Source organism: Streptomyces sp. NPDC001507, assembly GCF_042894765.1.
GTDB lineage: Bacteria > Actinomycetota > Actinomycetes > Streptomycetales > Streptomycetaceae > Streptomyces.
The window spans coordinates 57,323-114,205 of record NZ_JBIAVV010000010.1 but is presented as its reverse complement, the minus strand read 5'-3'; the positions used below and the strand labels follow the sequence as shown (position 1 = coordinate 114,205).

The window sequence follows — 56,883 nt, the reverse complement described above, 5'->3', positions numbered from 1 at the left end:
GGAACACCCGACGATGCATCGGTACAGGTCCCACACCTGCGGCCAGCTCCGCGCCTCTGACGTCGGCACCGACGTCCGGCTGAGTGGCTGGCTGCACAATCGGCGCGACCTGGGCGGCATCCTCTTCATCGATCTGCGCGACCACTACGGCATCACGCAGCTCGTCGCCCGCCCCGGCACCGCCGCGTACGAGGCCTTGGACAAGCTCTCCAAGGAGTCCACGGTCCGCGTCGACGGCCGCGTTGTTTCACGTGGAACCGAGAACATCAACGCCGACCTGCCCACCGGCGAGGTCGAGGTCGAGGTCGGCGAGGTCGAGCTGCTCGGCGCGGCCGCCCCACTGCCGTTCACGATCAACACCGAGGACGGGGTCAACGAGGAGCGGCGCCTGGAGTACCGCTTCCTGGACCTGCGCCGCGAGCGCATGCACCGCAACATCATGCTGCGTACGGCCGTGATCTCCGCGATCCGCCACAAGATGGTCGCCCTCGGTTTCAACGAGATGGCCACCCCGATCCTCACCGCGACCTCCCCCGAGGGCGCCCGTGACTTCGTGGTCCCCTCCCGCCTGCACCCGGGCAAGTTCTACGCCCTGCCGCAGGCCCCGCAGCAGTTCAAGCAGCTGCTGATGATCTCCGGCTTCGACCGCTACTTCCAGATCGCGCCCTGCTTCCGCGACGAGGACGCCCGCGCCGACCGCTCGCCGGGCGAGTTCTACCAGCTCGACGTCGAGATGAGCTTCGTCGAGCAGGAGGACGTCTTCCGGCCCATCGAGCAGCTCATGACCGAGCTGTTCGAGGAGTTCGGCCACGGCCGCCACGTCACCTCGCCCTTCCCGCGGATCCCGTTCCGCGAGTCGATGCTGAAGTACGGCTCCGACAAGCCGGACCTCCGGGCCCAGCTGGAGCTCGTCGACATCACCGACATCTTCGAGGGCTCGGAGTTCAAGGCCTTCGCCGGCAAGCACGTGCGCGCGCTGCCGGTCCCGGCGGTCCAGGACCAGCCCCGCAAGTTCTTCGACCAGCTCGGCGACTACGCGGTCTCGCAGGGCGCCAAGGGCCTGGCCTGGGTCCGCGTCGGCGAGGACGGCTCGCTGACCGGCCCGATCGCCAAGTTCCTCACCGAGGACAACGTCGCCGAGCTCACCAAGCGGCTCCAGCTGGCCGCCGGGCACGCCGTCTTCTTCGGCGCGGGCGAGTTCGACGAGGTCTCCAAGATCATGGGCGCGGTCCGGGTCGAGGCGGCCAAGCGCTCCGGGCACTTCGAGGAGAACGTCTTCCGGTTCTGCTGGATCGTGGACTTCCCGATGTTCGAGAAGGACGAGGAGACCGGGAAGATCGACTTCTCGCACAACCCGTTCTCCATGCCCCAGGGCGGCATGGAGGCGCTGGAGACCCAGGACCCGTTGGACATCCTCGCCTGGCAGTACGACATCGTCTGCAACGGCGTCGAGCTGTCCTCCGGCGCCATCCGGAACCACGAGCCCGACATCATGCTCAAGGCCTTCGGCATCGCGGGCTACGACGAGGAGACCGTGGAGCGCGAGTTCGCCGGCATGCTCCGCGCGTTCCGCTTCGGCGCCCCCCCGCACGGCGGCATCGCCCCGGGCGTCGACCGCATCGTGATGCTCCTCGCCGACGAGCCCAACATCCGCGAGACCATCGCCTTCCCGCTCAACGGCAACGCCCAGGACCTGATGATGGGCGCCCCGACCGAGCTGGAGGAGAGCCGCCTGCGCGAGCTGCACCTCTCCATCCGGAAGCCGCAGCCGAAGTAGGCAGGCACGCAGAACCAGCACGACTGAAGCGAACAGCTGAGGGAAAGGCTCGAAACCGGCGTCGGTTTCGAGCCTTTCGCCTGCGCGGCGCGCATTCACAGCTCTCTCCGATGTTCGCACCGGGCCGGTCTTGTCTACGGTCCCTGACCATGACAGACACCCACACCCCCACAGATGCTCAATCTCCGGAAGAGAGAAGGAAGTTGGCCCGCCGTACCGTCCTGGCGGCGGGCAGCGTGGCCGTCACCGCGGTGGGCGTCGGCAGCGCCTTCGCGGCGACCGACGGCACCACCGCCGCGGCGACCGGGGCCGGAACCGAGGCCTCGCCCTCAGCCTCGGAAGGCGCCTGCTACAGGCTGACCTCCGAGCTTGTCGAGGGCCCTTACTACATCGACGCCGACAAGCTCCGCCAGGACGTCACCGAGGACCAGGAGGGCATCCCCCTGCACCTCACCCTCAAGGTCATCGACGCGGAGACCTGCAGGCCGCTCAGGAACGCGGCCGTGGACATCTGGCACTGCAACGCGTCCGGCGTCTACTCCGGGTACCAGGCCGTGGGCAGCGGCGGCGGTGGCGGCGGAACCCCGCCGACCGGCGCACCCACCGGCGCACCGACCGGCACCCCCACCGGCCCGCCGCCCGGCGGTGGCGGCGGCCACCAGGAGCCGACCGACGACACCCGCTACCTCCGCGGCACCTGGCACACGGACCGGCACGGGCAGGTCGCCTTCAGGACCGTCTTCCCCGGCTGGTACCAGGGCCGGTGCGTCCACATCCACGTCAAGGTGCACGTGGACGGCGAGTGGACGGACGCCGGCTACGAGGGCGGCCACACCTGCCACACCGGCCAGCTCTTCTTCGACGAGAAGTCGGTCCTGCTGTCGGCCGCCGTGGAGCCGTACGCGAGCAACACCACCACCCGCACCACCCTCGACGAGGACACCATCTACCCGGACAACGGCCACGCGGGCGGCCTGCTCTACCTCGGGTACGACCGCCACCACATCGCCCGCGGCGTCCGCGCCCACCTGACCCTGGGCGTCGAACCGGACGAGACGAACAACGGCTGATCGGAGCGGGGCGGTCCCAGGGGCGGCCGGCAGCAGGACCTGCCCGCACCGTGTCAGGTGTCGTACCGGCCGTTCCAGGGCTCGCCGAAGCCCAGGTGGTCCGGGTAGAGCTCGGCCCACCCGCCGTCCTCGTCGTCCTTCGCCACCAGGCCGAAGAACACGCCGTCCACCCTGAGCTGGAACGGGCGTATCGCGATGTCCGTGTACGTCCGCCTCGGCAGGCTGCGCAGCATGCCCGCCAGGTGGGCACGGGCCCGTGCCAGCACGGAGTCGGCGCCGTCCGGATCGAGCTGCTGCTCGGCCCAGCTGCCCGCACACCAGATCTGCGAGTCGCGGTAGTTGCCCTCCGCGTCGAAGAGATGCAGCACCGAGTAGAGCCGTTTCCGCTCCTCCCAGCCCTCGTCCAGCCGGAACCCCTCGGGGAACGCGTAGGTGACCGACGCCAGGAACTGCCCGCCGGTGTAGTGACCGATGGCCTCGGTACGGCCATGGGGCTCGTAGGCGATCGGGATGAGATCTGGGATTGCCATGGCGAAACCATACGGATGTGTGGTGGACATGCGGTTGTCGGGGCGTCGGAGAACGGCTGCCCCGGTCAACTTTCGCCGCTCTCTTCCGGGATGGGCACCACACCGCGGAAAAATTCACGGCAACCTTCCTGATCTCCACAACCACAGAGGAGTGAAGCCCGCCCCGACGGGCCCCACCCAGGCACTTCGGAAGTACGTAAGGACTCCCCCGTGGCCTCTGCCTCTCACCGTCGGTCCCTCCGTAAGCGCCGCGTTCTCGTCGTCTCCGCCGCCGTGGTGACCGCGGGCGTCGGTGCGGGTGCGCTCGTGCCGAACGCGTGAGCGACACCGCCCCGCGCATCATCAAGGTCAGGGGCACCATCGACGCCAACTCCGACGACGGCGGGAAGAAGCTGACCTGCGCCGACTACGCGGCCGGCACGGGGTACTCGCTGACCGCTTATCTGAAGGCGTTCGACCCGTCGGCGTACGGCCGTGCCAAGCTGCCCTCCGGCACCCAGGAGTCGGCCCGCGCCGCCGCACAGAAGAAGCAGGCCGCGAACACCGTCTTCAAGGTCCCCGCCAACACCCCGATCGTCGGCGTCCTGGGCACCAAGGCCGGCATCACCGGCGGCATGCTCAAGCCGACGGTGAACTGGACGCCGACCTTGACGGCGGGGCTGGAGAGCAGCGCCGACAACCTTGCGACGGAGCTGGCGAGGACGGCGGGGGCGGGGGTGCTGTCCTGACGTACGGCGTGGCGGATCAGGTGAGCGTCGTACGCGCGGGCCGCTGGAGCAGATAGCCCTGCACCGCACCGAGGCTCTCGTCATCAAGGTGGCGACTGTCGGACCAGTGGCGCCGTCCGACCGGCGCGAGCACGGCCTCGGGAGTGCACGACCATGCCTCGCACAGGATGCGAAGGAAGAGTCCGTCGAGGTCGCCCGACATCCGCCACCACGTCTTCTGCCACGTGGGCGTGGTGTGGTGGCGGGCGAACTCGTAGTCGGCGTCGCGGTTCATCACCACTGGGAAGACCTCCGACAGAGGTGCGTCTGCGACTCTGTGGAAGATGATGACCCAGTTGTCGGGTAGTTGGACGTTCTGTCCGGACGCGTAGTCAAAGACCCTGGGAGGCCGGGTTTGCATGGCCACCGGGAGGCCGAAGGCCATGAAGACCTCGTTTCGCTGGGCGACCCAGTCGGCTGCGTCGGCCGGGCGGAGCAAACCCTGTGCAGTGAAGGCAAAGGCGATATCGCCGGCGATTCCGTTGAAAGCGCCATACAGGGTGTAGGCCTGTTCCAGCTGGACCGGGTCCCCGAAACGTCCGGTGCCGCGGAGGCGTTGCTCCTGGCTGTGCATCCAGTCGCGCACCTCGTCCTGAGTGGCCACCAAGGCGGCCTGGTCCCGTGAGGCACGGCTGGGCTGACCGGCCAGGTATCCGGCGAAGCAGATCGACTCGTCAGAAAGAAGCCCGTTGACCGTGACGATTCCTCTGTAGTTTCCGCGTCCGGCGTAGTACAGATCGTTCCCGAGCGTGGCCAGGCCGATGCGCCGTCCATGGTGGTCCACCAGTTCGGTGGCCTGTCCGACGAAGTCTTCGCGGAGGTGAAGGCGTTGCTTCTCCTCCGCGACGCGACGGCCGTGAATCTGCGGCGGGTACAGGCGGTCGAACACCTCCTCCGCCGTTCCTGTCGTGAGCGAGAACGGGCTGAGGGTCTCGGGCGCTGCGGCGCCGGGTTCCCAAGTGTGGATGGGCACGGCGTTCTCGAGGACCAGCCGCTGGGCGAGTTCCGAGAGCCGTTCGTCCACGGTCCGCTGGAAGAGGCCTTTGACGTCGTTGGGAGACCTGCGCAGGGTGATGCGTACCGTCGTGCCCTCGGGTATCCAGCCCTGTGCGGACAGAGGGGTGAGCAGGGGGCGATGGGAGGGGCCGTCGAGGGTGAGGCGGCGGGCGTCCCGGCTGGCGGCGTCGTAGCGGCGGGTGATGACTTCGACGTGATCGCCGAGGAGGAAGACGGAGAAAAAGCCGATGCCGAACCGGCCGCTCGGTGTGAAGCCGCCACCGGCTAGCCCGGGCAACTGGTTGCGGACGGTGGCAGAGCTCCAGCCGCTGGTGCCGAAGTCGAGCAGGCCGTGGATGAGGGTCTCCTCGTCCATGCCGACGCCGTTGTCACGGACCTCCAGGCACCAGGAGCCGTCGGACTCGCTCAGCCGGATCTCGATGTGTCCGTCCGGGAAGCCGGGTTGCAGCGCCCGGCGGGCGAGCACGGCGTCCTGGGCGTTCTGGATCAGTTCCCGAAGTGCGACCTCGGGCTCGTCGCCGTACAACTGCTCGCCGCCAAGGCTGCGGACCAGCCCGGGGACGTCGGAGACCTTGATGGTCGCGTCGATGGGACGCCAGTCCTGTACGCGGAAGTGCTCGGCGAAGCGCTCGGGCGAGTCGACTCCAGCGACCGCCCGCACCGCTAGCCGGTCCCGCCCCAGGTCGTGCAGGAGGGCGTCGACCGCCTTCAGTTCCAGGTCGATGTCGCGCAGGTAGTCCAGGGCCAGCCACCACGAGGGCGCGTCCGTGGGGAGGAACGGCCGGTGCGAGGTGTAGGTGACCCGGTCGCCGTTGCGGTCGGGGCGGCTGACGTGCTCCTGGAAGCGCCAGTGCTCGCGGGAGTCGCCCTGTGGATCGCGCAGCGCGAACAGCAGGGTCGGGGCCCGGCGGCTGTCGATCTGGGTGACGTCGGCGAGTCGCAGGATGCAGGCCAGTTTGAGCCGGTCGATGGTCCAGTCGCGCGGCTGCCACGGCCATGAGCCCCACTCACGCCGGAACTCGTCGGCGAGCCGGTCCACCGGCCACCAGTGGCTGGCGGCCAGGTTGCCGATCAGCGGGCCGTACGCCTCACGCAGCAGGACGTCCTCGATGAGGTGGATCTCGTTGCCGGTGCTGGACCGCCAGGACTGGTCTACCAGCCGGCGCGCCTGCTCGGCATGTGATTCGCGGATCGCGGCGGCCCGGCAGGCGTCGGCGATCTCGGCGGGCGGAGAATCGAGTTGGTCCTGGTCGGGCCAGTATCCCTTCCGGCGGTAGTAGGCCACGGACAGGAGATCGCGCCACCGTTCCTCTCCCAGGGCCTCGGGCACGCTCGTCCCGTATGCGGCCTCCCCCATCGCGGCGTCGTGGAGTACGAAGGAGCAGCCCAGCACGTAGGCCTCGGCGGGGTTCAGCATCACCTCCTCCCCGCACACGAGATCGGCCGTCTCCCACAGCGCGTCCACGTGCGTGATGTCGTGCACCGTGAAATCGGGCATGCTGCGCGCGTTCTCCTGCAGGAGGACGCGCCCCTTCCTGCGCAGTTCGAGATACGACGTACGCAGTCGTTCCCGCTGTTCGGAGTGGGGATCGTCACCCGGGCGGGCGGCAAGGGTGCTCCGCCACAAGGACGTGCTGGTGTAGTCGTGCTCGGGCACCGGGGACGATCACCTCATTGCCGGCAGAAGGAAGAACGCGGCGATCAGCCACATGGCGATTACCGAGACGAGGATGAAGAGCAGCAGGTAGGTCTCGTACCAGCGTAGGAAGTTGCCCGGCCGGGGACGTGTCCGGAACCCGGGGCCGACGACCTCGTCGGTGATGTCGCACTCCTCGTTGCGGTAGTCGAGCCAGTTCAGGGCTCCCACCACGATGAGCGTGCTGGTGAAGGCGGCGACGACTGTGACGAGGGCGAGTATCCCGATCACTCCGCCGCGAGCGGTCGACGGTGCCAGGTCCCACTTCCGGTAGCCGACGAAGAGCGCCAGGGCCGCACTGACGAGTGCGGTGGCGAGCGTCTGGTAGAGGGCGAGAAACCGGTACGCGTTCTCGTTTACCGTGTGGATCTGCTGGAGGATGTACCGGTAGCGCTCCAGCGCAAACTCATTCCTGACCGGAGCCGCCTCCGGCCTGGTCTCCCCCGGTACCGCCATCGCCCCCCACTTGTCCGACTCGACAGCATGGGCAACTCATGCCCTGCTCCAGTTTCCCCGACACTCGTGGTGCAGGACCAGAGCGTCGGCGTGATGACCTACGAAGGCAACCGGACGCCCGCGTCACGGCAGGCCTGGCGCTGAGCGCCGAGAACCTGCTCGCGGAACGCTGGTCTACGCGGCCCGGTGGCCGGGGCGCTGGTGCTGGGGTACGGCGAAGGACCGGCGGGAGAGGGTGCTCCGGCCGGCCCTTCGGGGGTGGGGTGGGGCGTGGGGTTATGCGGTGGGCTCGCCGCCGAAGCGGGTCTTGTACGTCTCCAGGTCCTCGTCCGTGAGCTTCGCGAACAGGACCGGGGGAACGGTGAAGGGGGTGCCGGCCGGGACGGCGGTCAGTGCCTTCGCCTCGTCGGCGGTGACCCAGGTGGCGGTGTCGTCGGCGAGGGCGAACGCCTCGCGCATCGTCTTCGCCGTCGCCGGGATGAAGGGCTCCGAGACCACCGCGTAGAGGTGGATCAGGTTCATCGCCGTGCGCAGGGTCAGGGCCGCGCCGTCCTTGTCCGTCTTGATCTCCAGCCAGGGGGCCTTCTCCTCCAGGTAGGAGTTGCCGGCCGACCACAGGGCGCGCAGGGCCGCGGCGGCCTTGCGGAACTGGAGGGACTCCATGTGGGACTCGTACTCGGCGAGGAGCGCGGCGATCTCGTCGCCGAGCTTCGCCTCCGCCTCGCCGGGGGTGCCGCCGGCCGGGACGTCGTCGCCGAAGCGCTTCCTCGAGAACGACAGGACGCGGTTGACGAAGTTGCCGAGGGTGTCGGCCAGGTCCTTGTTCACCGTCGCCGTGAAGTGCTCCCACGTGAAGGACGAGTCGTCCGACTCCGGGGCGTTGGCGATGAGGAAGTAGCGCCAGTAGTCGGCGGGGAGGATGTCCAGGGCCTGGTCGGTGAAGACGCCGCGCTTCTGCGAGGTGGAGAACTTGCCGCCGTAGTACGTCAGCCAGTTGAAGGCCTTGACGAAGTCGACCTTCTTCCACGGTTCGCGCACGCCGAGCTCGGTGGCCGGGAACATCACCGTGTGGAAGGGGACGTTGTCCTTCGCCATGAACTCCGTGTAACGGACGTCGGTGTCGACGTCGTACCACCAGGACTTCCAGTCGCGGTTCGCCGGGTCCTGGTCGGCCCACTCCTTCGTCGCGCCGATGTACTCGATCGGGGCGTCGAACCAGACGTAGAAGACCTTGCCCTCGGCCGCCAGCTCCGGCCAGGTGTCGGCCGGGACGGGCACACCCCAGTCCAGGTCGCGGGTGATCGCGCGGTCGTGCAGGCCCTCGGTCAGCCACTTGTGGGCGATCGAGGAGGCCAGCTGCGGCCAGTCCTTGTCGTGCTTCGAGACCCACTCGCGGACCTCGTTCTCCAGCTTGGACTGGAGCAGGAAGAGGTGCTTGGTCTCGCGGATCTCCAGGTCGGTGGAGCCGGAGATCGCCGAGCGCGGGTTGATCAGGTCGGTCGGGTCCAGGACGCGGGTGCAGTTCTCGCACTGGTCGCCACGGGCCTTGTCGTAGCCGCAGTGCGGGCAGGTGCCCTCGACGTAGCGGTCCGGGAGGAAACGGCCGTCGACCGGGGAGTACACCTGGCGGATCGACCGCTCCTCGATGAAGCCGTTCTCGTTCAGGCGGCGGGCGAAGTGCTGGGTGATGTCGCGGTTCTCGGGGGAGGAGCTCCGGCCGAAGTAGTCGAACGCGAGTGCGAAGCCGTCGTAGACCGCCTTCTGCGCGTCGTGCGCCTGGGCGCAGAACTCGTCCACCGGGAGGCCCTGCTCCTTCGCGGCGAGCTCGGCGGGGGTGCCGTGCTCGTCCGTGGCGCAGATGTACAGGACGTCGTGGCCGCGCTGGCGGAGGTACCGGGAGTACACGTCCGCCGGGAGCATGGACCCCACCATGTTGCCCAGGTGCTTGATCCCGTTGATGTACGGAAGGGCGCTGGTGATGAGGTGTCGAGCCATCGGGGGCTGCTCCCAGGTCGGTCTGTTGCTGTTATTGCGAACCTTGAAATCGTAGCCGACATGTGTATGCCGCCCGCTTCCCGTTTTATTGGGTGAGAAGCGGGCGGCACAGGGGGTGGGTCTTACGGGCGGTGCTTCGAGCGGTGCTACGGGCGCCAGTCGATCAGGATGCCGTCGTAGAGCTCCGCGTCCGTGAGCTCCAGGGGGGTCGGGCCCGCGTGGAAGAAGGCCGCGTTGTCGGTCTTCAGTTTGCGGAGGTAGTCGAAGGCCTTGTTCTCGTGCTCGCCGAACGCGACGAAGGAGAAGAAGACCGAGGGGTGGGACTTCGCGGCGTCCGTGAGGGCCTGGGTGGCGGGGGTCTTCGCGTCCGGGGCGCCGTCGGTCTGGAAGACGACGAGGGCGGGGGTGCTGTCCTTGCCGCTGTCCTTGCCGTGGTGCTTGTCGTAGTGCGCGAGTACGGCTTCGACGGCTGCGTGGTAGCTGGTGCGGCCCATGCGGCCGAAGCCGGCGTGTGCCTCGTCGATCGCGTTCTCGGGGGAGGCGGGGGTGAGGTCGGTGGTGCCGTCGACCTCGGTGGAGAAGAAGACGACGTGGACGGAGGGGGTCTCGCCGTCCGGGGTGAGGCGGGTGGCGAGGGCGAGGGTCTGGTCGGCGAGGGCCGCTGCGGAGCCGTCCTTGTAGTAGCCGCGCATGCTCGCGGAGCGGTCGAGGACGAGGTAGGTGGCGGCGTGGGTGCCGGTGAGGTTGGCCTTGGCGAGGGCGGACGTTGCGGCGTCGTGGGGGGCCGTGGCCTCGGCTTCGCCTTCGGCGGTCGTGTTCCCGCCCGCACCACCCGTGACGGTCTCGTCGTCGGGTGCGGGTGGCCCCTGTGGGGCGGGTTCGCCGTCGGCGGCTGCGGCGTCGTGGGGGGCCGTGGCCTCGGCTTCGCCTTCGGCGGTCGGGTTCCCGCCCGCACCACCCGTGACGGTCTCGTCGTCGGGTGCGGGTGGCCCCTGTGGGGCGGGCTCGCCGTCGGCGGCTGCGGGTTCGGGGGTGGCTTCGGGCGCCGGCTCGGTGATCGGTTCCGCGATGGTCTCGGCGACCGGCTCCGGCTTGGACTCGGCGACCGGCTCCGCGACCGGCTCGGTCTCGGCCACGGGCTCCGGCTCGGTCTCGGCCACCGGCTCCGGCGTGGGCTCGGGGGCGGCCTCGGTGATCGGTTCCGGGGCTGCTTCGGCCACCGGCTCGGCCGTGGGCTCCGGGGCCGGGGTCGCTTCGGCCACCGGATCCGCCGTGGGTTCCGGCTCCGGGGTCGTCTCCTCGGTCGCCTTCGCTGTCGGCTCCGGCTCGGCTGTGGCCTCGGGCTCTGTCGCCGGCTTCGTCGGCTCCGTCGGGTCCACCTGGTCCACCGGTGCCGCGGGTTCCACCACGACCTCGGCCTCGACCTTGATCACCGGGTCGGCTTCGGCCGGGGGCTCGGGCTTGAGGTCCACCTCCGGTTCGATCAGGCGGGTCGCCTGCTTCGGGACCGTGACGTTGTCGAAGGCGGCCGAGACCAGATCGTGTTCGTCTGTCGTCGCCGGGCGGGGCTCCGGGACCGCTGCCGGTGCCTCCGGCGCCTGCGCCGCCGCTTGCTGCTTCGACTGCGAAGGGAGCTGGTCCGCACCCTCTGCCTCGGCAGGGCGCGGCTTTCGCGACCTGCCGAATGCGTTCCGCAGGAGAGTGAGAATGCCCATGTGCGCAACCCTTCGCGTGAGTTGATACCCGTCAATCGCTGGCCAGGACGGACACGTAAGGTTAGCGGCCCCAGGTTGCGATCTTGGGGAGGGTCGATGACTCCTGTCGGGCGTACGGCGGTCGAGTCCCAGCCCGGCACCCGGTCCCCCCGGGTGCGTTCCGTTCATCTCCCGTTCGTGCGGCGGCTGTTCGTGTGCACGGCCGACTCCCTTGCGTCAATCCCGCGCCAATGATCCGCAAGGGGAATGTAAAGTTCGCAAGCGCTGCCGACGTCGCGGCATCGGCGGGTGAGAGGGAAGTGCTAGTGCGGTGAGGCGATGGCTCTGGCCGCCGCCACCTCCTGGCGCAGGGGCTCCAGGACGCTGTCCGGCGGGCCGGTGAGGTCCGTGCGGACCGCCACCAGGGTCTCCGACCGGCGGACGCCCTCCGCCAGCTCGCGCAGTTGCCGGGTCACCTGGTCGATCTCGGCCGGGTCCGGGGGCGGTGCCCCGTGCCGTACCCGGACCCGGGCCGCCGTCGTCGCGTCGACGATGCGTTCCACGGCGACGACCAGGGGCCACCAGGCCGCCGCCCGGCGGCCGGTGGGCGGCGGCTCGGTCAGGGCGCGCTGGAACTCGGTGCGGACCACGGACAGGTCGCGGTAGAGGCGGCGCCGCAGCCGGGCGCGGGCGGCGGGTTCCGCCCCCGCCCTGAAGGCCAGCTCGACATAGGCCGCCGTGTCCGCGACGGCGTCGGCCAGCCGGTCGCCGACCCGGGTGCGCCAGCTCTCCGGCCACAGCAGGTACCCGGCGACCAGCGCGATCGCGCAGCCCATGAGGGAGTCGAGGAGGCGGGGCAGGAGCAGGCCGGTGCCCTGGTGGTTCAGGTTGTCGGAGAGGAGCAGGATCACCGGGGTGACGGCGGCGGTCTGGAAGCCGTAGCCCCGTGGGGTCAGGGCCGGGACCAGGGGCGCCAGGACCATCATCACCGGTACGTCCCACCAGCCGCGCGGTACGACGGTGAGGACCGTCGCGGCCACCACCAGGCCCACCACCGTGCCGAGCGCGCGCAGCAGCGCCCGGGAGAAGACCGAGCCGAAGTCCGGCTTGAGGACGAAGGTGATGGTGAGGGCGACCCAGTAGGAGCGCGGTACGGACACGAGGGAGACCAGGGCCTGCGCGATGCCGATGCACAGGGCGAGGCGGATGCCGTAGCGCCAGGAGTTGGCGGAGAGGACGACGTTGCGGGCGGCCCGTGCGGTGCGGATGCCGAGGGCGGCAGGGCGGCCGAGGCGGTCGTCGATGCCGCGCGGGTCGACGTCGGGGGCGGTGGCGACCTCGGCGACGTGCCGCAGGGCGTGGTCGACGGCGCGGCCGGTCTCGTTGCGGGGCTCGGGCAGGGCCAGCCCTATCGGGCCGGTGTAGCCGGTCTCGACGGCGTCGGCGATGTGCAGGACCGCCGCGGGGACCTCGGGCGGCAGCGGCTTCCCGGCGCGGCGGGCGAGGCGGACGGCGGGGGCGGCCTCGACCACCGGGGTGATCGCGTTCAACTGGGCGAGCATGCGGGTGAGATCGCGGCTGCGGCCGCGGTACCGGGTGCGCCGGGCCAGGATCAGGTCGTACGCCTGGTTCAGCGACTGGGTGACGGTGTGCCGGGCGTGGTCGTACGCCTCGCCGTCCTCGCCGTCGCTGACGGACAGCAGGTCGGCGACCGTGCGGTAGGCGGCGGCGACCGCCGCGCGCTCGGGTACGCCCGAGCGCAGCGGCCAGGCCAGCAGGGCGAGGAGCAGGACGAGCAGGCCGCCGCCGGTCATCAGCACCGGGGTGAGCCACCAGGCGCCGGGCAGCGGCAGGCCCGCGCCGATCACGGAGTTGAGCAGGAGCAGCAGTCCGGATACGGAGGACACCGCGCCGATCGTCGAGATCATCCCGGAGATCAGCGCGATGCCGGTGATCACGGCGACCGTGAGCCAGCCCTGGCCGTAGACCAGCGAGCCGGCGGTGACGCCGACGGCGCCGAAGAGCTGCGGGACCGCGATGTTGAGGATGCGCATCCGGTAGGCGTCGGCGGTGTCGCCGATGACCCCGGACAGGGCGCCCATCGAGGCCAGCGCCCCGTACGCGGGCTGTCCGGCCGCGAGCCCGACGGCGAGCGGGAGGCTCATGGCGAGTGCGGCGCGGCCGAGTGCGGCCCAGTTGAGAGGGACCGCCTGCTGGGGCCGGAGGTTCCTTACCAGCCAGTCGGGAGGGGTGAGGCCGATCGGGAACTCGCGGGACATGCGGCCATTATCGGTGCTCGTGCCGGTGGAGCGTGATGTCCAAGACGCGGGCCCGGTGGCCGGTACGGGCCGGGTGCGGGAACGGGGTGAGTGGGGTGTCGTGCGTTCTTCGGACCGGGTCCGAGGCGTGTCGTGCGGTGTCGGTGATCACGATTCGGGGATCACGATTCCTCGTCCACCCGGGCCAGGAACTCCCCCAGGGCCCGGTTGAACTCCGCCGGCCGTTCCAGGTTGGGCAGGTGGGACGCCCCGTCGATGATCCGGAGGGTGGAGTCGGCCAGGAGGGCGTGCATCGCCTCGGCGTCGGAGACGGGGGTGTACTCGTCGTCCGCGCCGACCACGATCAGGGCGGGGACCGTCGCCTTCGCCAGCAGGGGGCGGTAGTCGGGGCGTTCGGCGCGGCCGCGCAGGGCTGCCGCGGCGCCCTCGGGGTGGGTGGCCGTCATCATGCGGTGGACGTGGGCCTTCACGTCGGGGCGGGCGTCCGGGGCGACCATCTTCGCCAGGACCTCGTCGGCGTAGCCGCGCATGCCCTCGCGCAGGAGCCGGTCGGCCATGGCGTTCCTCGCGCGTCTGCCCTCCGGGGTCTCCGGGTCGGCGAAGGTGTCGGCCAGGACCAGGCCCCGGACGCGTTCGGGGCCGAGACGGTCGTAGCACTCCATCGCGATCTGGCCGCCCATCGACAGGCCGGCGATCACGCAGGTCCGTACGCCCAGCGTGTCGAGGAGTTCCGCGAGGTCCGCCGCGAAACGGGAGAGCGGGGTGCGGCCGGGGGTGACCGGGGAGGTGCCGTAGCCGCGCAGGTCGGGGGCGACGACCCGGCGGGTGGCGGCGAAGGCGGTCTGCTGGGGGTGCCACATCGTGCGGTCGAAGGGGTGGCCGTGGACGAGGAGGAGAGGGGTTCGCGCGGTATGCGGGTCATTGTCGTCGTATGCGAGGAAGGGGGGCATGTGGACGACCCTAGGGACCCGCAACTCCTCGGTGCAATAAAATCTTTGCTCTCGGTGCAATGAGAGCGGGGGGACCGTGGACGACTTCCGGGGGATCGCCGACCGGATCGCGCTGGACATCGCGCGGGGGCGGCTGCGGGCCGGGCAACGGCTGCCTCCGCAGCGGGCGTTCGCTCGGCGGCACGGGATCGCCGCCTCGACCGCCGGGCGGGTGTACGCCGAACTCGTGCGGCGCGGGCTGGTGGTGGGCGAGGTCGGGCGGGGCACGTTCGTGCGGTCCGCGCAGGCCGGGCCGCAGGGGCGGGCGCTGGTCGAGGACGGCGCCGCCCGTGTCAACCTGGAGCTCAACTACCCTTCCGTGCCCGGCCAGTCGGAGCTGCTGGCCCCGTCCCTCGCGCCGCTGCTGCGGACCGACGCGCTTACCGACGCCCTCCGGCCGGCCGCCGCCGACGGCACCCCGCACGCCAGGGAGGCCGCCGCCGCACTGCTCGCCACCGGCGACTGGCGGCCCGACCCCGGCCGCGTCCTGTTCACCGGCAACGCCCGGCAGGCGATCGCCGCCACCCTGGGGTCCCTGGTGCGGCCGGGCGGCCGGGTCGGGGTGGAGCCGTTGACGTATCCGCTGGTCAAGGAGGTCGCCGGGCGGCTCGGCATCACGCTCGTCCCGGTGCGGGCGGACGGGGACGGGCCCCTCGCCGAGTCCGTGCTCGCCGCGCACCGGTCCGCGCCGCTCTCCGCGCTCTATCTCCAGCCGACCCTGCACAACCCGACGTCGGTGACCGTCCCGGCCGAGCGCCGACTCCAACTGGCGCGCCTGGTCGCGGACGTGGGGTTGCCGGTCGTGGAGGACCGGATCTGGTCGTTCCTGCGGCGCGAGCCCGGGCCGCCACCGCTCGCCGCCCTCGCGCCACGGCTCGTCCATCTCGTCGACGGGCTCTCCAAGCGGGTCGCGCCCGGTCTCACCGTGGGGTTCGCCGTCGTGCCTGAGGACCGGGTGGCCGCGGTGGCGGCGGCCGTGCGGTCCGGGGGATGGAGCGCGGGGGCGTTCGCGCTGGAGGCGGCGGTGCGCTGGATCGGGGACGGGACCGTGGCGCGGCTCGTGGCGGCCAAGCGGGAGCAGGCCGCACGTCGGCAGCGGCTCCTCCGCGAGGCGCTGGCCGGGTTCGCCGTACGGGCCGATCCGCACGGGTACTTCGCCTGGTGGGAGCTCCCCGAGCCGTGGCGGGCCGACGGTTTCACGGCGGCCGCGGCCGCCCACGGGATCGCGGTCACGCCGGGTACCGCCTTCCGCGTCGACCCGAAGCGGACGCCGGACGCGGTGCGGCTCGGGCTGGCGTCGGCCGCGGAGCCGGAGCTGGCGGGGGCGCTGCGGACGCTGGCCGCCCTCGCGGCGCGCGGCCCGCGGCAGCCCCCGGCGGACGGTTAGTCCAGCAGGCCGTCGTAGTCCGGCAGCTTGTAGGCGGTGCCGGCATAACCGCCGGTCAGGTCCGTCGTATTGTTGCCGATGTCGGCGATGACGTCGTAGCCGTCCGCCTCGATCGCCTTGCGCTGCGAGGTCTTGAAGTCCGCGACGGACTCGGTGAGCAGTTGGGCGACGGTCCGCGCGTAGAGGCCGTCGACGGGGTAGCCGACCGCCTTCAGGTTGGCCTTGGTCACCACGTTGTACAGGTCGCTGCGGGCGCTGACGAAGAACACGCCGATGCCCTTGGCGTGCGCGTCCTGGGCGAGGGCGAGCACCGGCGGGGTGGCGGGGATGGTGATGCCGCCCTCGAAGTGGGTCTCCAGCGAGGTGTTGTCGATGTCGAGGACGATCGCCTGCTTCGCGCCGGAGGCGTTCGCGGCGGCTCGGCTGTCGATGTAGTCCTGCGCGGGGCCGGTGACGGCGGCGACGTCGGACAGCCACTGGGTCTCGGTGACGGTCGGGTCGGCGGCCTGGGCGGGCAGGGCGGCGGCGAACGACAGGGCGAGGCCGGCCGTGAGGGCGACTGCGGCACGGCGTGCGGTGCGACGGTTCATCGGGCGGGGGCTCCTCGGGTGACGTCGGCGTCGGCCGCCGGTGTTCCGTACCGGTGGCCGTCGCCTCGCCACGGTGGTCGGCCGGGGCGCCCGCCGGGTGACTCCCGGAGGAGCAGCCGGTTACCTGACTGGCATGTTCTGGTCAGGGGACTGTGAACCGGCCCTGAGGGACGCGGAATCCGCTGTGCCGGCGGCCTGCTGCCGTGTCTCCCCGGGCCCGGGCCGGCGCAGGCGTCCGCCGATCCAGGCCAGCGCGGCCACGGTCAGGCCGAGGGCCAGGAGCAGCCAGGAGACCGTGCGCAGGGTGGACGTCAGGGCGTCGTAGACGGCGGCCGCGGCCGGGTGCGAGACGTCCGGCGGCAGGTCGGCCAGGGTGAGCCGGCGCCCGATGACGAGGGCGAGGCCGAGCAGGGCGCCGCCCAGGGCCGTGCCCAGCGCCGCCGCCGTGACGGCACGGCGGCGGCGGACGGCGAGCGCGATGCCGCCGACCGCGAAGACGACGGCCGCCACGGGCAGCCAGAAGCCGGCGACCTCGAGCACGTGAAACCCCTTCCGGAGCCGGTCCAGTTCCGCCGCCGGCAGTACCGCGACGGCCGTGTGCTGGACCGGGATACGGGCCGCGAGCGGCACATGGTCCTGGGTGAGCCGGTCCTTGACCTGGGCGGTGACCGGCGCGAGGTCGACGGTGACGGGCTCCTCGCGCTCGCCCTGGAGTGCGCGCAGCACGGCGTCGTGGGTGGCCCGGTTGCCTGCGTCCCAGGCCAGCCGGAACGCCTCCGTCTGGGTGAAGGACCGGACCGCCTCGCGCACGAACGGCGCCACCGTGCCCCGCATCGGCCGGCCGACGTCCACCTCGCGCATGATGCCCTCGCCGACGGTGTCCGCGACCGCGTCCCGGACATCCGGGTCCTCGGCCAGCGGTGCCATCGTGCTGACGTACTGTCCGGTGTCCGCCAGCCCGTACGCCGCCCAGGCCGCGAGCGCGCCGAACGGCAGCAGCAGGCAGCCCAGCACGATCAGCAGGGCCGACAGGGCACGCCGGAGACCTGAGGGCGGCGCGGTCCGTGGGGACCCCGGAGGCACTGAGGGCACTGAGGGCACGCTTCCAGGCAAGCCCCTGAGAACCGGTCAGGCGAGCGGGGCGACTGCATTCGGGGGGCCGGGAGGCGCAGGTCGAGCCGAACGGGGGTACGGCGGTGCCGGCCGGCCGCCCCGGAAACCCTTGGGGCGCCTCGCTCCGGTGGAGGGTTGACCCGAACGGGTGTTTCCTGGTTGGGGAGCGTCGCCGAGCGCCCGCAACGCCTCGGCGACCGGTGAGGGGAAACAGGGGAAACACGTGGGCCCCGGCCGTGGGGGCCGGGGCCCACGGCCGGGGTCGGCCGCCGGAGTCCACGCGCGCACCTCGCGGCGGCGCCGCCGGCCGCGCGGCTAACGGATGCGGTGTCCGACCGCGTCCTCGTGCGTGTAGAACCGGTAGAACATCACGATGAACGTCACCGCCGCGACCGCGAGCGACATCGCGACGCACCGGAGGATCGATTCGCCGCTCTGGCTGTACAGGAAGCCGAAGGCGGTGCCCATGAACGCCGTCCACAGCACCGCGTGCAGCTCCCGCCGCAGCCGGGGGGCGACGGTCAGCACGCCGAACAGCACCACCGCGAAGACGAGGGCGGTCAGGAAGCCGAACAGCAGGTTCCAGCCGGTGATGGGCCCGCCCATGCGCCGGTTGGCCGCGGCCCAGTAGCCGTAGATCAGCCCGGTCACCACCGGTATGGCCACCCGGGCCCTGGCGTGCATCTGCGTACTGAACACGTCGGGCGTCCGGCCGCTCCTGGGCATACCGCCGGACGTGGGTGCCGCTTGAGCCATGAGCGTGCTCCTCTCTCCTCGCCCCCACCTTCCAGAGCACACCTGCGGGTACCCCGTGGCAAGTCGGTCAGTGCATCCCGTACGACGCTTCGTACGGGATGCACGTACGACGTGCGAGGCGTGCCCGCCCGTGTTTCCCTGACTCTCGTGACCGACCACCAGGCCGTGCGGCGGTGCAAGGAGCTGCTGTGGGTCAGGGGCCGGAGCGTCGCCTGGGTGGCGCCGCTCCTGCTGCTCGCAGGGATCACGGCGGTCGACCTCAACACCACCGAGCGGTTCCGGATCGTCTCCTGGATCGTCCTGGTCCCCGGTATCGCGGCGGCGATCTGCGGGGTCTGGACGACGGCGGTCTTCGCGGTGCTGTCGGTCCTCGACTACGTCGCCGTGGACAACGCCTGGCCCCAGCAGTACCAGGCCGGGCTGCCCGACTTCATCCTGGTCGCCTTCGCGGGGCTGCTGGCCATCCTGGCCTGCGTGGTCCGCAGGAACGGCGAGCGGCGGATGCTGCACATGCGGGACATCGCCGAGACCACCGTGCGTACCGTGCTGCGGCCGCTGCCGCAGGGGTGGGCCGGGCTGGAGCACGCGGCGGTGTACCTCGCCGCGGACAGCCAGGCGCGGGTGGGCGGCGACTTCTACGACATCCAGCCGGGGCTGTACGGCACCCGGGTGCTGGTCGGGGACGTCCAGGGCAAGGGGCTGGGGGCGGTGGAGACGGCGGCGGCGCTGCTGGGGACGTTCCGTGAGGCGGGGTACCACGAACGGGACCTGGCGACGGTGGCCGACCGGCTGGAGACCCGGATGATCCGGCACCGAAGTCACACGGTGGCGCTGGGCCGGGACGACGGCGACCGCTTCGCCACGGCGGTCCTGCTCGGCTTCCCGCCGGGCGCCCCGGACGTGGTGGAAGTCGTCAACTTCGGCCACGAGCCGCCGCTGGCGGTGGGGCCGACGGGGGTACGCCCCCTGCCCCCGGGCGACGGACTTCCCCTCGGCATGGCCGACCTCGCGACGGCGACCGGCCCGCCCCCCACCCTCACCGTCACCCTCGCCCCCGACGAGACCCTCCTCATCACCACGGACGGCGTCACCGAGGCCAGAAACCGAAGCGGCGCCTTCTACTCCCTCCCCGACGCCACCGCCCGTGCCCCGGCCCCCGACCCCACCCGCCTCGTCGCCTACATCCGCGACGGCGTCCTCCACCACAGCCACGGCCACCTCTCCGACGACACCACCATCTTCGCGGTACGCCGCACCCCACCCTCTTAGACCCGCCCGCCTGCAGCGCCCCGCCCACACCGTCGCGGCGGAAGGAGGGGCGGGCCTGCAGCACCCCGTCAGGGGCGCGGGGAACTGCGCGGCCAGCCACGACGGCGTGTTGCTCCGCAACGGACCGGTGCCCCAACGGCGGCTTGCGGCTGTCCGGCACCGCCGAGTCACACCGTTGCGGCGGAAAGGGGGGCGGGCCTGCAGCGCCCCGTCAGGGGCGCGGGGAACTGCGCGGCCAGCCACGACGGCGTGTTGCTCCGCAATGGGCCGGCGCCCCAGCGGCGGCTTGCGGCTGTCCGGCACCGCCGAGTCACGCCGTTGCGGCTGAGCGCCGTCGCGGCGGAAAAAAGGGGGGCGGCGGAGAAGAACAGGGAAGGCACAGGCAGAGGGGGCGTACCGGGTGTTACCCGGGTCAAAGGGTTTGTGGGGGCCCCGCTTTGCAAGCGCAGCGGTTACCGTGCTGGCGTAAGTGAAACAGGGGAACAAAGGGGGAGGGCCCGATGCCCGGAACCGTGCTGCTGATCGCGGCCTCGCCGACAGGCAAAGCACGCATGGTGGACGCGGCCTCCGTGCTCCCCGTACTCGCGGCCGTGCCCCCGGCGATACTCTCCGGCACCGAGACCGCGAACGTCGTCGAACTCGCCGACCCCCTGGAGCCGCAGGCCGTGCTGACCCGGCTGCGCGCCGCCGCGGCCGCCCCCGGCCCGCTCACCGTGTTCGTCACGGGCCAGCTCCACCTGGACCGCAAACAGCGGCTGCCGCATCTCGCGCTGGCCCGGACCACGCCCGCCACCGTCCGCTACACCGGCCTGCCCTGGCACTGGATCCGGGAGGAGCTGCGGCTGCGGCCGGCCGGGGCGACGACGCTGGTGCTCGATCTGCACGCGGAGCACGAGGTCTGGGAGCAGCTGCACACGGTGCCGTTCGACTGCGGGCGCAACAACGCCGTGCACGGGCGCATCGCGCCGCCGCCCGCCCGGCGGGAGGTCGCCGCACCGTCGTACATGAAGGCCGTGGCGACCGTGCTGAGGAGCGGGTACCGGCCGGCGATGGCGGAGCTGCACCGGCAGGTGCTCGCACGGCTCGGGGCGGAGCTCGCCGCCGACATCCTGTTCAGCACCCACACCCCGGACAGCGGCGATCCGCACGACGCCATCAGCGCGGCCGTACGGGACGGGCGGTACGCCGAGGCGGACGAGCTCGCCGCCCGCTGGGAGCAGGCGGCCGCGCGGGCGCACGGGCCGGCCTCCGAGGACGCCCTGCACTGGTCCGAGGTACGTGCCGACCTCGCGATGTTCGCCGGGGACGCGGTGCGGAGCTGCCGTACCTGGCTGACCGTCGCCGGCGCCCGCCTGGGCGCCGGGCAGCCGGCCGACGCACCGGCCGTCGAGGCGGCCGCGGACCGGGCCCACCACCAGTGGGGCGCCATCAAGGACACGGCGCGGGCCCGTGAACTCGGGCCCGCGCTCGCGGAGTTGAGACTCAGGGTGCCGGGCCGCCGGGAGGGCGCGCTGGAGAACGTCCAGCAGCACCTGCGGCAGCTTCAGACCAGCTAGCTCGTGAACGTGAAGTACTTCCAGGCGCCGTACGTCGTGGAGTTGACCGTGTCGCCGGACGCCCCGTCGATGTAGTCGGAGCGAACCCGGAAGCGCCAGCCGACGTCTTCCTTGTGGTTGCCGGTGAACTCGACCTGCGAGACCCCGCTGGTGGCCAGCGCGAAGTACTTCGAGGTGTCCGCGTACCACTTGCCCTGGTAGTAGACCTGGAAGTCGAACCGCTGGGCACGGCCGCCGTAGTACGGCATCTTGGTCGTGAACAGCGGGTTCCTGGTCTTGTGGAAGTAGTAGTAGGTCTGGCCCCAGGCCTTCTTCGACTTGTACTGGCGGCTGACCGCCATGGAGACGCTGACCTTCGCGCCCACCGTGCTGGACACCGACCGCGGCTGCCAGCGGGCGTCGCCCGCGAACTTCGCGGTGACCTTGGTGTCCCGCTTCAGGCCGAGGACCACGGACAGGTTGCCGTGCGAGTCGACCTTCCCGGACTTCACCAGCTTGTTGGGCTTGTCCGAGCCGGCCGGGTCGGCCCAGAGCTCCACCGTGCGGTTCTTGTACGTCGTGCCGAGGTGGGCCGTGAACTTCACGTCCTTCCCGTACGCGTACACCTTGCCGTTGTTGTCCACGGTCAGCGTCGGCTTCGCGCGGGAGACGTCGACCGTGTCCTTGGCGGCGGCGGCCGTGTGCTCCGCGTCGCCCGCGTAGCCGACCTTGTACGTCACCTTGCCGCCGGCCGGCGGGGTGTCGGTGAAGGAGAACGTGCCGTCGGCCCTGACCGTCACGGCGGGCAGCGCCTTGCCGTTCGGGGAGTCGAGGTCGGTGCGGGTGACCGAGACCTGCGTGCCGGCCGGGAACGCGGTCGTCGAGGAGAGCGTGCCGGTGACGGTCAGCTGCTTCGCGCGTGTCGCCGACGTCGGGGCGTTCACAGTGAGGGTGCTGGCCGCCTTGCCCGGGGTGTCGTACTCGCGCAACGAGTACACGCCCTCGCTGTTGTACGACACCGCGAACAGCCGGGAGGAGTCCGGCGCCCAGGCGAGGCCCGCGTCGGCCATCAGGTCGGAGCCGCTGGAGGCGCCAGTGCGCGGGAACTCGTAGGAGCGGACGGCCTCGCTGCTGCCCGGCCGGAAGATGTAGACGTCCGGGTCGTCGGAGGCGTCGCTGCCGCCCGCGACCGTGCCGTCCGGCGCGATGGCGACCGCGTTCGGGTAGTTGATGCTGGTGTACTTGCCGTCCTCGTTGAGGTCGGAGGTCTTGAAGATCTGGTGGTAGTACGGCGCTCCGCTCGCCACCACGACGTCCTTGCCGTCGGGTGTGACCTGGAGGTCGCCGAGGTTGCTGCCCGCCTCGCGGGTACTGGCCAGCTTGGCGGCGGTGCCCGAGGAGACGTCGTAGGAGGCCAGTTCGACGGGGCTCTGGTCGACAGCGCCCGCGACCAGGACGTCGGAGCCGGGCGCCGCGTCCACCAGCGGTGCCTGATACCAGCTGCGGTCCTGGTCGAGGGTGACCGCGTGGTCGCCGGTCAGGTCGACCGAGCCGATGTTGCCCGCTGTGTCGCCGCCGTAGCCGAACCACAGCTTGCCGTCCGCGAGGGCGACGCTCAGCGGCTTGTCGCCGACCGCGTAGCGGGTGGTCTCGGTGTCCGTCGCGGTGTCGATGACGGCGATGGCGTCCATGTCCTGCACGGCCGCGTAGAGCGTGCCGGAGTCGGCGGACAGTTCGAGGCCGTGGACCCCGGAGAGGTTGGTGGTGAGCTGCTTGAGCACATTGCCCGAGTAGTCGGTGACGACGATCTTGCCGTTGACCGGGTCGCTGATGAAGACCTGCTGGTGGGTGCCGTCGACGACGATGTCACCGAGCGATCTGACGGGCAGGAGCGCGCTGGTGTCGGCGTAGGCCGGCGCGGCGGCCAGGGCTGCGGAGCTGAAGAGGACCGCCAGGGTGGTGGCGGCCGTGACGGTGCGGATACGCACGCTGATTCGAACCCCCCGGATCGAATGAAGTGGGCGCCACGGAACGCGGCATATGTGTGCGTTTACTGTGAGCCGCGTGTGGCGGATGTGAGGAAGAGTAGGTCATGCCACTGACAACCGGCATCCGGGATTCGGGGGCGGGGGCCGGATCTCGTCAGGCGTACGCGTCGAACGGGATCGCGCTCGGCTTGGCCTTGTCGAGGTGGTCGTCGAACTTGGCGTCCTGGAGCGGGAAGTTCGCGTCGCCCCAGTCGGAGGCGTTCAGGATGCCGCGCAGGCTGGACGCCATGTTGTCCCAGGTGAGCAGCTTCTCCTGGTGCCAGGCGGCGTCGTCGTTCTCCGGGAGGTTCTGGAGTACGCCCGCCGAGGCGGTGGAGGGGAGGGCGAGGGTGAGCGCGGCGGCGCTGCCCGCGACGGCGGTGGCTCGGCCGAGACGACGGGTTCTGGTGCGGGGCATCGGGGGCTCCAGTCGGTGGGTCCGGGGGCCGTTGACACGAGGACGTTGGTACGGTTTTTTCGTCCGGGACATGACATTCGGACGCAGGCCCGAGACTGCCGAGCGGAGCGTTCGATGGAAGGGCTTTCTGTCAAACGGGGGACGGCATTTCGTGGAACTGGTCACCGTGCGGACGCAGCGGGAAAACCCCCGGCGGGACAGGGGGAGGGTCCCGCCGGGGGCGATGGTGGGGTGGGGGCACGGGATGGTGCCCCGAACGGCGGCGCAGCCGGCGGAACCTCAGTGCCGGGCTGTCGCCGCGGTCGGGGCGGCGGGGGCGTCGTCCGTCGCCCGGGCCGGGCCGGCGTTGGCCGCGGTGATGAGCGCGGCCACGGCGATCACGGCGGCGACGAGACCGCGGGCGTAGCGTGCGCTGGGACTTGTGGTGGCGCTTGCGGTGGGGCGTGCGGATGTGCGTCCGAGCACGGCGACCTCGCAACAACAGGGGCGGGTTAAGCACGTTTAATCCGCGGTTTAACCTAGGGGTAGTCGGAGCTCAACGGCAAGAGGTCCAGGGGGAGTTGGGGGGAATGGCAGGATGCGGGAACGGGACGATCCGGAGACCATAGGGCGGCGGGTGCAGCAACTGCGCACCGAACGGGGGCTCACCCAGCGGCAATTGGCCGAACCGGCCTACACGCCCGCCTACATCTCCACGCTGGAGGCCGGACGGGTACGGGCCTCCGACGAGGCGCTGCGGCACATCGCGGGCCGGCTCGGCATCGGCTTCGAGGAGCTGGCCAGCGGGCGCCCCGCCCACCTCGCCACCGACCTGAGGCTGCGGCTCACCGAGGCCCAGCGCACCCTGGCCACCGGCGCGGCGGAGGTGGCCGCCGCCCAGTACGCCGGCCTCTTCGCGGAGGCCGAGGCGCACGGGCTGGCGGTCGAACAGGCCACCGCGCTGCTCGGGATGGGCGAATGCGCCCTGGACACCGGTGACCTGGGGCAGGCCAGGGAGTTCTTCGAACGGGCCGAGCTGTGGACGGCCGACGAACCCCTCCCGGTGCGCGTCCCGGCGATCCGCGGCCGGGCGGTCAGCCACTACCTCGCGGGTGAGCTGCGCTATGCCGTCTACCTCCTCGAGTCCACGCTCGACGAACTCAACCGCGGCGGCCTGCACGACCCGGACGCGCTCCTGCTCCTCTACGCCTCCGCCATCGGCCCCTACATGGACATGGGCGCCCACGCCCGCGCCGCCCAGGCCGCCGAACTGGCCCTCGCCCTCGCCCCGCAGGCCGGCGACCCCGCGCTGATCGCCCGGATGCACCGCTCCGTCGCCCGCACCCTGCTCGCCGAGGGCCGGGTCGCCGACGCCGATGCCTCCCTGGCCAAGGCCGCCGAGCTGTACCGCCAGCTCCAGCTCCGTACCGAACTCGCGAACTGCCACTGGATGCGCGGCTACGTCTACGCCCAGAACGGCGAACTTGAGCGCGCGGAGAGCGAGTTGCGCGAGGCCCTCGCCATGCTGTCGGAGACCCGCGCGGCCCTGTACCGCAGCCAGGCGGCGGTGGAACTGGCCGACGTCCTGCACCGCCGGGGCAAGTCGGACGAGGCCGCCGAACTCCTCCACGACGTGCTCGGCGACTTCTCCTCCGAGCGCGGCGCGGTCCACTCGGCCGCCGCGCACCGGCTGCTCGGCATCATCGCCGAGGACGCCCGGGACACGGAGACGGCGGAGGAGCACTACGTACGGGCGCTGAGCCTGCTGGAGCGGGCGGGCGCGGCCGGCGACCTGGCGGACCTGTGCCGCCTCCTCGGCGACCTGCTGCGCCGCACCGGCCGGGTGGAGGCGGCCCTCGACGCCTACCGCACCGGCCTCGGCCACCGCACGGCCCCGGGCACCACGACCCTGGGACCGGCACCGGCACAGCCTCCGCTGTAGGACCACCGCTCCGGCGCGCGCGGCGGAGCGGTCACGTCCGGCCGCCGGTCGGTGGCGCCGCGCGCCCCTTACGGGCGGCTACCGCGTCTGTCGCATGATCCGCGCGTGACGCGGTCTGAGTGGCGTACATCCTGCGTTCACGCCCTCGATATGGCGGCGAACCGCCGAACGGCTTCTACAACGGTCCCGTCAGCGAAACCTTCGCGACGCTGCGAGCTGGAGGAGAAGACGATGACCGATCACGGAGCCGACCTGCTGATCCGCGCCGGTGCGGTGCACACGCTGGTGCCCGGCCACGCCACCCAGCGGGCCCTGGCGGTGCGCGGCGACCGGATCGCCGCCGTGTCCGCCGACCCGCACGGCCTCGACCACCTGGTGACCGCGCGGACCGAGGTGCGTGACCTGCCCGGCGCCACCGTGCTGCCCGCCTTCGACGACACCCACACCCACCTGGTCTTCGCCGCGCTCGGCGCCCAGGACGTCCCCGTCCACCAGGCCCGCACCATCCCCGAGTTCCTCGACCTGATCCGGCAGCGGGCCGCGGTCACCCCCGAGGGCGAGTGGATCCGCACCACCACCAACTGGCAGGAACTGAACCTGGCCGAGCGCCGCATGCCCACCGCGGCCGAACTCGACACGGCCACCGGCCGGCACCCGGTCCTGGTCAAGCGCGGCGGTCACAACGACGTCGTCAACAGCTACGCGCTGCGCCTCGCCGGCATCACCGAGGACACCCCCGTGCCGCCCGGCGGCACCATCGGCCGCGACGCCGACGGCCGGCTGGACGGCCGGCTCATCGACAACGCCCTGCACCTGGTGGAGCGCCTGGTCCCGGCCCCCGACCGGGCCCAGCGCATCGAGGGACTCCGCATCGCCTCCCGCGACTACGCCGCCACCGGCATCGGCACCGTGCGGGACTGCGCGGTGACCCCCGAGGACTACCGGGTGCTGCGCGCCGCCCGCGAGGCCGGCGCCCTGCACACCAGGGTGCGCGCGCTGATCTCGGCGCTCGGCATGACGAGCGCGGCCCAGGTGGAGGACCTGCTCGACACCATGGAGCGGTGGCGCGACACCTCCGACCCGTACCTGTCGGTGTGGGGCGTGAAGTTCGGTCTCGACGGCGGCCTGGAGGCCGGTGCCACCGAGGAGCCGTACGCCTGCGACCACTCCTTCTCGGGGATGCTGATCTGGGAGCCGGACGCGCTGGCCGAAGCGGTCGAGGCGGTGGTCAGGCGCGGCTGGCGGGTCGGCACCCACGCCTACGGCGACCGCGCGGTCCGTACCCTCCTCGACGTCTACGAACGCGTCCTGGACCGCAACCCCGGCCTGCCCGCCGGCACCCTGGTGATGGAGCACGGCGGGCTGGCCGGCCCGGAACAGCGCGCCCGCGCCGTCGCGTTGGGCATCCCGGTCACCATCCAGCAGCCGCTGCTGCACGACACCGCCGAGGTCGAGGAGGGCTTCTGGGGCCCGGAGCGGGTCGCCCGCCTCTTCCCGGCGCGCGGCTGGATCGACCTGGGCGCCCAGGTCAGCGCGGGCTCCGACTTCCCGGTCGGCCAGTTCGGCGCGATGCGCTCGGTGTGGGGCATGACGACCCGGCAGACGGTCGTCGGTGTGAAGGGCCCCGAGCACGCGATCACCTACCCGGAGGCCCTGACCCTGCACACCACCCAGGCGGCCCGCCTCACCGGCGAGGACCGGGTCCGCGGCATCCTGACCCCGGGCCGCTGGGCCGACCTCACGGTTTGGGACCGCGACCCGGCGACCACGACGGGCGCCGAACTGCGTGACCTGAAACCCGTTCACAGTTTCGTGGGCGGGGTTGTAGTGCCTCTCCAGGGGCGCGGGGAACCGCGCGACCAGCCCTCACCGGCCCGCAGGTGACGCACCCGGAGCCGGCTAGGCCTGGGCGCGCCCCTTCTCGCGTACCTGGGCGAGGCGCTGGACGCCGACGTCGAGGGCCTGCCGGGTGGTGTCGTCGGGGAGGGTGCCCAGGGCCCCGGCGGTGAGGACGATCGCGTCGTCGCCGACGCGGACGACGGCGACGTCGAGGGTGAGGGTGGTGGGCTCGGCGGCGGGGTCGGGCTGCGAGGTGAGGGTCATCCGGAGCCCCTGGCGCGCGTCGCCGAGGTCGTGCGGCAGCCCGGCGTCGGTGATCCGGACGGCCTCGGTCCCGGCCGCGGTGGTCTGCGCGGTGAACTGCCCGCAGGTGCGGGGCAGGGTCCGCAGCCAGGCCAGGGTCCGTTCGACGTCGGCGACGCGGCTCGCGTCGACCTGGTAGCGGAGCTGGGCCGCGTCGTCGCCGTCGTCGAGGGCGGTGGCGGCCCGCGGGCCGGTCGGGACGCCGAGCAGTTCGTCGGTGTACAGGGCCTCCAGGAGGCGCTGGCAGTCGGCCTGGCCGGTGGCCGCCTTGAGCAGCCCGTCGTGCCAGGTGGCGGTGCCGTCGGTCGCGGTCCACGGCACGCCGAGGTCGCCCTCGTCGATCAGCGCGGCCTGCGCCTGCTCGACGGTGAGCGGCGGGATGGCGGAGGTGCCGGACGTACCGGGCGAGGCGGCGGGGGCGGCCGGGGCGGGCCGTTCGGCGGTGGTCGCACTGGCGGCCGGGGCGGACGCCTCCGGCGGTTCGGCGGCGGTGCAGGCGGAGGCGGCCAGCAGGCCGACCACGGCGAGACCGGAGGCGATGGCTTTCATGCGGGGGCCTCTCCAGGACCAGGACTCGGGAGCAGCGGGAACGCGTGCTCCCACGCCACCACCTCCCGCCCCCGCCCGCCACCGCTCCGGTCCGTCCGGGTGAGCCCTCCTGCGGGGATGCGCCCCGCAGGAGGAGACACCGGACGAACTCGCCGTGCCCCCGCCCGCTGCGTGAGGGCCGCTGCGTGAGGGGCGCTGCGTGAGGGCCGCTACGTGAGGGCTGCGGTCGCCTCGCGGAGTTCGGTCAGGGCGGTGCGGGCCAGGTCGGGGAGGGTGCGGTCGTTCGCCGGGGTGATCCAGCGGGCGAAGGCGGCCGAGAAGGCCTGGGCGCCCAGGTGGGCGGCGAGGGACGCGGTGGGGTCGGGCACGCCGCGTTCGTGGAGGGCCGTGGCCAGGGTCGTGGCCAGGTTGAGGCTCTTGAACGCGGCGCGTTCGCGCAGCTCGCTGTGGCTGCCGATGACCTGCATCAGCCGCGGGCCGAACGCGCGCTGTTCCGGGGTGAAGGAGCCGGCCAGGGCGTCCAGGGCGAAGGCCACCACCTCCAGCGGGGTCGCCGTGTCCGGCGCCGCCGCGGCTCCCTCGGCGAGCAGCCGGCCGTGCTCCTCCTGCCCCGCGAACAGCACCTCGCGCTTGTCCGGGAAGTGCCGGAAGAACGTCGTCTTGGTCAGCCCGGCCCGCTCGGCGATCTGGGCGACGGTGGTGCTGTCGTACCCCTGCTCGCCGAACAGGTCGATCGCGGCTTGCACGAGGCGCAGTCGTGCGTTCGGTTCCCATCGGGCCATGGGGACAGCCTAAGTGATGTGACTCGGTACCGTCACGGGAGTATGGTGACGGTACCAAGTCACATCACCTGTCCTTCCGTCCTGGGGAGAGTGCTGTCATGCGTGTCTTCGTCACCGGCGCGAGCGGTCATATCGCCTCCGCCGTCATTCCCGAACTGCTGAACGCCGGGCACGAGGTCGTCGGCCTCGCCCGGTCCGAGAACTCCGCGGCGGCCGTGAAGGCCCTGGGTGCCGAGGTGCGCCGCGGTGACCTGGCGGATCCGGACGGCCTGCGGGCGGCCGCGGCCGATTCCGACGCGGTCGTCCATCTCGCCTTCGACCACACGGCGATGGCCGCCGGCGACATGGCCGGGGCGGCGGCCACCGACCGGACCGTGGTGCAGGTGTTCGGCGAGGCGCTCGCCGGGACCGGCAAGGCGCTCCTGGGGGTCGGCATGGGGCACGGCGACGGCAACGAGCACCTCGGCGCGGCGTACAGCGCCAATCCGCGGATCGCCACGGGGCGGCTGTTCGGCGAGCTCGCCGAACAGGGGGTGCGTGCGGTGCTCGTCGGGATTCCGCCGGTCGTGCACAGTGCGCGGGACCGGAGCGGGTTCCTGCCGATGCTGATCCGGATCGCGCGGGCCACCGGTGTCTCCGGCTATGCCGGGGACGGCTCCAACCAGTGGTCCGCCGTGCACACGCTGGACCTCGCCCGGCTCTACCGGCTGGCACTGGAGAAGGCGCCGGCCGGTGCCGAACTGCACGCGGCGGCCGAGGAAGGGGTCGCGGTGCGCGCGATCGCCGAGGCGATCGGGCGGCGGCTGGGGGTGCCGGCGGAGAGCGTGCCGGAGGACCGGCGCGCCGAGCACTTCGGGTTCTTCGGGGCGTTCGTGTCGCTGGACGTGCCGGTGAGGAGCGGCCGGACCCGGGAGTTGCTGGGGTGGGAACCGGTGGAGGCGGGGGTTCTCGCCGATCTCGAGGAGGGGCACTACTTCAGGAGTGAATGACCAGGGGCGGCTGCAAGCGGGTCCGCGCCTCCGGGGCGACTGACGTGCCGCCCGCTGCGTAGAGTCGGGGCCGACGGAAGGAGCCCCCCGTGACCGGTCAGCCCATTCCCGTGATCATCGACTGTGACACCGGTGTCGACGACGCCCTCGCTCTGCTGTTCGCCGTCCGGCACCCGGGGCTGGAGCTGCGGGCGGTGTCCTGTGTCGCCGGGAACACGGACGTGGACGGGGTGGTCCGGAACACCCTGACCGTGCTGGAGCGGGCCGGGGCCGGGGACGTCCCCGTCGCCCGGGGCGCCGAGCGGCCGTTGATCGAGGCGGCGCGGTCGGCGCGGCACGTGCACGGGACGGACGGGATGGGCGATCTCGGGCTGCCCGCGCCCACCCGCCGCCCCGCCGACGTCGACGCCGTCACCCTGCTGCGCCGCGAGATCCTCGGCTCGCCCCGCCCGGTCACCCTCGTCCCCACGGCGCCGCTGACCAACATCGCCCTGCTGCTGCGCACCCACCCGGAGGTGACCCGGAACATCGAGCGGATCGTGTTCATGGGCGGCGCGGTCGCCACCGGGAACGCCACCCCGGTCGCCGAGTTCAACGTCTGGCACGACCCCGAGGCGGCCGCCGTCCTGCTCACCGCCGGTGTGCCGATCACCATGTACGGCCTGGACGTCTTCCAGCGGGTCGTGGTGCCGGGGGACGAGGTACGACGGCTGCGCGCGAGCGCGGAACCGGGGGCCCGGCTCGCCGGGGAGCTGCTCGCGCACCGGCCCGCGGCCCCCGCTCCGGACGGGGACGACGATGCCGCCGGCGGCCTCGGGGACGCGGGCGCGGTCTGCGCCGTCGCCGACCCGGCCGGCCTCACCACCCGGCTCCTCCCGGTCGAGGTCTCCCTCGCCCCCGGCCCGGCCCGGGGCCAGACCGTCGTGGACCGCCGCCCCCGCCCCGGCGAGGCCGAGATCCACGGCGGCGCCCGCGAACAGGCCCTGGTGGACGTGGCGTTGGACGTGGACGTGGACCGGTACGTGAAGCTGTACCTGGAGACCGTCGCCGGCAGCCGGGACCGGCCCAACTGAAAACACCCTCGGTAGGGACGGGTGACGCTCACGGGGCGGCCTCGTGGGCGTCGTCCTGCCGACCCCGTGGCCGGCGTCGGCACCACCCCCGATGACCGACCACGCGCAGGTGCGCCCCGGCCGTCGTGACGGCCGGGGCGCACCTGTCGTACGGAAGGGATCAGGCGCGGGTCGCCCTGCGGCGTCGGGTCGCGACGACGATCGCGCCGCCGCCGGCCAGCAGGAGGGCCGCGCCGCCGGCGATGTACCCGGTGCTGGAGCCGGCGCCGGTGTGGGCCAGGTCGCCGCCACCGGCGGAGTTGGTGCTCGGGGCCGGTGCCGGGGTGGTCGTCGACTCGGACGGGGCGGGGGACGCGGTGGCGGTGCCGGTCGCCGAGGTCTCCGAGGGGGTCGCGGTGGGGGTCTGCGCGGGCGGCGGGGCGGCCGGGGTGGACTCGGAGGCGGACGGCGACGGGGAGGACGGCGCGGACGGCGACGGCGAGGACGACTGGGTCGCCGAGCAGTCCTTCGTACCGCCGTTCCAGGACGCGATCAGCTTGTCCTTGATGACCGCGTGGTCCGGGCCGGCCGGCAGGTCGCCGTGCTCGAAGCCGTCGTTGGCGTCCTTGTTCCCGTCGAACTTGGTCGCGCCCCGGTAGAGGTCGATCTGCGCGAAGCACCCGGCGTCCGGGACCGCGATGTCGAGGGAGTCGGTCTGGCCCTGCTTGACCGTCACCGAGTCGAAGTCGACGAAGATCTGCTGCCCCGAGGTGGCGAAGGAGGGGCCGTGGGCGATGTAGGAGGCGAGCGAGGCGGTGCAGGAGGCGGCGTCGGCGGCGGCGCGGACCTTGAGGTGGACCTTGCCGTCGTCGGTGACCTTCAGGTTCTGGTCGTCGACCTTCACCGAGTCGAAGAAGTTCGAGCCGTCGATCGAGAACTGGCACTTGTCCGTGCCGGTCTCCGTGCCGGCGCCGGTGCCGGGGCTGTAGTGGCCGCCGGACTTCCAGCCGTCACCGCCGGGGGTGCCGTGCGCCCAGGCGCCGGACGCGCCGGCGACGGAGGCGGCACACAGGGCGAACGACGCAAAGCCCGTCCCCAGCAGGCGACGCGCGGTGACATGTCTGGCTATGGACATGGATATCCCATCCGTGGGGTGCTCATCTCTCGCCGGACGGGCGGCGGAGGGGCAGCGGGAAGCGAAGAAACACCGGGCCCAGGGGTCACATGCGCCACAGTGTGCGGCCCATGGTGGTTGGCCCCGCCGAACCCTGTCAACCTGCCTTGGATCAAGGGCCGTTCGGGCACCATCACAAGTCCCTCACACAGGGAACGACCCGCTCCGGCCGGTGTGAAGTTTCGCTTTCTCGGCAATCTGGACAGACTTCTCCTCGGTGTTTCTCCGCCCGATCGGTGTTTCTCCGTCCGAAAGGAACGCGCGTGGTCGACCTCTCCTCCAGGAACCCCGACTGGTGGCGTCAGGCCGTGATCTACCAGGTGTATCCGCGCAGCTTCGCCGACGCGGACGGCGACGGGCTCGGTGACCTCAGGGGCGTCACCGAGCGGCTCCCCCACCTGGGCGCGCTCGGCGTGGACGCCCTGTGGCTCAGCCCGTTCTACCCGTCCGAACTCGCCGACGGCGGCTACGACGTGGCCGACCACCGGGACGTCGATCCGCGCCTCGGCACCCTCGACGACTTCGACGCGATGACCGCGGAGGCGCACCGGCTGGGCCTGAAGGTGATCGTCGACCTCGTCCCGAACCACACCTCGCACCTGCACCCCTGGTTCCGCGAGGCCCTGCTGTCCGGCCCCGGCTCCGCGGCCCGGGAGCGCTACGTCTTCCGGCCCGGCCGCGGCGCGCACGGCGAACTCCCGCCGTCCGACTGGCAGTCGGTGTTCGGCGGCAGCGCCTGGCGCCGGGTCCCGGACGGCGAGTGGTACCTGCACCTGTTCGCCCCCGAGCAGCCCGACCTGAACTGGGCGCACGACGAGGTCCGCGCCGACTTCCGCACCACCCTGCGCTTCTGGTCCGACCGGGGCGTGGACGGCTTCCGCGTCGACGTGGCCCACGCGCTGGTGAAGGACCTCACCGAACCGCTGCGGGACGTCGCCGAGTTCGGCCCGACCGGCGAGGAGGCGCTGGCGCGCATGGCGCCGGGCACGCACCCCTACTGGGACCGCGACGAGGTGCACGAGATCTACCGCGACTGGCGCAAGATCTTCGACACCTACAGCCCGCCCCGCACCGCCGTCGCCGAGGCCTGGGTGCCGGACGCGCGACGGGCGCTGTACGCCCGTCCGGACGAACTCGGCCAGGCCTTCAACTTCGAGTACCTGCAGACCCCGTGGGACGCCGAGGCGCTCCGCGAGGTCATCACCGGCTCGCTCGCCACCGCCCGCGCGGCCGGCGCTTCGGCCACCTGGGTGCTCTCCAACCACGACGTGGTGCGGCACGCCTCCCGGCTGGCGCTGCCGCCGGGCACGGACGAGAACGCCTGGCTGCTGTCCGGCGGCCGTACGCCGCACGTCGACGTCTCCCATGGCCTCAGGCGCGCCCGCGCCGCCACCCTCCTCATGCTCGCGCTGCCCGGCTCGTCGTACGTCTACCAGGGCGAGGAACTCGGCCTGCCCGAGGCCGCCGACCTGCCCCTGACCGTCCTCCAGGATCCGATCTGGGAGCAGACCGGCCACACCCGCAAGGGCCGCGACGGCTGCCGGGTGCCGCTGCCGTGGACGGCGGACGGCCCGTCGTACGGCTTCGGGTCCGGCGGCGCCTGGCTGCCGCAGCCGGAGTGGTTCGGGTCGTACGCCGTCGAGGCGCAGGCCGGTACGGCGGGTTCCACCCTGGAGCTCTACCGCACCGCGCTGCGGCTGCGCCGCAAGCTGCTCGACGGCGAGACGCTTTCCTGGGCCGAGGCGCCCGCGGGGGTGCTGCACTTCGCCCGGACAGAGGGCTGGCGGTGCGTCACGAACGTGTCGGACGCGCCGGTGCCGCTGCCGCCGGGCGAAGTGCTGCTGGCGAGCGTGCCGTTGCCGCATGACGGCACGCTGCCGCCCGACACCACGGTGTGGCTGGGCGCCTGAGGTGACTCAGCCGGCGGTGGGCGTGGCGCCCGGGGTCACGTTCACCGCGTTGCCGTCGGCGTTGCCGGTGCCGACACCGGCACCGCTGCCCGTGAAGCCCTTCTCGCCCGGGAGGGCCGGCGGGCTGGTCGTGCTGTTGACCGGCGGGGTGAGGACGACCTGCGGCTGACCCGCGTCCGGCGGGGGCGGGGTCAGGTCGACCGCGGGCAGCTTCGGCGGGGTCGTCTCCTGGAAGAGCACCGACGGGAAGTCGACCAGGCCGGTCTGCTCCATCACCGTGATGTGGTCGAGGACCGTGGCGTTGGCCTGGTCGGCCAGGATCCGCACCAGGGTGTTCCGGGTGGTCGAGCGGATCTTCGCGATCGTGTTGAAGATCGAACCGTGCGTCACGCGCAGGATGTTGGCGAAGTCCGTGTCGAACTTCTTGCCGGTGTCCGCGGTCAGGGTGTTGACGAAGCCCTGCTGCTGCGGAGAGGGCAGGTTCGGGATGGTGATGTTGAGCATGGGCGCGATCTTGCGGCAGCTGGCGTCCAGCGCCGCGTGGCCGTCGATGAGGTGCTTGCTCGCGGTGAGGACAGCCTGGGACTGGCCCTTCTTCAGGCCGAGCTGGCCCACGGGGTACTCCCACAGACCGGCCGCGCGCACCTTCACCACGAAGTCGCGGTCGCCCTCGGTCAGCGGCCCCCACTGGGTGTTGGCGATCACCCGGGTGGTGTCGCTGGACACGGTGTTCAGGCCCAGCATGCTCGGGTAGGCGAGCGCGGCGAGGGTCAAGCTGAGGGCTCCGCCCACGAAGAGCGTTCCCGTCGCGTTCCGCGAAAAGCGCACCTGTGCCTCCTGCCGGTCAGGGTTCCCGCGCAGGGGCGGGGGTCGGTCGTCGATGAATACGGATGCCGAAGCACCGGAAACCTTTTGGTTTGGCAAAGAACTTGTGAGGACCGGCCCTGCCCGGGGTGTCGTCTCGCCATGTCCTGACCACGAGTAGGTGATGGTTTCCCCACGTGAGAGTGGTCATGACAAAGTCGCGGGCAGGCTTCGCCGCATGCCCCCACAGTCATCCCCCCGCGTCCCCCGCCTGCCCAACGGTTCGGCCGGCCGGGGCCCCGCCGCGCGTCCCGCCCTGCCCGTGCTGCCCTACCGCAAGCCCACCAAGGGCCGCGACTACTGGGTCTTCGACGACGTCCTCCCGGACGTGGACGCCGTACGGGAGCGGTGCCTGGCCAAGGACGACTGGGTCCAGGGATACCCGTACACCTCGGAGACCTGGCCCGGACTGCGCACCATGCCCGGCCTGGAACCCGCCGAACTCGACGTCGTGGAAGGGCTGGTGCGCAAGGCGACCGGCGCCGGGAAGCTGTGGGTGCAGCAGGCGCCCGGTGGTGGCACCCTCAACCACAACTGCGTCCAGGTGGTCGGCGAGGGCGAGAGCGAGCCGCGCCCGCACACCGACTCGCGGGCGCTGTGCCGGTACGCGGCGGTGCTGTACCTCAACCCCGGGGTGGCCAAGGACTGCGGCACCGCCTTCTACCGTCAGTCGCTGCCCGGCGGCCGGCTCGGCGGCAACATCGTGCAGGCCCCGCACAACAACCTCGTCGAGGCGCTCGGCACCCGGTTCGTGCCCGGCGACCACTTCGAGGAGGACGTCCGCGTCCCGCACAAGTACAACCGGCTGCTCCTCTACAACGCCAACCTCGTGCACAGCGCGACCGGTTACGCCGGGAAGACGCTGGAGGAGAAGCGGATGACGGCGGTCTTCTTCTGGATGGCGTGAGCGGCCACGTCTGTAACAGCGGGCGTGACACGACCAGGACGGGCCCGTGACGGTGATCCCCGAACTTCCCCTGCCGGGCCCGCATCGAAAGGGGTGTCCGGCAGAGAGCCGGGAAGGACACCGTCGCTGGGGGATCCCATGTCGAAGCTTCGCAACCGCCGCACGAACGCCCGCAAGACCGCCGTCGCCGCGGCCGGTGCCGCCGCGCTGCTGGCCCTGCTGACCGCGTGCAACGGCACCGCGACCGGCTCCGTCAGCGCGGACGGCGGTTCGGCGGCCCCGGCGGCCGGCGACAACTCGACGGCCACCGGCTCGACGGGCGGCTCCGGCAGCGGCAGTTCCTCGGGCAGCGGTTCCTCCGGCAGTGGTTCGTCCGGCACGGGCGCCGGCGGCAGCACCTCGGGCTCGTCGACGTCCGGCGGCGGTACGTCGTCCTCCGGCGGCTCCTCGTCCACCGGCTCGGTGCCCACCTGCCAGGCCGCCCAGCTCGGCTACTCCTGGGCCGACCCGGGCAGCGGCACCGGCCAGCAGAAGCACGCGGTCGTGGCGTTCACCAACAAGAGCGGCCACTCCTGCACGATGTACGGCTTCCCGGGCGTCGACCTGGTCAACAGCGGTCAGAAGTGGTCGCTCCCGCGCACGAACGCCACCCCGAAGCGGGTCACCCTGGCGAACGGTGCCTCCACCAACTTCGCGATCACCTTCCTGGTGCCGGGGCAGGGCGACTCCAGTGACTTCACGCCGACCACGGTCGTCGTCACCGCGCCGAACCAGCGCACGTCGTTCGACCTGCCCTGGCACGGCGGTGCCGTGGTGCTCCAGGACGGCGCCACCCACCCGGGCTCGTTCATCGGCCCGGTCGGCGAGTGACCACGGGCCCTCGGCTCATCCCGCGTCGCGGACGCAGCGGAAGCCGGGGTGCGGCGGGGCGCACCCCGGCGCAGCGCGGCGGGCGGGAACCCGGCGAAGACGCAGGACCAGCCGAGCCGTTCGACGGCGGTGACGTAGCCGGTGTCGGCGACGAACGCGGCGTACTCGTCGTTGCTCAGGGCACACGCGTCGACCAGGAACGGCGCCACCCGCACGGCCCGCACCGGCCCCTCCCCGTCCGCCGGGAACCCGTCGGCGTCCTCGGCCCCATCAGGAACTCGCCGCCGGGCAGCGCGACCATGCCGGTGTGCCCGGGCGCGGTGTCACCCGGGGGCCGGCATGGTCCGCACCGGTGGCCGCGCGGGCCCGGCGGGCGCACAGCAGGCGGACGGCGGCGGCTGGGTGGACTCCATGAGCGGAGTGTGCCGCAGCGACCTGTGACGCCGGCGACGGGGCCACCGGTCGGCCGAATCGGCGGGCACCGGGCGCGGAATCGTCGTGGCGCCCGCTCCGGCCAGCGATAATCGCCCCATGGCACCCTCTTCGGCCGTCACCGCGTGAACGTCACCCATCTGCACCGCCGTCTGCTGCCCGACCTGCTGTCGGTCGGTGCCGGGTACCCCCTGGCGCTGACCGGTGACTACGCGGCCCAGGCCCACGGCCTGTTCGACCGGCCCGGGCGGACGGTCGACGCGGCCACGCAGAGCCCGGCTCCCATGCCGGAGATCGCCGAAACGGTCGTGGCCGGCCTCCGCGAGCGCGGCTGGCGCGTCGACGCCCGCGAGACGGACCCCCTCTCCGCACAGCTCGTCGTCGCCGACGCGGTCGCGGAGGAGGAGGGCGAGATCGACCTCCTCAAAGAGGCCCTCTGGCACCCGCCGGTCCCAACGGAACTCGGCCTGACCCTCGCCCTCGAAGACGTGGTCGGCATGCGGGTCTGGGCGCTGACCGACCGCGGCCTGCCCCGCGACCTCATGGTCGTGCACGCCGCCGCGGACCGCTGGACCCTCCCCGACCTGGAGGACCTCGGCCGCCGGCACGCCCGTGACACCTTCGACCTCGCCGACCTCCAGTCCCGCCTGACCGGCGCGGACTGGATCGACGACCGGGAGTTCGCGAAACACGGCGCCGACGCCGAGGAGATCACCGCCCTCCGCCACTGGGCCCAGACCTGGGCCGACGACATCGCGGAACGCCTGATCCAGGGACGGCCGCCGGAGGACTGACGTGCGGTGAGGTCAGTCGGCCGCCTTCTGCTCCGCCGCCCGGCCCCGCCAGAAGGACAGGCCCTCCACCGCGAAGCCGGCCGCAAGGAGCAGGGCGCCCGCCCAGAGGAAGGCCGTGCTCTTCTCCTCCACGCCGCCGAACAGCAGCAGGTCCACACCGAGTACGGGAAGAACGGCCTCCGCGGCCTTCAGCCACCTGCCCCCGCGCGCGTGCACCACGGCGGAGACCAGCCCGAGCACGGAGACCAGTGCCAACAATCCGACCGCGAATCGCATGCCCCCAGTGTGCCGTCAGGCCGGCTGCCACAGTTCGATGCGGTTGCCCTCCGGGTCGGTGACCCAGCCGAAGCGGCCCACGCCGTCCATGTCCTGGGTCTCCGCGTCGACGTCCGCGCCCTTGGCACGCAGCTGGGCGAGCATCGCGTCCAGGTCGCGGACCCGGAAGTTGAGCATGGTCTGCTGGGCGGGGGAGCCGAAGTACTCGGTCCCGGACTCGAAGGCCGCGAACACCGTCGGCCCGGCCGGCTGCTCCCACAGGCCGTGGTCGTCGATGTCCAGGCCCAGGCAGTCGCGGTACCACGCCTTCTGGGCCGCCGGGTCGGCGGAGCGCAGGAAGTATCCGCCGATTCCAAGCACACGTTCCATGCCGCCATCCTGCCAAGGACGCGGACGGCACGCACGTGTGAAGTCGGGGGGCGTGCGGTACGGACGTAGATGCAAGCGTGCCGTGTCAGCCGTGTCGCCCGTCGGGAGTCGTCGTGAGCAGTGTTGCCATCGTGGGGGCCGGGCCCGGCCTGGGGGCCGCCGTCGCCCGGCGGTTCGGGCGGGAGGGGTTCGCGGTGGCGCTGCTGGCCCGGGACGGGGAGCGTCTCGGGGCGCTGGCCGGCGAGCTGGCCCGGGAGGGCGTCCGCGCCCGCGGGTTCGCCGCCGACGTCAGGGACCCGCTGGCCCTCGCGGGGGCGCTGGCGCGGGCCGCCGAGGAACTCGGGACCGTCGAGGTCCTGCAGTACAGCCCGGTACCGCAGCGGGACTTCATGCTGCCGGTCCTGGAGACCACCCACGCGGACCTGACCGGACCGGTCGAGTTCTCGGTGTACGGGCCGGTCGCCGCCGTCCAGCAGGTGCTGCCGGGCATGCGGGAGCTGGGGCGGGGGACGATCCTGCTCGTCAACGGCGGTACGGCCGTCATCCCGCACCCCGACCGGGCCGGGACCTCCATCGCCTTCGCCGCCGAGAGCGCGTACGGGCACCTGCTGCACGACCGGCTCGCGGGCGAGGGCATCCACGTGGGGCAGCTCATCATCCCGGGGGCCATCGTCGTAGGGCATCCGCGCAAGGACCCCGCCGTGCTCGCCGACGCGCTGTGGGGGATGCACCGCGACCGGCACGGGTTCCGGCACTACGCCGACGACCTCGACGGATGAACCCTGGGAGGGTCCTGGGAGGACAGGCCCCGTCGGGCGGGACCGGCCGATCTGCGCGAACATCATTTGTAGGTCAATATGGTGTTCGGCCCGATTGCTCCTCTCAGGGAGTCAGCGATGGCTAAAGGGGGCCAGCGATGGCTGTGGAAATACCTCCGCTCCTCAAGCCCTCCCGGCTCAGAAGCCGTGGAGGCCTGCTCGGTGAGTGCCTGGCAGAGTTTCTCGGGACCTTCGTCATCATCTCGTTCGGTGCCGGTGTCGTGGCGATGGCGGTGGCCGCGCTGCCCGGGTCGGGCCGGGCGCAGACCGCCACGACGGTCTTCCTCGCCGCCGGTGACTGGCTCCTGATCGCCTGGGGCTGGGGCCTGGCCGTCACCTTCGCCATCTACGTGGCGGGCGGGGTCAGCGGGGCCCATCTGAACCCGGCGGTGACGCTCGCGTTCGCCGTGCGCCGCAAGTTCCCCTGGGCGAAGGTGGTGCCCTACTGGGCGTCGCAGGTACTGGGCGCCTTCGCCGGGGCCGCGCTGGTCTTCCTCGTGTACCACGACGCGATCAACGCGTTCGACGCCGCGTCGAAGCCGCCGAAGGTGGGCGGGCACACCGAGGCCACCTTCTCCATCTTCGCCACTTTCCCGGCGCCCTACTTCCACGGCGGGATCTGGGGGCCGCTGATCGACCAGATCGTCGGTACGGCCTTCCTCGTCATGTTCGTCGTCGCTGTCGTCGACCTTCGCAACACGGCCGTCGGGTCCAACCTCGGCCCGTTCGTCATCGGCCTGGCCGTCGCCGCCATCGGCATGTCCTACGGCGCGAACGCCGGCTACGCCATCAACCCGGCCCGTGACTTCGGTCCGCGGGTGCTCACCTGGCTGGCCGGGTGGAAGAGCCTCGCGTTCCCGGGGAACGGGGCGACGTTCAGCGGGTACTGGTGGATCCCGATCGTCGGTCCGCTGGTCGGCGGCGTGGTCGGCGTGCTGGTCTACGACCTGTTCATCGGCGACGTCCTGCACGCCCGGCTGAAGCTGGGCGAGTTGCCGGAGCCGGGCCGGACCCGCCCGACCACCGACACGTAGGCGCTACTTCCCGGAGCCCTGCTCGCCCAGGCGCTCCACCAGCTGCCGCGCCTTGGCGACCCCGGTGTCGATCTGCTCGGTGTACTTGCCGTCGGTCCGCTCGTCGACCAGGTCGCCCGCCTTCTCCAGTCCGGCCCCGATCGCGTCACCGTGTTCCTCGGCGACCTCCTTCGCCTTGTCCGCCAGGTTCTTGAGTCCGTCGATCCCGCCGATTCCATCCACCATGCGGAAATCGTCCCCGGCGAGCGCGAGCCGCGACAAGCCGGCGCCCGGGGCATTCGAAGGGGCGCGGGGGTGCCTCGGCGGAAGGCCGGGGGAGGAACTACGCGACCAGCCACGACGCAGTCGCAGAGGAACGACGCGGAGCGACGGCCGTGCCGGAATCCGGCAGACCCAGGCCGTTCACGTCGTTTTCCTGCGTTTCTGCGCGAAGTCCGGTCCCGGGGTCGATCCTGATCCTGACTCGGCAGGCACGCGACGCACACACCCCGGGAGACGACGACATGAGCACCAGCCCCCTCCTGACCGGCCTGAGCGACCGGCTGCCCGAGCTGCGGGCGCTCTACGAGGACCTGCACGCGCACCCGGAGCTGTCGTTCGCCGAGGAGCGGACCGCGGCCGTCGTCGCGGGGCGGCTGCGGGAGCAGGGCTGGGAGGTCACCGAGGGGGTCGGCGCCACCGGGGTGGTCGGGGTGCTGGCCAACGGGGACGGGCCGGTGGTGCTGCTGCGGGCCGACATGGACGCGCTGCCGGTGCAGGAGGAGACCGGGCTGCCGTACGCCTCGAAGACCGCCGGGGTGATGCACGCGTGCGGGCACGACCTGCACGTCGCCTGTCTGCTGGGGGCCACCGGGCAGCTGGCCGCCGGACGGGACGGCTGGCGCGGGACGGTGGTCGCCGTCTTCCAGCCGGCCGAGGAGGTCGGCGGGGCGCCGAAGGTGCTCGCGGACGGGTTCGCCGAGCGGTTCCCGCGGCCGGACGTGTGCCTCGCCCAGCACGTGGCGGCGGCGCCCGCCGGGCTGGTCGGGACCCGGGCGGGAGCGCTGATGGCGGGCGCGGACAGCATGCGGGTCACGCTGTTCGGGCGGGGCGGCCACGGGTCCACGCCGGAGGCCACCGTCGACCCGGTGGTGCTGGCCGCCGCGGTCGTGATGCGGCTGCAGACCGTCGTCTCCCGCGAGGTGGGCGCGAACCAGCAGGCCGTCGTCACGGTCGGCTCGATCCACGGCGGGACCAAGGAGAACATCATCCCGGACAGCGTCGAGCTGAAGATCAACGTACGGACCACCACGGCGGCCGTCCGGGAGCGGGTCCTGGCCGCGGTCGAGCGGATCATACGGGCCGAGGCCGCCGCCTCCGAGGTGTCCAGGGAGCCGGAGATCGTCCCCATCGACTCCTTCCCGGTCACCCACAACGACCCCGCCGCGACCGCGTCCGTGCAGGCCGCGCTGGCCGGCGAGTTCCCGGGCCTCACCTTCGAGCTGACCTCACCGGTCCCCAACAGCGAGGACTTCGGGGCCTTCGGTACGGCCCTCGGGGTGCCCTCGGTCTTCTGGTTCGTCGGCGGCGCCGACCACAGGCTCTACGAGGGCGTCGACCTGGAGGCCCTGGTCCGCGACGGCATCCCCCCGCAGATCCCCTCCAACCACTCCCCGCACTTCGCGCCCGTCCCCGAACCGACGATCGAGACGGGCGTCCGCGCCCTGCTCGCGGCGGCGGCCCACTGGCTCGCCCCCTGACGATCCGTCCGGTCCGCTACGGACGGGGCCCGGCCTGGTCCAGGGCCGGGCGCAGGTCCGCCCGGCGGCGGATGCCCAGCTTGCGGTAGGTGTGCGTGAGGTGGGTCTCCACGGTGCGGCGGGCCAGATGGAGGGCGGCCGCGATCTCCACGTTCGTGCGCCCCGCGGCGGCGAGTTCGGCGATCCGCCGCTCGCTGCCGGTGAGGGAGGCGGCGCCGGTACGGCGCCTCGGGGAGCGGGCGCCGCCCCTGCGCAGGATCTCCTCGGTCAGCTCCGACAGCCGTACCGCGCCCTGCCGTTCGGCGTGCTCGGCGGCCTCCCGCAGGCAGTCGCGGGCGCGGGCCCCCTCACCGGCGGCGGTCAGCTGGCGGCCCAGCGCGATCAGGGCGAGCGCCGGCTCGGTACCGGCCGGGCCGCCGTCCCGCAGCAGCCGCACCGCCTCCTCGGTGAGCTCCAGACCGCGGCGCCCCCCGGTCGCCGTACCGAGGACGCGCAGCGCCCGTCCCACCGTGCGCGCGGTGCCCCAGACCCGGGCCAGCCGCAGCTCCTCCTCGGCCAGGGCGATGGCCTCCAGCGGGCGGTCCAGGGCCAGCCGGCACTCGGCGGCGGCGGTCCGCCACGGGGTGACCACCGGGCTGATCACGTCACGGGCCGTCTGGCGGCGCCCGCACTCCAGGAAGTCGTGCAGCGCGGCGGCCGGGTCCCCGGCCGCCGCCCGCACCACGCCCCGCGCGTACAGGAACCGGTTCAGCTCCCAGGAGTCCGGCGCCTCCCGCAGGTCGATCCCGGCGACCAGGTCCGCGGCCTGTGCGCCGCGGCCGGTCTCCACGAGCGCGATCAGCGCGTGCGCGTCGGCGTTGGACGGCGTGACCGCGTCGGGGACGGCGGCCGGGCGGGTGTGGTCGGCGCGGGCCGCCGCGATGTCCGCACGGTTGTTGAGCAGCGCCTGGTGCATGGGGTGCAGCAGGTCGGGGCGCTGCCCGGCCAGACCGCGGTCCACCAGCCGGTCGGCCTCGTCGAGTTCGTCCGCCCACTGGGCGACGGTGGCCGCGGTGCCGACCAGGAACGGCTCGGTGAGCGGGTCGGTGGGTTCGGCGAGCAGGGTGCGCAACTGCCGCATGGCGTCCCGGGCCGAGGTGAGGCCCGCGGAGGCCGCGTGCCGTACCAGCAGGGCCTGGCCGGCCGTGCCGACCAGCTCCGGGGAGCGGTCGGCGGCCTCGGACAGCCGCCGGTAGACCTCCTGCCGTACCTCCTGGTCCTGGTCGGACAGGAGGACGGAGGCGGTGTGCAGGGTGCGGACCAGGTCGGGGTGGCCGTCCAGTTCGCCGTGCACGGAGCACAGCAGCTCGACGGCCTTGCGGGTGCGGCCCCGGCCGGTGAGCGCGGTGCCGAGGGCCACGGCCGCGCGCACCCGGTCCTGCGGGGTCGCGGGCAGCCGGACCGCCTCGGCCAGGCGGGGTATCGCGGCGGAGGAGCGGGGCGCCGCGTACTCCAGTGAGCCCAGCTCGGTCAGCAGCCGCTGCCGGCGGTCGTCGGGGAGGGGTTCCTCCAGGGCGCGGCGCAGGTAGGCGACGGCGTCCTCGGCGCGGTCCTCGTGGAGGGCGACGGCGGCCGCGTCCCGGAGCAGGGCCGGTGCCCAGGGGGCGTCCACCGGTCCGGTGGCGAGCAGCTGGCGGGCCACGGCCTCGGCGGGCGCGTCCTGGTGCAGCATCGCCTCGGCGATCGCCCGGTGGGCGGTGCGGCGGCGGGCGGCGGGGACACCGGCGAGGATCGCGTCGCGCAGCAGCGGGTGCGGGAAGTGCGGGCGGCCGTCGGGGCCCAGGGTGAGCAGGCCGAGGTTGGTCATGGCGGTGAGCCAGCCGGCCACCCGGACGGGGTCGGCGTCGGCCAGTTCGGCGAGGAGCGGGGTGATCTCGCTCTCCGGCAGGCCGGTGCCGGAGTCCTCCTCCAGGACGGCGAGGGCGCGGGCGACCTCGGTGGTGGCCGGTCCCGCACTGTCCAGCCACCACTGGACGGCGGCCGGGTACGCGCCCGGGTAGAGGGCGGCCGTCGTCTCGGGCACGTCCCGGTGCCGGCTCTCGTCCAGGTCGTCGAGGAGGGCGCCCAGCAGCAGGGGGCTGCCGGCCGCCGCCCGGACACAGGCGTCGACCCAGAACGGGGACGCGGCGGGGAACACGGCGTGCACCCGGGCGGCGGCGGCCGCCGGGGCGAGGGGCGCGAGGGTGTGGGTGCGGACCAGCGCCGGCGGCAGGGTGTGGGTGAAGCCGGGGGCGGGCGGGTCGAGGTCGTACTGGCTGCGTTCGCTGACGACGAGGAGGATCGGTAAGCGGTCTATGTGCCGGGCCGACTCCACGAGCCAGCGGTGCGAGGGGGCGTCGGCGAGGTGGACGTCGTCCACGGCGACGAGGAGCGGCGAGTCGTCGGCGTAGGCGCGCAGCACCCGCCACAGGCCTGCGGCGGTGGACCGCTCGTCCCCGTCCACCGCGAGATCGGCGAACTCGGGTACCGGGCCGAGGAGTTGGAGGACGGTCGAGAAGGAGATGGAGGTGTCGCCGGGTGAGCAGCGGGCGCGGAGCACCTTCAGGCCGAGGGTGCTCGCCTGCTCGGCGGCGGCCTCCAGGACGGTGGTGCGTCCGGTTCCGGTGGCGCCCCGGAGAAGCACGAGGCGGCCGCTGCCGGCCAGCGTGCGCTCGGCTTCCTCGGCCAGCAGGTGCGTGGCGGCGGCGAGTTCAGGGGACGGCTGGGTCATGCCTGGCTCCTCGCGGTGCGCTGGTGGGTTCGGGGGGTTAGAGGTGGTGGGAGCGGGAGAGGTTGTGAGGTGGCGGGTGTGGACGGCGGGTTTGTTGCAGGGGCCGCACATTTGATACGGGGCTGTGGATCTGGGTGGGGGGTGCGTGCGGTTGCGCGTGAGCCGTGGGCCGGTGGGGGCTGGTCGCGCAGTTCCCCGCGCCCCTTTTCGGGTCGGACCAGTGGACCCACCTTCTTGGGGGCGCGGGAAACTGCGCGAGAAACCCCCACCGGCCCGCAGTCGCCCACAACCCCGCGAAACCCGATACATCTCGTGGTCGTTCTCGTGGTCCTCCACGATTGTCGTTGCCCCTTTGGCCACAGCAGGCTGGGTACTACCGCCCGTCACAGTTCCCTCGGAGACGACGGGCACGTGAACATGGGGGAAGCGGTTGGTCAGCAACAGCTCATTCGCGCCGGTCGGCCGCACGCCGGTGGCGGTGTACGCGCCGGACCCGATCTCCCGCGAGGGCGCGCTCAGCCAGCTGCGGCGCCACCCGGAGGTCGAGATACGCGAGGAGTCCGAGACCGGGCCCGGCACGGTGGCGCTGCTCATCAGCGACGGCCTCGACGAGCCCGAACTGACCCGGCTGCGCCGGGTGGTGCGCAGCGAGGGGGCGCGGGCCGTACTCGTGGTCGGGGCGCTGCGCGAGACCGAGCTGCTCGATGTGATCGAGTGCGGGGTCGGGGCCATCGTATGGCGCCACGAGGCCACCGAACTCCGGCTCGTGCAGGCCGTGTTGGCGGCGGCGCGAGGCGACGGGGACCTGCCGGCCGACCTGCTCGGCCGGCTCATCAACCAGGTCGGCACCCTGCACCGCAGCGCCGCCGGCCGTCCGGGTGCCCCGGCGGCCGGGCTGTCCGCCCGCGAGGTGGACGTCCTGCGGCTGGTCGCCGAGGGCCTCGACACCGGTGAGATCGCCAGCAAGCTGTCCTACTCCGAGCGCACCGTCAAGAACGTGATGCACGGGCTGACCACCCGACTGCACCTGCGCAACCGGGCCCACGCCGTCGCCCATGCCCTCCGGGAAGGCTACATCTGACCGATCGGGCAGCGGACACCGGTTCCGGGGCAGGCCGGTCTGCCCGGCCGCGCCTGCGGGCCCGGCCGGGACGAAGGGCAGGATGGGGCGTGTATGCCGAGCGGGCCGCGCGGGTCCATGGGGTGGTGAGTACGGCGTGATCCACGAGGTGGACCAGGTGCTGCGGAACCTGCTGACCGGCGGTGCGCTGGAGGGCTCCGGCATCGAGGTCTCCTTCGACGCGCCGACCCGCGACTGGTCGGCGCGCCGCAACGGCCCCGTGATCAACAGCTACCTGTACGACATCCGGGAGGACGTGCACCGCCGTCAGCGCGGGCACGTCGACGTCCGCGACGAGCGGGACGTCGTGGTCAAGCGCCGCCAGCCGCCCCGCTGGTTCCGGCTGTCGTACCTGGTGACGGCGTGGACCAAGCGGCCCGAGGACGAGCACCGGCTGATCAGCGCGGTGCTCGCGACACTGATCCCGCGGGAGCTGATCCACCCCTCCGAACTTCCGGGCTCACTGGGCGCGCTGGGCCTGACGATCCCGCTGTCGTGCGCCGGCATCCAGACCGAGGCGCGCTCCCTCGCCGAGATCTGGTCGGCGCTCGGCGGCGAGCTCAAGCCGTCCCTGGACGTCGTGATCACGGCCCCCTTCCCGGCCTACCCCGAGTACGACGCCGGTCCGCCGGTCACCGAGGGCGCCGCGGTGCGGGTCCGCGGCGGGACGGACGACACCGCACCGGTCCTCGAGGAGCGGGCCCACCGGCCCGGCCAGGTCGCCGAGGCCGCGGCCGCCCGGAGGGGCCGGGCGTGACCCTGGACGTCTCCCTGGAGCCGGCCGCCGCGCTCCTGACCCGGCTGTCCGCGCTGCGCGACCGGGTCGCCGCCCTCGTCGCCCACCGTTCGGCCGACGACCCGACGGCCGACGACCCGCTGCGCGGCCTCTACCTCTCCGAGGAAGCGGTACGGCACCTGCTGCGCCCCGAGCCGGAACCGGCCGAACTGCCCGACCTGGCCGACGGTTTCGCCGACCCGCTCGCCGCCCTCGCGGCCCGCCTGCGCCTCGCCCCGCTCGACACCACCCTCCTCCTCATCGCCCTCGCCCCCGACCTCGACCGCACCTTCGAGCAGCTGTACGGCTACCTCAACGACGACGTCGGCCGCCGCCGCGCCACCGTCGGCCTCGCCCTCGACCTGTACGGCGCCCCCGCGCACCTCGCGGCGGCCCGCGCCCGCTTCCACCCCACCGCCCCGCTCACCGCGCTCGGCCTGCTCACCGTCGAGGAGCCAGAACGTCCCTTCCTCAGCCGCTCGTTGCGCGTCCCCGACCGGGTCCTGGCGCACCTCCTCGGTGACGACACCCCGGACGCGGCGCTGACCGGGCACCTGCGGGAGCCGTCGTACGGCAGTGCGCCCGCGGACGCGGAGTTCACCGGCCGGGTGGCCGCGCGGATCGCCGCCGGGCCGCTCTTCGCCTACCTGCGGGAACGGCGGGAGGGCGAGGGCCTCGGCTGCGCGACGGCCGCGCTGCGGCTCGCGGGGCGGGCGGTGCTGCACTGCACCGGGCCCGAGGAGCGGATCCCGGAGCTGCTGCGGGAGGCCCGCCTGAGCGGGCGGGCGATCCTGGTCGACAGCGACCAACCAGGCCCCCTCCTGGCAGCGTTGGGCGCCGGTACCGCCGCGGACGTCACGGTGCTGGTCACGTCCGCCCGCCCCTACGACCCCCAGTGGTGCGACCAGCGCGACCCGCTCGTCCTGGAGGTGCCCTCCCGGCGCGCCGCGGACCTGGACGCCTGGGCCGACGTCCTGCCCGGCGACCCCGGCTTCGACCTCGCCGCCACCGTCGCCCCGTACCACCTCGGCGGCGAGCGCCTCACCCGGGCGGCCCGGGCCGCGCAGGACCTCGCCGCCTTCGACGGCACCCCGCTGACCGCCGCCCACCTGCGGCTCGGTGCCCGCCAGCAGTCCGCCTCCGGCCTGGAGCAGCACGCCCGCCGGATCCGGCCCGCCGTCGACTGGCGCGACCTGGTGCTGCCTGAGCGGCCGCTGGCCGAACTGCGGGAACTCGCCCTGCGGGCCCGCCACCGCGACCGGGTGCTCGGCGACTGGCGGCTGAGCGCGGGCGGCGGCCGGGGACGCGGTGTGCTCGGCCTCTTCGCGGGCGAGTCGGGCACCGGCAAGACCCTGTCGGCGGAGGTGGTGGCCGCCGAACTCGGCCTGGACCTCTACGTCGTCCAGCTCTCCTCCGTCGTCGACAAGTACGTCGGCGAGACCGAGAAGAACCTCGAACGCATCTTCACCGAGGCCGACCGCACCGACGCCGTGCTCCTCTTCGACGAGGCCGACGCCGTCTTCGGCAAGCGTTCCGAGGTCAAGGACGCCCACGACCGGTACGCCAACCTGGAGTCGGCCTACCTCCTGCAGCGCCTGGAGGCCTTCGACGGCATCGCGCTGCTCACCACCAACCTGCGCGCCAACATCGACGAGGCCTTCACCCGCCGCCTGGACCTGGTGATCGACTTCCCGTTCCCGGACGAGGAGCAGCGCCTGGCCCTGTGGCGGCACGGCCTGGCGCACGTGCCGAGCGAGGCGGGCGTCGAACTGCGCCCGCTGGCCCGGGACTTCGAGCTGTCCGGCGGCGCGATCCGCAGCGCGGTCGTCACCGCCGCCTACCTCGCCGCCGGCCGTGACCGGCCCCTCACCGCGGCCGACCTCCTGGAGGGCGCCCGCCGCGAGTACCGCAAGGCGGGGCGCCTGGTGCCGGGGACGTGGTGACCGGTCAGCCGACCTTGACCGTCCAGGACGAGGAGTAGGTGTCCGTCAGGTCGGTGGTACCCGGGCGGTAGACACGCAGCGTCCACGTTCCCGTGTGCGAGAAGGTGATCTTCGCGGTGGCGCTGCCGCCGGTGGCGAGGGTGGCGCTGGTGAGCGTCACCCAGGTGCCGTTCTTCTGGCGGGCCTGGAAGCGCAGTGCGGTCCCCTTGACGTACGGGGAGCTGAGCGCGGTGTAGGACACGGGCTTGCCGTGGACGGCCTTGACGGCCGGCTTGCTGATCTTGAGCACGGCCTTGACGTGCGAGGCCAGGGTCTTGCTGGTCGAGGACGTCCACGTCAGGTTCCTGGCCGCGGTGACGGCACGCCAGGCGCCGTTGTACTTGGCGGTCGCGGTGTAGGAGGCCTTGCCGGTGCTGTCCGCGGTGACGGTCGCCTGGGTCTTCCAGGTGGTGGTTCCCGCCCGCTTGTACTGGAAGGCGACCTTGGCGCCCGCCGCGGGCCCGGCGCCGGTCTGGGCCACGGTGGCGGTGAAGGTCGCCTTGCCGCCGTAGGTGCTGGTGGCCGGGCCCGTCAGCTGGGTGGTCGTGGCGGCCACGACGCGGAGCGGCAGGCTGCGCACCGTGGTGTCGCCGTACTGGGAGACGATGGTCAGCGTGACGTCGTGCACCCCGGTGGTCGTGGCCTTCCAGGTGCCGGCGGGCTGCGTGGGATAGCTGCCGGTGGCGACCGCTGTGCCGTCGACGTCGAGGGTCCAGTGCTCGGCCCGGCTGACGCCGTCGGCGGCGGACGTGGTGGCGGCGAGCTTCCAGCTGCTGCCCGCCACGGGGAAGTCCTGGAAGCCGTCCGTCCAGGTCGGCGCGACCTCGGACACCACCCTGACCGGCAGGTCCACCCGGCCGTGGGCGCCGCGGTTGTCGACCGTGTCGAACGTCAGCGTGTGGGTGCCGTAGGGGAGCGGGCCGACGTCGGCGATGAAGCCCGCGGTGTTCCCCTCGTAGGTGTAGGCGTCGACCGGCGTCGTCGCCTGCGCCTTGCCGTCGACCGACACCGTGGTGCTGACCGGGTAGGCGTAGTTGAAGTTGTGCGGGAACGGCTTGTTCAGCGCCGACGGGTAGGCGTACTGCACGCTCACCGGGGTCTTGTCCGGGCGGATGACGGTGCCGAGCTTCGGCGTGACGGTGAAGCCGTGGTCGACCAGGGTGAGGGCCCGGACCGGGGAACCCGCGCGGCCGTCCTTGTCGTAGGCCACGACGAAGAGGTCTCCCGCGTACAGGCCGGCCGGGACCGCGCTCGTGTCCAGCGTGGTGGTCCACGTCGAGCCGTCTTCCGGGGCGGTCAGGTCGACCGGGGCGGGCCAGGCCCTGCTGGAGCTGAAGTACCGTACGCGCGAGACGCCCTTGTCGCCGGTCGCGGTGGCGCGCAGCGACAACGCGTCGTCCGCGGTCAGGCCCACGGGCTTGTAGGTGGTCCAGGCGTCCTCGCCGGGCAGATCGGGCAGGGTGACGGTCGGCCGCCCGTTGTCGACGGTGACGGCGGTGTCGGCCGTGACGGTCCGCGGGCGGGGGCTGTCCACCTCGACGTGGACGGTGTTCGCGCCGTCGTTCACCAACGGCGCTTCCACCCCGTTCGCGGTCCCTCCGAACTGCTGGGTAGCGGCGGTGTCCAGGGTCGCGTGCAGGGTGCAGGAGGGCAGGCAGTCCCCCGGGTTCAGGGTGAAGGTCTGCTTGACCGTGCCGGTGCCCTGGTACTCACCGCTGCCGGTGATGCTGACCACGGCCTCGGTCGGCTCGTCGCCCGGATCCGCCTGCACCGTGAAGGTGACGTCCGTCGTGCCGGTGATCGTCTGCCCGGCACTGACCGTGCCGTCGCCTCCGGCGTCCGAGGAGATGCCGTCGATCGTGATCACGGCACCGGTGTCGTCCGCGACGGCGGCCGACACGGGCGTGACGGCGCACAGCACGGCGGCACTCGCGACAACCGCGAGCGATCTGACAGATCGGGATATGTCCACGTCTCTCCTCCGGAACCTGCCCTGGCTCGGCGGAGGCGCCCGGTGCGGTCCGCACGCCGTCTCCGCGGAGTGGGTGGCAGTGAGGCAGTGGCGTGGAGATCTTGGACGGACTCCGACTGCGTGTCAAGAGCCCCGCTGGTCGTGCCAAGGGGTGGGAAGGCCCGCCGACGGCTCCGGGTCGCGCCCGGCCCCGCTCAGTCGCCCGAAGGCTGGACGATCCGCCATTCCTGGTCGTCGGTGTTGGAGCAGTAGTACAGGGTGAGGTTGGTGTCGTTGCCGCCGGTGCTGTAGCCCGCGACGTCCAGGCAGAGGTTGTCGCTGGCGAAGTTGCGGATCCAGTAGGCGCCGCTCGGCTGCTTGTCGACCCACCAGAGCTGGTTGTCGGCCTTGGTGCCGTCGCACTCGTACTCGGTGATCGGTGCGGACAGACGGGCCGAGCCGTGGTCGGGCAGGTCCATGCACAGCTGGTCCTTGGCGTTGCGGATCTGGAAGAGCGCGGCCGAGCCGGGGCCGCCCTTCGGGTACCGCACCTCGAGGTTCCAGAGCTGGTTGTCGTGGGTGGTCTCGTCGCAGGTGTACTCGCGCACCGGGCCGTCGCTGGTGCCGTTGCCGTAGCCGGGGATGTCGGCGCACTTCCTGGTGGTCGTGTTGAGGAGCAGGACGTTCGTCGCCGGCACGACCGGCTTCGCGGTCTTCTTCTTCGTCGCCCGCGGGGCCGGCTGGGACCGGCCGCCGCCCTGGGTGTCGGACGAGCCGTTGCCGTCGTTCGCCGGCTGCTGCTCCACCGGGGTCGGCGAGGGTGCCGGCGCGGCCACCAGGGGGGCGCTGGCCGTGGGGCTGGGGGCGATGCTGCTCACCGCGGCTTCCACGGGCTGTTCCTGGGCGAGGCTCTGGACGTGGGGTTTGTAGTTGAACCAGATCAGGGCGAAGGTGACGGCGAGGGCCAGCAGGGTGCCGAAGAGGGTGGCGAGCCAGCGGGGCAGGAAACCGCGCTGGATGTAGGTGCCGTCCACAGGCTGTGGACTGACGCCCGACCGCTGGACGGTGAGGGCGTACGGCCGCTGCTCCTTGGGCCCGAACCAGATGATCCGGCGGGGTTTGAGGGTGGCCTTGACGAAGGCGGCGCGGCCCGGCTCGATCTGCACGTTGCTGGGGTGCAGGTCGTAGACGAGCTGGTCGCCGTTGTCGTTTCCGCTGACGGAGGCGGTGAGCTTGGTGTTGCCGAGGTTGTCGATGGCCAGCTGGGGGCGGCCCCGGAAGCGGCCCTTGACGGTCGGTGGGACCAGCTCGGCGCGGATCTCGGTGAAGGGGGTGATGGTGAGGTTGCCCTCGGGGACGGTGACGGCTTCGGGATGCTCGGTGGGCGTGACGCGGATGGCGTACGGGTTGGGGCCGGCGGCCGCGTCGGGGGTGCGGGGCGGGGCGAAGGTGAGCTCGACCGTGCCCGTGGTGCCCGGGTAGAGGCGGAGCGTGGCGGGCTCGATCGTCGTCCAGGGCGCGATGGGGCCCACCGGTTCGAAGCGGTACTCGTCGACGACGTCACCGGTGTTGCGCAGCCGCAGGCGTACACGGGTCGAAGCGCCCGGGTCCACGGTCGCGGAGGCCGGTTCGAGGGAGGTCCACAGCGTCATGGGGTCACCGTCAGCTTGAAGGCTTCGAGCCAGAGCGTGTTGTCGAGGGTGCCGACGAAATCGAGAGCGTTGTTGTCGCTGCGGGGGCCCTTGCACCACTGGTCGCCCCAGTCGTGGTCGCGGACCTTCGCGCTGCTGCAGCTCTGGCCGTTGCCGACGTTGAAGGCGAAGCCCTCGATATAGGGGTCGGCCGCCTTGGTGCTGCCGATGTAGTTGTCCTTGCCGTCGGCGATGATCGCCGTCCAGTTCGGGTACCACGTGCCCTGGCCGCTGGTGGACTGCGCGTCGTAGTGGAACCAGTTGGCGGCGGAGCCCTGGACGCCGTACACCGCGAGGTTGATGGCCTTGATCGGCAGGTTCTTGCCGACGGTGCCGGACATGGTGCCGTCGCAGACGGGCTTCTGCCAGCCGGTGCCCTGGACGTAGGAGCGGTAGCAGATGTGCCGCCCGGCCGGGTCGTCGGCGGCGAGGCGGTTGACCGCGGTCGCCGCGGTGTCCTGCTTGGGCTTGGCGGTCACGGTGGCCGTCGCACCACCGCCCCCGCCGCCTCCGCTCCCCCCGCCGTTGCCGTTCCCGGTGTCCGCCGGGGGCGCCGACGACGGCGTCTCGGTGGGCGCCGGCGGCGGCGTCGGGGTGACGGACGGGCTGGGCGCGATGCTGCTCACCGCGGCTTCCACGGGCTGTTCCTGGGCGAGGCTCTGGACGTGGGGTTTGTAGTTGAACCAGATCAGGGCGAAGGTGACGGCGAGCGCCAGCAGGGTGCCGAAGAGGGTGGCGAGCCAGCGGGGCAGGAAACCGCGCTGGACGTACGTCCCGTCGACGGGCTCCGGCTGCACCCCCGACCGCTGCACGGTGAGCCGGTAGGGCCGCTGCTCCTTCGGGCCGAACCAGATGATCCGGCGGGGTTTGAGGGTGGCGTTGACGAAGGCGGCGCGGCCCGGGTCGATCTGGACGTTGCTGGGGTGGAGGTCGTAGACGAGCTGGTCGCCGTTGTCGCTGCCGCTCACCGAGGCGGTCAGCTTCGTGTTGCCCAGGTTGTCGATCGCCAGCTTCGGGCGGCCCCGGAAGCGGCCCTTGACGGTCGGCGGGACCAGCTCCGCGCGCAGCTCGGTGAAGGGCGTGATGGTGAGGTTGCCCTCGGGGACCGTGACGGCCTCGGGGTGCTCGGTGGGCGTGATGCGGATGGCGTACGGGTTCGGTCCTGCCGTCGCGTCCGGGGTGCGCGGTGGGGCGAAGGTGAGCTCGACCGAGCCGGTGGTCCCCGGGTAGAGGCGGAGCGTGGCCGGTTCGACGGTCGTCCAGGGCGCGATGGGGCCCACCGGTTCGAAGCGGTACTCGTCGACGACGTCACCGGTGTTGCGCAGCCGCAGGCGTACACGGGTCGAGGCACCCGGGTCCACGGTCGCGGACGAGGGTTCCAGAGAGGTCCACAGGCTCACCGTTCGGACGCTAGTGCCGCGGCCGGGGCGGCGCAGGAGGCGTCGGGGCAGCTCCGGTGCCCCAAGAGGCAGGGCTCGGCCGACCTCCGGCCGCCTGCACGACCTACCCGGTCGGGAACATGTGGTTCCAGTACATGTTCCCGACGCGTCGCTGGAGCTTGTCGCGCAGGGACAGGGCGAACCGGCCCTTACCGGTCCTCTCGTCGTACTTCGGGTCGCTCAGCTCGGCCTCGATCGCACGCAACAGGTTCTGCTGGGAGGCACCACCGTGCGCCGCGACGTAACGGGTCATCGACCGCCACGGGTTGCCCAGCGGGGTGAACGGCCGCGTCTCCTCGTTGGCCTCGGCCTGCTCCCTGGCCCGGCTCGACAGGCTGTTGTCGGCGTCCGTGTACTCGAGGCGCATCTCGTCCGCGAACAGGTTCTCGTTCACCAGGATGTTGTGGTACTCCACCAGCGCCCGCTTGGCCCCGGCCATGTCGATGTCGAACCCGGCCTGGGCCTGCCGCAGATGGCCCATCTCGTGCTGGACGACCTGGTCGAACGTGAACTTGGCGGGCGGATCGGCGTTGACCAGGATGATGCCGGACTCCCGCAGGTAGCCGCCACCACCTGCCTGCTCGACCACCACGCTGGCAGGGGTGTTCCCGTCCTCGTAGTTGTTGAGCGACTGCACGCTCTCGTCCAGTTCGGCGCCGGTCAGCCCGACGACGTACCCCTCCTCGTAGTCCCGGAACCTCCGGCTGGCGGGTATGCCGTTCGGCACCTTGACCAGCTTGACGGTGCCCTCCTCGATGCCCAGTCTCTCGGACACGCCCTGCACGAACCCGGGACTCAGCACGCGCTGCACCGCGACCGGGCCGGGGCCTTCCGGCACCGGGGCGGGGACGGCGCTCGACCCGGTGCTCGCCGGCTGCCGCTGCACCTGGGGCGCCGGCCCGCTCATCACGCGCCGCGCCTTGCTCACCGCATGCCGCTCGCCGGAGTCGTTCACGTCGGACACGCTGACCCCGGCGCCGGTGTCCGTGCCGGGGACGGGACCCTTCAGCTGATCCTCGTAGTGGGTCAGTTCGTGGGCCCAGTCCTCCTTCGTCATGGAGTCGCCGACCACGATGTTGGGGCCCGTGGTGTAGGCCTTGGCGCCGAGTTCCTGCGCCGACTCCCGGGCCAGGGGTCCTGTGTGCACCCGCACGCCGCTGAAGTCCGCGCCGTCGAAACGGCTCTCCATCTCCGACTGCAGTGCCTGGTCCATGCTCTGGCCGGGGGATTCGATCACCCTGTGCACCAGGGCCTGGCGCTGCACCGCGGGCACGTGGCCACAGGCCGTGTCGTGTTCGTGGAGTTCCTCGCCCGCCGCCTGCCGCTGCACCGCCGGCAGGTGGCCGCAGCCGGCGTCGTGCCGGTGGCGCGACGCCTCGACGGTGCGGGCCACCGCGGCGTTGCCCGCCGTCCGCTGGAGGGCGAGCAGCCCGGCGGCGGTCCCGGTCCCGGTCACGGCCGCGCGGTCCGCGTCGGCGGACGCGTCCCGGGGCGCCGGGCGGCGGGTCGCCTGCGGTCGGCCGGCCTGGTTGTGCTCCTCCTGCGTGTGCATGAACTACCTTTCGGCGACGAACCCTTGACCACAACTACGAGCACCGGGGCGCAAGGCGCAAGGGGCGTTCGGGCAGTCTCGGGGGCAGCGTCCTCAGGACTCCCCGTCCGCCGCCGCCAGCACCTGGTGCGGGTCGGCCGGTGCGTGACCGCCCGGCGCGGCGGCCGCCATGCGCCGTACCGCCGGTTCGGGCATCCGGATCACCACCGGGTACGTGAGGGTGTGGTCCTGTACGCCGACCGCGCGTGCCGGATCGCGCAGCGCCCCGGTGTGCCGGTGGCGAACCCGGGCCACGGCCCTGACCTGCAGGGTGAACTGCACCAGCAGCGACGCGGCCTTCGGCTTCCGCAGCGGCACCGTGCCGGAGGCGTTGCCCGCGGCCTCGGTGGGACCGCCGTCGCGGCCGTACGTGCCGGGGACGTTGTTCATGCCCGAGTAGTCGGCGCGGACCGGGCCCTCGCCGCCCATGAACCGCGCGGAACGGCCGTGGTGGGCGGCGTGCTGTGTCTCGCCGGCCGCCGGACGCCCCTCGGGACCGCTCTGCGCGACCGTCTCGAACGTCATCGTGTCGCCCTTGCCGAGGATCTCCCCGTCGCGCAGCCGCGCGTGCAGGGAGCAGGCGATGTCCTGGCCCTCGACGCCGGACACGTGCACCGGCGGCAGCTGCGCACCGGCCGACACCAGGAGCGGCAGCGCCGCCGTGAGCCATTCGGTGGACACCGCCTCCCGCTGGGCGTAGTGCGCCGCGTTGCCCGCCTTCCGGAAGCCGCCGCCGACGTGCGCCTGCGCCATGGCCCGGCCGATCAGCTCCCGTATCTGCGGCGCGCCCCGGAAGCCGTTGACCTGCGCCTCTAGGGGCAGTTCGGCGCCGTCGGCACGCCATGCGGCCAGGGCGTCAGGAACGGCGTCGCGTACCGGGGCCGTGCTGCCCCGGGCGGGGCCCGCGCTCCGCTCCGGCCGGGCACGGGCGACGGCCTTCAGATCGTTGTCCAGCACGCGGTGCAGGAAGGACCCGTCGAGAGTCACGGACGCCAACCGGCCGTCCGCCGAACGCAGTTCGAGTTCCGCCTGGAAGGGGACCGTCACGTTCACCGAGTCGGCCCCGGTGTCCACGATGGTGCGCAGGCCGGTCTGGGTCCGGGTGGCCGCGGCCTGCCGGGTCGACGCGGTCTTCCCGACGCCGGGGCCCGCGACGGCGCCCGCGCTGCCGACGACGTCGTCGTGCGGCTTGCCCGCGCCGGTCAGCGAGGCGTCGACGCCGCTGGTGAGGCTCTCCTGGCTGCTGGTCGCGCGCTGTGAGTACGCGACGGTCGCGAACTCCATCTCCCGGTCGTTGCCGGACGGCCCGGCCACCGTGCCGGGCCCGGTGCGGCGGACGTGGAAGACGGCCCAGTACGAGGTGGCCCGGCGGCCGGGGACGGAACTGTTGCGCAGCAGTTCGACGGGAACTCCGCCGTCCATGGCCCCGGCGAGCAGGCCCACCGCGCCGTCCTGGTCCAGCACCCGCAGCAGCCGCTGCACGTTCTCGAACCGGTCGTCCAGCACCCGGGCCGGCAGGAGGTCGTCCGCCAGCGCCCGGTCCCGCACCGCCGCGCGCAGCCGTCCGAGCAGTGGCACGAAGTCGGGCATGCCGTCGA

Annotated in this window: 45 protein-coding genes and 2 pseudogenes (1 of these 47 running past the window's edge); 20 read left to right on the top strand and 27 right to left on the bottom strand. The window is 72.5% G+C overall.

Annotation, left to right across the window (positions count from 1 at the left end; all coding sequences use genetic code 11):
* Window positions 1-13: 13 nt before the first annotated feature.
* Together aspS and ACFY0K_RS30335 are read left to right on the top strand one after the other, a co-directional pair.
* Window positions 14-1,777: an aspartate--tRNA ligase gene (aspS, locus tag ACFY0K_RS30340; protein WP_351956717.1), complete on the top strand. Its 1,764-nt coding sequence runs from the start codon at window positions 14-16 to the stop codon at window positions 1,775-1,777.
* 149 nt (window positions 1,778-1,926) lie between these two features.
* Window positions 1,927-2,847, top strand: coding sequence for an intradiol ring-cleavage dioxygenase (locus tag ACFY0K_RS30335; protein ID WP_390642498.1), 921 nt, complete (start codon window positions 1,927-1,929; stop codon window positions 2,845-2,847).
* A gap of 53 nt (window positions 2,848-2,900) precedes the next feature.
* Here the strand turns inward: ACFY0K_RS30335 and ACFY0K_RS30330 are convergent, their stop codons facing one another.
* Window positions 2,901-3,377, bottom strand: coding sequence for a hypothetical protein (locus tag ACFY0K_RS30330; RefSeq protein ID WP_390642497.1), 477 nt, complete (start codon window positions 3,375-3,377; stop codon window positions 2,901-2,903).
* 210 nt (window positions 3,378-3,587) lie between these two features.
* On the opposite strand from ACFY0K_RS30330, the pseudogene ACFY0K_RS30325 reads away from it, so the two are divergent.
* Window positions 3,588-4,000, top strand: a pseudogene (locus ACFY0K_RS30325) (pectate lyase); the annotation flags it as partial.
* Window positions 4,001-4,121: 121 nt separating this feature from the next.
* Here ACFY0K_RS30325 and ACFY0K_RS30320 read toward each other — a convergent pair.
* From ACFY0K_RS30320 to ACFY0K_RS30295, 6 genes are all read right to left on the bottom strand, one after another.
* A complete protein-coding gene (locus ACFY0K_RS30320; protein WP_390642496.1) occupies window positions 4,122-6,818 on the bottom strand; it encodes an ATP-binding protein in 2,697 nt (898 codons plus the stop codon).
* Between the two features lie 9 nt (window positions 6,819-6,827).
* Window positions 6,828-7,313 carry a hypothetical protein gene (locus ACFY0K_RS30315; RefSeq protein ID WP_390642495.1) on the bottom strand — a complete coding sequence of 162 codons (486 nt, stop codon included), beginning with the start codon at window positions 7,311-7,313 and terminating at the stop codon, window positions 6,828-6,830.
* 276 nt (window positions 7,314-7,589) lie between these two features.
* Window positions 7,590-9,308: a methionine--tRNA ligase gene (metG, locus tag ACFY0K_RS30310; protein ID WP_390642494.1), complete on the bottom strand. Its 1,719-nt coding sequence runs from the start codon at window positions 9,306-9,308 to the stop codon at window positions 7,590-7,592.
* Window positions 9,309-9,454: 146 nt separating this feature from the next.
* On the bottom strand, window positions 9,455-11,023 hold the full coding sequence (locus tag ACFY0K_RS30305) for a VWA domain-containing protein (protein ID WP_390642493.1): 1,569 nt from the start codon (window positions 11,021-11,023) through the stop codon (window positions 9,455-9,457).
* 302 nt (window positions 11,024-11,325) lie between these two features.
* On the bottom strand, window positions 11,326-13,281 hold the full coding sequence (locus ACFY0K_RS30300) for an FUSC family protein (protein ID WP_390642492.1): 1,956 nt from the start codon (window positions 13,279-13,281) through the stop codon (window positions 11,326-11,328).
* Between the two features lie 161 nt (window positions 13,282-13,442).
* Window positions 13,443-14,231 carry an alpha/beta fold hydrolase gene (locus tag ACFY0K_RS30295; RefSeq protein ID WP_390642491.1) on the bottom strand — a complete coding sequence of 263 codons (789 nt, stop codon included), beginning with the start codon at window positions 14,229-14,231 and terminating at the stop codon, window positions 13,443-13,445.
* A gap of 76 nt (window positions 14,232-14,307) precedes the next feature.
* Here ACFY0K_RS30295 and ACFY0K_RS30290 point away from each other — a divergent pair, with 76 nt between their 5' ends.
* Window positions 14,308-15,657, top strand: coding sequence for a PLP-dependent aminotransferase family protein (locus ACFY0K_RS30290; RefSeq protein WP_390642490.1), 1,350 nt, complete (start codon window positions 14,308-14,310; stop codon window positions 15,655-15,657).
* On the opposite strand, the gene ACFY0K_RS30285 is transcribed toward ACFY0K_RS30290, so the two are convergent.
* The 3 genes from ACFY0K_RS30285 to ACFY0K_RS30275 all read right to left on the bottom strand — a co-directional run bounded on the left by ACFY0K_RS30285 (window position 15,654) and on the right by ACFY0K_RS30275 (window position 18,116).
* Window positions 15,654-16,247, bottom strand: a complete 594-nt coding sequence (locus ACFY0K_RS30285; RefSeq protein WP_390642489.1) for an HAD family acid phosphatase — start codon at window positions 16,245-16,247, stop codon at window positions 15,654-15,656. The genes ACFY0K_RS30290 and ACFY0K_RS30285 overlap by 4 nt on opposite strands.
* Window positions 16,248-16,367: 120 nt before the next feature.
* Complete coding sequence (locus tag ACFY0K_RS30280) at window positions 16,368-17,339, bottom strand: hypothetical protein (protein ID WP_390642488.1); 972 nt, start codon at window positions 17,337-17,339, stop codon at window positions 16,368-16,370.
* Between the two features lie 336 nt (window positions 17,340-17,675).
* Window positions 17,676-18,116 (bottom strand): hypothetical protein, encoded by a 441-nt coding sequence (locus ACFY0K_RS30275; protein WP_351956706.1) that lies wholly within the window; start codon window positions 18,114-18,116, stop codon window positions 17,676-17,678.
* A 147-nt stretch (window positions 18,117-18,263) separates the two neighbouring features.
* On the opposite strand from ACFY0K_RS30275, the gene ACFY0K_RS30270 reads away from it, so the two are divergent.
* Together ACFY0K_RS30270 and ACFY0K_RS30265 are read left to right on the top strand one after the other, a co-directional pair.
* On the top strand, window positions 18,264-19,385 hold the full coding sequence (locus ACFY0K_RS30270; protein ID WP_390642487.1) for a PP2C family protein-serine/threonine phosphatase: 1,122 nt from the start codon (window positions 18,264-18,266) through the stop codon (window positions 19,383-19,385).
* 500 nt (window positions 19,386-19,885) lie between these two features.
* Window positions 19,886-20,941, top strand: a complete 1,056-nt coding sequence (locus ACFY0K_RS30265) for a hypothetical protein (protein ID WP_390642486.1) — start codon at window positions 19,886-19,888, stop codon at window positions 20,939-20,941.
* Here ACFY0K_RS30265 and ACFY0K_RS30260 read toward each other — a convergent pair.
* The 3 genes from ACFY0K_RS30260 to ACFY0K_RS30250 form a co-directional block, all read right to left on the bottom strand.
* The gene (locus ACFY0K_RS30260; protein WP_390642485.1) at window positions 20,938-22,908 is read right to left on the bottom strand and encodes an Ig-like domain repeat protein; all 1,971 of its coding nucleotides are present in this window, start codon (window positions 22,906-22,908) and stop codon (window positions 20,938-20,940) included. The genes ACFY0K_RS30265 and ACFY0K_RS30260 overlap by 4 nt on opposite strands.
* 154 nt (window positions 22,909-23,062) lie before the next feature.
* The gene (locus ACFY0K_RS30255; protein ID WP_390642484.1) at window positions 23,063-23,365 is read right to left on the bottom strand and encodes an NPP1 family protein; all 303 of its coding nucleotides are present in this window, start codon (window positions 23,363-23,365) and stop codon (window positions 23,063-23,065) included.
* A 279-nt stretch (window positions 23,366-23,644) separates the two neighbouring features.
* A complete protein-coding gene (locus ACFY0K_RS30250) occupies window positions 23,645-23,830 on the bottom strand; it encodes a hypothetical protein (RefSeq protein WP_093500656.1) in 186 nt (61 codons plus the stop codon).
* A 112-nt stretch (window positions 23,831-23,942) separates the two neighbouring features.
* Here ACFY0K_RS30250 and ACFY0K_RS30245 point away from each other — a divergent pair, with 112 nt between their 5' ends.
* Together ACFY0K_RS30245 and ACFY0K_RS30240 are read left to right on the top strand one after the other, a co-directional pair.
* On the top strand, window positions 23,943-25,286 hold the full coding sequence (locus tag ACFY0K_RS30245; protein ID WP_390642483.1) for a tetratricopeptide repeat protein: 1,344 nt from the start codon (window positions 23,943-23,945) through the stop codon (window positions 25,284-25,286).
* A 231-nt stretch (window positions 25,287-25,517) separates the two neighbouring features.
* Window positions 25,518-27,170 (top strand): amidohydrolase, encoded by a 1,653-nt coding sequence (locus tag ACFY0K_RS30240; RefSeq protein ID WP_390642482.1) that lies wholly within the window; start codon window positions 25,518-25,520, stop codon window positions 27,168-27,170.
* A gap of 15 nt (window positions 27,171-27,185) precedes the next feature.
* On the opposite strand, the gene ACFY0K_RS30235 is transcribed toward ACFY0K_RS30240, so the two are convergent.
* Entirely contained in the window at window positions 27,186-27,977 is a 792-nt protein-coding gene (locus ACFY0K_RS30235; protein WP_390642481.1) for a hypothetical protein, read from the bottom strand.
* Window positions 27,978-28,186: 209 nt separating this feature from the next.
* Window positions 28,187-28,759 carry a TetR/AcrR family transcriptional regulator gene (locus tag ACFY0K_RS30230; protein ID WP_390642480.1) on the bottom strand — a complete coding sequence of 191 codons (573 nt, stop codon included), beginning with the start codon at window positions 28,757-28,759 and terminating at the stop codon, window positions 28,187-28,189.
* A gap of 98 nt (window positions 28,760-28,857) precedes the next feature.
* Between ACFY0K_RS30230 and ACFY0K_RS30225 the strand changes: the two genes are divergently transcribed.
* Window positions 28,858-29,748, top strand: a complete 891-nt coding sequence (locus ACFY0K_RS30225) for an SDR family oxidoreductase (protein WP_390642479.1) — start codon at window positions 28,858-28,860, stop codon at window positions 29,746-29,748.
* Between the two features lie 89 nt (window positions 29,749-29,837).
* Window positions 29,838-30,821: a nucleoside hydrolase gene (locus tag ACFY0K_RS30220; protein WP_390642478.1), complete on the top strand. Its 984-nt coding sequence runs from the start codon at window positions 29,838-29,840 to the stop codon at window positions 30,819-30,821.
* Window positions 30,822-30,981: 160 nt separating this feature from the next.
* Here the strand turns inward: ACFY0K_RS30220 and ACFY0K_RS30215 are convergent, their stop codons facing one another.
* Window positions 30,982-31,935, bottom strand: a complete 954-nt coding sequence (locus tag ACFY0K_RS30215) for an LAETG motif-containing sortase-dependent surface protein (protein WP_390642477.1) — start codon at window positions 31,933-31,935, stop codon at window positions 30,982-30,984.
* A gap of 302 nt (window positions 31,936-32,237) precedes the next feature.
* On the opposite strand from ACFY0K_RS30215, the gene ACFY0K_RS30210 reads away from it, so the two are divergent.
* Entirely contained in the window at window positions 32,238-33,884 is a 1,647-nt protein-coding gene (locus ACFY0K_RS30210) for a glycoside hydrolase family 13 protein (RefSeq protein WP_390642476.1), read from the top strand.
* 6 nt (window positions 33,885-33,890) lie between these two features.
* Here ACFY0K_RS30210 and ACFY0K_RS30205 read toward each other — a convergent pair whose 3' ends face one another.
* A complete protein-coding gene (locus ACFY0K_RS30205; protein ID WP_351956910.1) occupies window positions 33,891-34,676 on the bottom strand; it encodes a DUF4142 domain-containing protein in 786 nt (261 codons plus the stop codon).
* A 250-nt stretch (window positions 34,677-34,926) separates the two neighbouring features.
* On the opposite strand from ACFY0K_RS30205, the gene ACFY0K_RS30200 reads away from it, so the two are divergent.
* Window positions 34,927-35,655: a DUF6445 family protein gene (locus ACFY0K_RS30200; RefSeq protein ID WP_390642475.1), complete on the top strand. Its 729-nt coding sequence runs from the start codon at window positions 34,927-34,929 to the stop codon at window positions 35,653-35,655.
* A gap of 138 nt (window positions 35,656-35,793) precedes the next feature.
* A complete protein-coding gene (locus tag ACFY0K_RS30195) occupies window positions 35,794-36,525 on the top strand; it encodes a DUF4232 domain-containing protein (RefSeq protein WP_390642474.1) in 732 nt (243 codons plus the stop codon).
* A 158-nt stretch (window positions 36,526-36,683) separates the two neighbouring features.
* Here the strand turns inward: ACFY0K_RS30195 and ACFY0K_RS30190 are convergent.
* Window positions 36,684-36,734, bottom strand: a pseudogene (locus tag ACFY0K_RS30190) (hypothetical protein); the annotation flags it as partial.
* Between the two features lie 348 nt (window positions 36,735-37,082).
* Here ACFY0K_RS30190 and ACFY0K_RS30185 point away from each other — a divergent pair.
* Window positions 37,083-37,751, top strand: a complete 669-nt coding sequence (locus ACFY0K_RS30185; protein WP_390642473.1) for a hypothetical protein — start codon at window positions 37,083-37,085, stop codon at window positions 37,749-37,751.
* Between the two features lie 12 nt (window positions 37,752-37,763).
* On the opposite strand, the gene ACFY0K_RS30180 is transcribed toward ACFY0K_RS30185, so the two are convergent.
* A complete protein-coding gene (locus ACFY0K_RS30180; RefSeq protein ID WP_390642472.1) occupies window positions 37,764-38,027 on the bottom strand; it encodes a hypothetical protein in 264 nt (87 codons plus the stop codon).
* Window positions 38,028-38,042: 15 nt separating this feature from the next.
* A complete protein-coding gene (locus tag ACFY0K_RS30175) occupies window positions 38,043-38,396 on the bottom strand; it encodes a VOC family protein (protein WP_390642470.1) in 354 nt (117 codons plus the stop codon).
* Between the two features lie 113 nt (window positions 38,397-38,509).
* Between ACFY0K_RS30175 and ACFY0K_RS30170 the strand changes: the two genes are divergently transcribed.
* Together ACFY0K_RS30170 and ACFY0K_RS30165 are read left to right on the top strand one after the other, a co-directional pair.
* Complete coding sequence (locus ACFY0K_RS30170; protein WP_390642469.1) at window positions 38,510-39,175, top strand: SDR family NAD(P)-dependent oxidoreductase; 666 nt, start codon at window positions 38,510-38,512, stop codon at window positions 39,173-39,175.
* 137 nt (window positions 39,176-39,312) lie between these two features.
* A complete protein-coding gene (locus ACFY0K_RS30165; protein WP_390642468.1) occupies window positions 39,313-40,248 on the top strand; it encodes an MIP/aquaporin family protein in 936 nt (311 codons plus the stop codon).
* A 3-nt stretch (window positions 40,249-40,251) separates the two neighbouring features.
* On the opposite strand, the gene ACFY0K_RS30160 is transcribed toward ACFY0K_RS30165, so the two are convergent.
* The gene (locus ACFY0K_RS30160; protein ID WP_390642467.1) at window positions 40,252-40,473 is read right to left on the bottom strand and encodes an antitoxin; all 222 of its coding nucleotides are present in this window, start codon (window positions 40,471-40,473) and stop codon (window positions 40,252-40,254) included.
* A gap of 278 nt (window positions 40,474-40,751) precedes the next feature.
* On the opposite strand from ACFY0K_RS30160, the gene ACFY0K_RS30155 reads away from it, so the two are divergent.
* Window positions 40,752-41,987 (top strand): amidohydrolase, encoded by a 1,236-nt coding sequence (locus ACFY0K_RS30155; RefSeq protein ID WP_390642466.1) that lies wholly within the window; start codon window positions 40,752-40,754, stop codon window positions 41,985-41,987.
* Between the two features lie 16 nt (window positions 41,988-42,003).
* On the opposite strand, the gene ACFY0K_RS30150 is transcribed toward ACFY0K_RS30155, so the two are convergent.
* Window positions 42,004-44,736 carry a LuxR C-terminal-related transcriptional regulator gene (locus ACFY0K_RS30150; RefSeq protein WP_390642465.1) on the bottom strand — a complete coding sequence of 911 codons (2,733 nt, stop codon included), beginning with the start codon at window positions 44,734-44,736 and terminating at the stop codon, window positions 42,004-42,006.
* Between the two features lie 430 nt (window positions 44,737-45,166).
* Here ACFY0K_RS30150 and ACFY0K_RS30145 point away from each other — a divergent pair, with 430 nt between their 5' ends.
* From ACFY0K_RS30145 to ACFY0K_RS30135, 3 genes are all read left to right on the top strand, one after another.
* On the top strand, window positions 45,167-45,817 hold the full coding sequence (locus ACFY0K_RS30145; protein WP_351956686.1) for a response regulator transcription factor: 651 nt from the start codon (window positions 45,167-45,169) through the stop codon (window positions 45,815-45,817).
* Window positions 45,818-45,953: 136 nt separating this feature from the next.
* A complete protein-coding gene (locus tag ACFY0K_RS30140; protein ID WP_390642464.1) occupies window positions 45,954-46,613 on the top strand; it encodes a DUF4255 domain-containing protein in 660 nt (219 codons plus the stop codon).
* A complete protein-coding gene (locus ACFY0K_RS30135) occupies window positions 46,610-48,574 on the top strand; it encodes an AAA family ATPase (protein WP_390642463.1) in 1,965 nt (654 codons plus the stop codon). Before ACFY0K_RS30140 ends, ACFY0K_RS30135 begins: the two co-directional genes overlap by 4 nt.
* Before the next feature lie 4 nt (window positions 48,575-48,578).
* Here ACFY0K_RS30135 and ACFY0K_RS30130 read toward each other — a convergent pair whose 3' ends face one another.
* From ACFY0K_RS30130 to ACFY0K_RS30110, 5 genes are all read right to left on the bottom strand, one after another.
* Window positions 48,579-50,585, bottom strand: coding sequence for a hypothetical protein (locus ACFY0K_RS30130; RefSeq protein ID WP_390642462.1), 2,007 nt, complete (start codon window positions 50,583-50,585; stop codon window positions 48,579-48,581).
* Between the two features lie 194 nt (window positions 50,586-50,779).
* The gene (locus ACFY0K_RS30125; RefSeq protein ID WP_390642461.1) at window positions 50,780-52,216 is read right to left on the bottom strand and encodes an RICIN domain-containing protein; all 1,437 of its coding nucleotides are present in this window, start codon (window positions 52,214-52,216) and stop codon (window positions 50,780-50,782) included.
* Window positions 52,213-53,655, bottom strand: a complete 1,443-nt coding sequence (locus ACFY0K_RS30120) for a hydrolase (protein ID WP_390642460.1) — start codon at window positions 53,653-53,655, stop codon at window positions 52,213-52,215. Before ACFY0K_RS30120 ends, ACFY0K_RS30125 begins: the two co-directional genes overlap by 4 nt.
* Before the next feature lie 103 nt (window positions 53,656-53,758).
* Window positions 53,759-55,246, bottom strand: a complete 1,488-nt coding sequence (locus ACFY0K_RS30115; protein ID WP_390642459.1) for a DUF4157 domain-containing protein — start codon at window positions 55,244-55,246, stop codon at window positions 53,759-53,761.
* Window positions 55,247-55,339: 93 nt separating this feature from the next.
* A protein-coding gene (locus tag ACFY0K_RS30110) for a hypothetical protein (protein WP_390642458.1) crosses the window boundary here: on the bottom strand, window positions 55,340-56,883 show its 3' portion. Its footprint extends 3,640 nt past the window's final position; 1,544 of the gene's 5,184 nt are visible here — the last part of the coding sequence; its start codon lies off the right edge, out of view — the gene reads right to left on this strand; the stop codon is at window positions 55,340-55,342.

Excerpts from the sequence above, each read along its gene's own strand:
- aspS (WP_351956717.1), top strand. The coding sequence starts at position 14 with ATGCATCGGTACAGGTCCCACACCTGCGGCCAGCTCCGCGCCTCTGAC.
- ACFY0K_RS30335 (WP_390642498.1), top strand. The coding sequence starts at position 1,927 with ATGACAGACACCCACACCCCCACAGATGCTCAATCTCCGGAAGAGAGA.
- ACFY0K_RS30330 (WP_390642497.1), bottom strand. The coding sequence starts at position 3,377 with ATGGCAATCCCAGATCTCATCCCGATCGCCTACGAGCCCCATGGCCGT.
- ACFY0K_RS30315 (WP_390642495.1), bottom strand. The coding sequence starts at position 7,313 with ATGGCGGTACCGGGGGAGACCAGGCCGGAGGCGGCTCCGGTCAGGAAT.
- metG (WP_390642494.1), bottom strand. The coding sequence starts at position 9,308 with ATGGCTCGACACCTCATCACCAGCGCCCTTCCGTACATCAACGGGATC.
- ACFY0K_RS30305 (WP_390642493.1), bottom strand. The coding sequence starts at position 11,023 with ATGGGCATTCTCACTCTCCTGCGGAACGCATTCGGCAGGTCGCGAAAG.
- ACFY0K_RS30300 (WP_390642492.1), bottom strand. The coding sequence starts at position 13,281 with ATGTCCCGCGAGTTCCCGATCGGCCTCACCCCTCCCGACTGGCTGGTA.
- ACFY0K_RS30295 (WP_390642491.1), bottom strand. The coding sequence starts at position 14,231 with ATGCCCCCCTTCCTCGCATACGACGACAATGACCCGCATACCGCGCGA.
- ACFY0K_RS30285 (WP_390642489.1), bottom strand. The coding sequence starts at position 16,247 with ATGAACCGTCGCACCGCACGCCGTGCCGCAGTCGCCCTCACGGCCGGC.
- ACFY0K_RS30275 (WP_351956706.1), bottom strand. The coding sequence starts at position 18,116 with ATGGCTCAAGCGGCACCCACGTCCGGCGGTATGCCCAGGAGCGGCCGG.
- ACFY0K_RS30265 (WP_390642486.1), top strand. The coding sequence starts at position 19,886 with ATGCCCGGAACCGTGCTGCTGATCGCGGCCTCGCCGACAGGCAAAGCA.
- ACFY0K_RS30255 (WP_390642484.1), bottom strand. The coding sequence starts at position 23,365 with ATGCCCCGCACCAGAACCCGTCGTCTCGGCCGAGCCACCGCCGTCGCG.
- ACFY0K_RS30245 (WP_390642483.1), top strand. The coding sequence starts at position 23,943 with ATGCGGGAACGGGACGATCCGGAGACCATAGGGCGGCGGGTGCAGCAA.
- ACFY0K_RS30240 (WP_390642482.1), top strand. The coding sequence starts at position 25,518 with ATGACCGATCACGGAGCCGACCTGCTGATCCGCGCCGGTGCGGTGCAC.
- ACFY0K_RS30235 (WP_390642481.1), bottom strand. The coding sequence starts at position 27,977 with ATGAAAGCCATCGCCTCCGGTCTCGCCGTGGTCGGCCTGCTGGCCGCC.
- ACFY0K_RS30230 (WP_390642480.1), bottom strand. The coding sequence starts at position 28,759 with ATGGCCCGATGGGAACCGAACGCACGACTGCGCCTCGTGCAAGCCGCG.
- ACFY0K_RS30225 (WP_390642479.1), top strand. The coding sequence starts at position 28,858 with ATGCGTGTCTTCGTCACCGGCGCGAGCGGTCATATCGCCTCCGCCGTC.
- ACFY0K_RS30215 (WP_390642477.1), bottom strand. The coding sequence starts at position 31,935 with ATGTCCATAGCCAGACATGTCACCGCGCGTCGCCTGCTGGGGACGGGC.
- ACFY0K_RS30200 (WP_390642475.1), top strand. The coding sequence starts at position 34,927 with ATGCCCCCACAGTCATCCCCCCGCGTCCCCCGCCTGCCCAACGGTTCG.
- ACFY0K_RS30195 (WP_390642474.1), top strand. The coding sequence starts at position 35,794 with ATGTCGAAGCTTCGCAACCGCCGCACGAACGCCCGCAAGACCGCCGTC.
- ACFY0K_RS30180 (WP_390642472.1), bottom strand. The coding sequence starts at position 38,027 with ATGCGATTCGCGGTCGGATTGTTGGCACTGGTCTCCGTGCTCGGGCTG.
- ACFY0K_RS30175 (WP_390642470.1), bottom strand. The coding sequence starts at position 38,396 with ATGGAACGTGTGCTTGGAATCGGCGGATACTTCCTGCGCTCCGCCGAC.
- ACFY0K_RS30165 (WP_390642468.1), top strand. The coding sequence starts at position 39,313 with ATGGCTGTGGAAATACCTCCGCTCCTCAAGCCCTCCCGGCTCAGAAGC.
- ACFY0K_RS30160 (WP_390642467.1), bottom strand. The coding sequence starts at position 40,473 with ATGGTGGATGGAATCGGCGGGATCGACGGACTCAAGAACCTGGCGGAC.
- ACFY0K_RS30155 (WP_390642466.1), top strand. The coding sequence starts at position 40,752 with ATGAGCACCAGCCCCCTCCTGACCGGCCTGAGCGACCGGCTGCCCGAG.
- ACFY0K_RS30150 (WP_390642465.1), bottom strand. The coding sequence starts at position 44,736 with ATGACCCAGCCGTCCCCTGAACTCGCCGCCGCCACGCACCTGCTGGCC.
- ACFY0K_RS30125 (WP_390642461.1), bottom strand. The coding sequence starts at position 52,216 with ATGACGCTGTGGACCTCCCTCGAACCGGCCTCCGCGACCGTGGACCCG.
- ACFY0K_RS30115 (WP_390642459.1), bottom strand. The coding sequence starts at position 55,246 with ATGCACACGCAGGAGGAGCACAACCAGGCCGGCCGACCGCAGGCGACC.